56 protein-coding genes and 1 tRNA gene (1 of these 57 running past the window's edge) are annotated in these 57,671 nt (G+C 41.1%); 24 read left to right on the top strand and 33 right to left on the bottom strand.

What is annotated here, in order from left to right:
* Both VJ786_RS08280 and VJ786_RS08275 read right to left on the bottom strand, forming a co-directional pair.
* Positions 1-335, bottom strand: partial view of a nucleotidyl transferase AbiEii/AbiGii toxin family protein gene (locus VJ786_RS08280; protein WP_336557608.1) — the beginning only. The gene continues 655 nt to the left of window position 1, outside the view; 335 of the gene's 990 nt are visible here — the first part of the coding sequence; the start codon lies at positions 333-335; its stop codon lies beyond the left edge, outside the window.
* A 3-nt stretch (positions 336-338) separates the two neighbouring features.
* The gene (locus tag VJ786_RS08275) at positions 339-938 is read right to left on the bottom strand and encodes a DUF6088 family protein (RefSeq protein WP_336557607.1); all 600 of its coding nucleotides are present in this window, start codon (positions 936-938) and stop codon (positions 339-341) included.
* 184 nt (positions 939-1,122) lie between these two features.
* Between VJ786_RS08275 and VJ786_RS08270 the strand changes: the two genes are divergently transcribed.
* Positions 1,123-1,350: a hypothetical protein gene (locus VJ786_RS08270; protein WP_336557606.1), complete on the top strand. Its 228-nt coding sequence runs from the start codon at positions 1,123-1,125 to the stop codon at positions 1,348-1,350.
* 17 nt (positions 1,351-1,367) lie between these two features.
* Here VJ786_RS08270 and VJ786_RS08265 read toward each other — a convergent pair whose 3' ends face one another.
* The 3 genes from VJ786_RS08265 to VJ786_RS08255 form a co-directional block, all read right to left on the bottom strand.
* Positions 1,368-1,718: a DUF3024 domain-containing protein gene (locus VJ786_RS08265; RefSeq protein ID WP_336557605.1), complete on the bottom strand. Its 351-nt coding sequence runs from the start codon at positions 1,716-1,718 to the stop codon at positions 1,368-1,370.
* Complete coding sequence (locus tag VJ786_RS08260; RefSeq protein ID WP_336557604.1) at positions 1,715-2,347, bottom strand: metallophosphatase domain-containing protein; 633 nt, start codon at positions 2,345-2,347, stop codon at positions 1,715-1,717. Before VJ786_RS08260 ends, VJ786_RS08265 begins: the two co-directional genes overlap by 4 nt.
* 220 nt (positions 2,348-2,567) lie before the next feature.
* Positions 2,568-2,798 (bottom strand): helix-turn-helix domain-containing protein, encoded by a 231-nt coding sequence (locus tag VJ786_RS08255; RefSeq protein ID WP_336557603.1) that lies wholly within the window; start codon positions 2,796-2,798, stop codon positions 2,568-2,570.
* 72 nt (positions 2,799-2,870) lie between these two features.
* On the opposite strand from VJ786_RS08255, the gene VJ786_RS08250 reads away from it, so the two are divergent.
* Both VJ786_RS08250 and VJ786_RS08245 read left to right on the top strand, forming a co-directional pair.
* Complete coding sequence (locus tag VJ786_RS08250) at positions 2,871-3,092, top strand: hypothetical protein (protein WP_336557602.1); 222 nt, start codon at positions 2,871-2,873, stop codon at positions 3,090-3,092.
* Between the two features lie 13 nt (positions 3,093-3,105).
* Positions 3,106-3,618: a beta-barrel fold lipoprotein gene (locus tag VJ786_RS08245; protein WP_336557601.1), complete on the top strand. Its 513-nt coding sequence runs from the start codon at positions 3,106-3,108 to the stop codon at positions 3,616-3,618.
* 99 nt (positions 3,619-3,717) lie between these two features.
* Here the strand turns inward: VJ786_RS08245 and VJ786_RS08240 are convergent, their stop codons facing one another.
* The 11 genes from VJ786_RS08240 to VJ786_RS08190 all read right to left on the bottom strand — a co-directional run bounded on the left by VJ786_RS08240 (position 3,718) and on the right by VJ786_RS08190 (position 16,903).
* Entirely contained in the window at positions 3,718-4,899 is a 1,182-nt protein-coding gene (locus VJ786_RS08240; protein ID WP_336557600.1) for a relaxase/mobilization nuclease domain-containing protein, read from the bottom strand.
* On the bottom strand, positions 4,896-5,234 hold the full coding sequence (locus VJ786_RS08235) for a hypothetical protein (protein WP_182498529.1): 339 nt from the start codon (positions 5,232-5,234) through the stop codon (positions 4,896-4,898). The genes VJ786_RS08240 and VJ786_RS08235 overlap by 4 nt, the downstream gene beginning before the upstream one ends.
* Positions 5,235-5,322: 88 nt before the next feature.
* Positions 5,323-6,240 (bottom strand): DUF8464 domain-containing protein, encoded by a 918-nt coding sequence (locus tag VJ786_RS08230; RefSeq protein ID WP_336557599.1) that lies wholly within the window; start codon positions 6,238-6,240, stop codon positions 5,323-5,325.
* 268 nt (positions 6,241-6,508) lie between these two features.
* Complete coding sequence (locus VJ786_RS08225) at positions 6,509-7,717, bottom strand: primase-helicase family protein (RefSeq protein WP_336557598.1); 1,209 nt, start codon at positions 7,715-7,717, stop codon at positions 6,509-6,511.
* Positions 7,718-7,818: 101 nt separating this feature from the next.
* Positions 7,819-8,151, bottom strand: a complete 333-nt coding sequence (locus VJ786_RS08220) for a helix-turn-helix domain-containing protein (RefSeq protein ID WP_336557597.1) — start codon at positions 8,149-8,151, stop codon at positions 7,819-7,821.
* Between the two features lie 115 nt (positions 8,152-8,266).
* Positions 8,267-9,475 (bottom strand): hypothetical protein, encoded by a 1,209-nt coding sequence (locus tag VJ786_RS08215; RefSeq protein WP_336557596.1) that lies wholly within the window; start codon positions 9,473-9,475, stop codon positions 8,267-8,269.
* Positions 9,476-9,479: 4 nt separating this feature from the next.
* Positions 9,480-10,607 (bottom strand): tyrosine-type recombinase/integrase, encoded by a 1,128-nt coding sequence (locus VJ786_RS08210; RefSeq protein WP_336557595.1) that lies wholly within the window; start codon positions 10,605-10,607, stop codon positions 9,480-9,482.
* A 189-nt stretch (positions 10,608-10,796) separates the two neighbouring features.
* Positions 10,797-12,176, bottom strand: a complete 1,380-nt coding sequence (mnmE, locus tag VJ786_RS08205; protein WP_099366117.1) for a tRNA uridine-5-carboxymethylaminomethyl(34) synthesis GTPase MnmE — start codon at positions 12,174-12,176, stop codon at positions 10,797-10,799.
* A 377-nt stretch (positions 12,177-12,553) separates the two neighbouring features.
* Positions 12,554-14,770, bottom strand: a complete 2,217-nt coding sequence (locus VJ786_RS08200; RefSeq protein ID WP_099366118.1) for a catalase — start codon at positions 14,768-14,770, stop codon at positions 12,554-12,556.
* A 62-nt stretch (positions 14,771-14,832) separates the two neighbouring features.
* Positions 14,833-15,591, bottom strand: a complete 759-nt coding sequence (locus VJ786_RS08195) for a TIGR03915 family putative DNA repair protein (protein ID WP_099366119.1) — start codon at positions 15,589-15,591, stop codon at positions 14,833-14,835.
* A 34-nt stretch (positions 15,592-15,625) separates the two neighbouring features.
* Positions 15,626-16,903, bottom strand: coding sequence for a putative DNA modification/repair radical SAM protein (locus VJ786_RS08190; protein ID WP_099366120.1), 1,278 nt, complete (start codon positions 16,901-16,903; stop codon positions 15,626-15,628).
* Positions 16,904-17,016: 113 nt separating this feature from the next.
* Here VJ786_RS08190 and VJ786_RS08185 point away from each other — a divergent pair, with 113 nt between their 5' ends.
* On the top strand, positions 17,017-17,523 hold the full coding sequence (locus VJ786_RS08185) for a pyridoxamine 5'-phosphate oxidase family protein (RefSeq protein WP_099366121.1): 507 nt from the start codon (positions 17,017-17,019) through the stop codon (positions 17,521-17,523).
* A gap of 209 nt (positions 17,524-17,732) precedes the next feature.
* Here the strand turns inward: VJ786_RS08185 and VJ786_RS08180 are convergent, their stop codons facing one another.
* The 3 genes from VJ786_RS08180 to VJ786_RS08170 are packed head-to-tail and all read right to left on the bottom strand — an operon-like array spanning position 17,733 to position 19,138.
* Positions 17,733-18,545, bottom strand: a complete 813-nt coding sequence (locus tag VJ786_RS08180; RefSeq protein WP_336557594.1) for an amidohydrolase family protein — start codon at positions 18,543-18,545, stop codon at positions 17,733-17,735.
* A complete protein-coding gene (locus VJ786_RS08175; protein WP_257213704.1) occupies positions 18,546-18,761 on the bottom strand; it encodes a hypothetical protein in 216 nt (71 codons plus the stop codon).
* Between the two features lie 20 nt (positions 18,762-18,781).
* Entirely contained in the window at positions 18,782-19,138 is a 357-nt protein-coding gene (locus VJ786_RS08170; RefSeq protein ID WP_257213708.1) for a hypothetical protein, read from the bottom strand.
* Between the two features lie 111 nt (positions 19,139-19,249).
* Between VJ786_RS08170 and VJ786_RS08165 the strand changes: the two genes are divergently transcribed.
* Positions 19,250-20,311 (top strand): NAD(P)-dependent alcohol dehydrogenase, encoded by a 1,062-nt coding sequence (locus tag VJ786_RS08165; protein WP_099366122.1) that lies wholly within the window; start codon positions 19,250-19,252, stop codon positions 20,309-20,311.
* Positions 20,312-20,417: 106 nt separating this feature from the next.
* Here the strand turns inward: VJ786_RS08165 and VJ786_RS08160 are convergent, their stop codons facing one another.
* Together VJ786_RS08160 and VJ786_RS08155 are read right to left on the bottom strand one after the other, a co-directional pair.
* The gene (locus VJ786_RS08160) at positions 20,418-21,032 is read right to left on the bottom strand and encodes a response regulator (RefSeq protein ID WP_336557593.1); all 615 of its coding nucleotides are present in this window, start codon (positions 21,030-21,032) and stop codon (positions 20,418-20,420) included.
* A 23-nt stretch (positions 21,033-21,055) separates the two neighbouring features.
* Positions 21,056-22,666: a tetratricopeptide repeat-containing sensor histidine kinase gene (locus VJ786_RS08155; protein ID WP_099366124.1), complete on the bottom strand. Its 1,611-nt coding sequence runs from the start codon at positions 22,664-22,666 to the stop codon at positions 21,056-21,058.
* A 595-nt stretch (positions 22,667-23,261) separates the two neighbouring features.
* Between VJ786_RS08155 and VJ786_RS08150 the strand changes: the two genes are divergently transcribed.
* The 7 genes from VJ786_RS08150 to VJ786_RS08120 all read left to right on the top strand — a co-directional run bounded on the left by VJ786_RS08150 (position 23,262) and on the right by VJ786_RS08120 (position 31,648).
* Positions 23,262-24,386 carry a lipid II:glycine glycyltransferase FemX gene (locus tag VJ786_RS08150; RefSeq protein WP_099366125.1) on the top strand — a complete coding sequence of 375 codons (1,125 nt, stop codon included), beginning with the start codon at positions 23,262-23,264 and terminating at the stop codon, positions 24,384-24,386.
* Positions 24,387-24,436: 50 nt separating this feature from the next.
* Positions 24,437-24,796: an S-adenosylmethionine decarboxylase family protein gene (locus VJ786_RS08145; RefSeq protein WP_336557592.1), complete on the top strand. Its 360-nt coding sequence runs from the start codon at positions 24,437-24,439 to the stop codon at positions 24,794-24,796.
* A 3-nt stretch (positions 24,797-24,799) separates the two neighbouring features.
* Complete coding sequence (locus tag VJ786_RS08140) at positions 24,800-26,194, top strand: DUF4178 domain-containing protein (protein WP_336557591.1); 1,395 nt, start codon at positions 24,800-24,802, stop codon at positions 26,192-26,194.
* 10 nt (positions 26,195-26,204) lie between these two features.
* On the top strand, positions 26,205-26,423 hold the full coding sequence (locus VJ786_RS08135) for a DUF350 domain-containing protein (RefSeq protein WP_099366128.1): 219 nt from the start codon (positions 26,205-26,207) through the stop codon (positions 26,421-26,423).
* Positions 26,416-27,930, top strand: coding sequence for a polyamine aminopropyltransferase (locus tag VJ786_RS08130; RefSeq protein ID WP_099366129.1), 1,515 nt, complete (start codon positions 26,416-26,418; stop codon positions 27,928-27,930). The genes VJ786_RS08135 and VJ786_RS08130 overlap by 8 nt, the downstream gene beginning before the upstream one ends.
* Positions 27,908-29,524, top strand: a complete 1,617-nt coding sequence (locus tag VJ786_RS08125) for an FAD-dependent oxidoreductase (RefSeq protein WP_336557590.1) — start codon at positions 27,908-27,910, stop codon at positions 29,522-29,524. The genes VJ786_RS08130 and VJ786_RS08125 overlap by 23 nt, the downstream gene beginning before the upstream one ends.
* A 66-nt stretch (positions 29,525-29,590) precedes the next feature.
* Positions 29,591-31,648, top strand: a complete 2,058-nt coding sequence (locus VJ786_RS08120; RefSeq protein ID WP_336557589.1) for a M48 family metalloprotease — start codon at positions 29,591-29,593, stop codon at positions 31,646-31,648.
* 113 nt (positions 31,649-31,761) lie between these two features.
* Here the strand turns inward: VJ786_RS08120 and VJ786_RS08115 are convergent, their stop codons facing one another.
* Positions 31,762-32,097 carry a hypothetical protein gene (locus VJ786_RS08115; protein ID WP_336557588.1) on the bottom strand — a complete coding sequence of 112 codons (336 nt, stop codon included), beginning with the start codon at positions 32,095-32,097 and terminating at the stop codon, positions 31,762-31,764.
* A 176-nt stretch (positions 32,098-32,273) separates the two neighbouring features.
* Here VJ786_RS08115 and VJ786_RS08110 point away from each other — a divergent pair, with 176 nt between their 5' ends.
* The 5 genes from VJ786_RS08110 (at position 32,274) to VJ786_RS08090 (ending at position 40,900) form a co-directional block, all read left to right on the top strand.
* Positions 32,274-35,237 (top strand): SusC/RagA family TonB-linked outer membrane protein, encoded by a 2,964-nt coding sequence (locus VJ786_RS08110; RefSeq protein ID WP_336557587.1) that lies wholly within the window; start codon positions 32,274-32,276, stop codon positions 35,235-35,237.
* A gap of 20 nt (positions 35,238-35,257) precedes the next feature.
* The gene (locus tag VJ786_RS08105; RefSeq protein WP_099366133.1) at positions 35,258-36,853 is read left to right on the top strand and encodes a RagB/SusD family nutrient uptake outer membrane protein; all 1,596 of its coding nucleotides are present in this window, start codon (positions 35,258-35,260) and stop codon (positions 36,851-36,853) included.
* Positions 36,854-37,396: 543 nt separating this feature from the next.
* Positions 37,397-38,275 carry a methylisocitrate lyase gene (gene prpB, locus VJ786_RS08100; protein WP_336557586.1) on the top strand — a complete coding sequence of 293 codons (879 nt, stop codon included), beginning with the start codon at positions 37,397-37,399 and terminating at the stop codon, positions 38,273-38,275.
* Position 38,276: 1 nt separating this feature from the next.
* Entirely contained in the window at positions 38,277-39,428 is a 1,152-nt protein-coding gene (gene prpC, locus VJ786_RS08095; protein WP_099366135.1) for a bifunctional 2-methylcitrate synthase/citrate synthase, read from the top strand.
* A gap of 23 nt (positions 39,429-39,451) precedes the next feature.
* Complete coding sequence (locus VJ786_RS08090; RefSeq protein WP_099366136.1) at positions 39,452-40,900, top strand: bifunctional 2-methylcitrate dehydratase/aconitate hydratase; 1,449 nt, start codon at positions 39,452-39,454, stop codon at positions 40,898-40,900.
* A 65-nt stretch (positions 40,901-40,965) separates the two neighbouring features.
* Here VJ786_RS08090 and VJ786_RS08085 read toward each other — a convergent pair whose 3' ends face one another.
* The 3 genes from VJ786_RS08085 to VJ786_RS08075 form a co-directional block, all read right to left on the bottom strand.
* The gene (locus VJ786_RS08085) at positions 40,966-43,080 is read right to left on the bottom strand and encodes a 3-hydroxyacyl-CoA dehydrogenase NAD-binding domain-containing protein (protein ID WP_336557585.1); all 2,115 of its coding nucleotides are present in this window, start codon (positions 43,078-43,080) and stop codon (positions 40,966-40,968) included.
* Positions 43,081-43,084: 4 nt separating this feature from the next.
* Entirely contained in the window at positions 43,085-44,248 is a 1,164-nt protein-coding gene (locus VJ786_RS08080; protein WP_336557584.1) for an acyl-CoA dehydrogenase family protein, read from the bottom strand.
* A gap of 212 nt (positions 44,249-44,460) precedes the next feature.
* The gene (locus VJ786_RS08075; RefSeq protein ID WP_144038117.1) at positions 44,461-44,886 is read right to left on the bottom strand and encodes a hypothetical protein; all 426 of its coding nucleotides are present in this window, start codon (positions 44,884-44,886) and stop codon (positions 44,461-44,463) included.
* 489 nt (positions 44,887-45,375) lie between these two features.
* Here VJ786_RS08075 and VJ786_RS08070 point away from each other — a divergent pair, with 489 nt between their 5' ends.
* Positions 45,376-46,128: a class I SAM-dependent methyltransferase gene (locus VJ786_RS08070; protein ID WP_099366140.1), complete on the top strand. Its 753-nt coding sequence runs from the start codon at positions 45,376-45,378 to the stop codon at positions 46,126-46,128.
* A gap of 59 nt (positions 46,129-46,187) precedes the next feature.
* Here the strand turns inward: VJ786_RS08070 and VJ786_RS08065 are convergent, their stop codons facing one another.
* Together VJ786_RS08065 and VJ786_RS08060 are read right to left on the bottom strand one after the other, a co-directional pair.
* Entirely contained in the window at positions 46,188-46,718 is a 531-nt protein-coding gene (locus tag VJ786_RS08065; protein WP_336557583.1) for a GNAT family N-acetyltransferase, read from the bottom strand.
* A gap of 1 nt (position 46,719) precedes the next feature.
* Complete coding sequence (locus VJ786_RS08060; protein WP_336557582.1) at positions 46,720-47,052, bottom strand: phosphoribosylpyrophosphate synthetase; 333 nt, start codon at positions 47,050-47,052, stop codon at positions 46,720-46,722.
* 405 nt (positions 47,053-47,457) lie between these two features.
* Between VJ786_RS08060 and VJ786_RS08055 the strand changes: the two genes are divergently transcribed.
* Genes VJ786_RS08055 through VJ786_RS08045 form a run of 3 tightly spaced genes read left to right on the top strand, consistent with a single transcriptional unit; the run spans position 47,458 to position 50,030 of the window.
* Positions 47,458-48,264: an endonuclease/exonuclease/phosphatase family protein gene (locus VJ786_RS08055; RefSeq protein ID WP_257213709.1), complete on the top strand. Its 807-nt coding sequence runs from the start codon at positions 47,458-47,460 to the stop codon at positions 48,262-48,264.
* Between the two features lie 33 nt (positions 48,265-48,297).
* Positions 48,298-49,125: a class I SAM-dependent methyltransferase gene (locus VJ786_RS08050; RefSeq protein WP_336557580.1), complete on the top strand. Its 828-nt coding sequence runs from the start codon at positions 48,298-48,300 to the stop codon at positions 49,123-49,125.
* A 20-nt stretch (positions 49,126-49,145) separates the two neighbouring features.
* Positions 49,146-50,030, top strand: a complete 885-nt coding sequence (locus tag VJ786_RS08045; protein ID WP_336557579.1) for an SH3 domain-containing protein — start codon at positions 49,146-49,148, stop codon at positions 50,028-50,030.
* Here VJ786_RS08045 and bioA read toward each other — a convergent pair.
* From bioA to VJ786_RS08020, 5 genes are read right to left on the bottom strand one after another with little or no spacing between them, the layout of a single operon-like run.
* Positions 50,019-51,281: an adenosylmethionine--8-amino-7-oxononanoate transaminase gene (bioA, locus tag VJ786_RS08040; RefSeq protein WP_336557578.1), complete on the bottom strand. Its 1,263-nt coding sequence runs from the start codon at positions 51,279-51,281 to the stop codon at positions 50,019-50,021. The genes VJ786_RS08045 and bioA overlap by 12 nt on opposite strands.
* On the bottom strand, positions 51,269-52,258 hold the full coding sequence (gene bioB / locus VJ786_RS08035) for a biotin synthase BioB (protein ID WP_336557577.1): 990 nt from the start codon (positions 52,256-52,258) through the stop codon (positions 51,269-51,271). Before bioB ends, bioA begins: the two co-directional genes overlap by 13 nt.
* A gap of 27 nt (positions 52,259-52,285) precedes the next feature.
* Positions 52,286-52,912, bottom strand: coding sequence for a dethiobiotin synthase (gene bioD, locus VJ786_RS08030; RefSeq protein WP_336557576.1), 627 nt, complete (start codon positions 52,910-52,912; stop codon positions 52,286-52,288).
* Between the two features lies 1 nt (position 52,913).
* A complete protein-coding gene (locus VJ786_RS08025; protein ID WP_336557575.1) occupies positions 52,914-54,059 on the bottom strand; it encodes an aminotransferase class I/II-fold pyridoxal phosphate-dependent enzyme in 1,146 nt (381 codons plus the stop codon).
* Entirely contained in the window at positions 54,040-54,675 is a 636-nt protein-coding gene (locus tag VJ786_RS08020; protein WP_336557574.1) for a hypothetical protein, read from the bottom strand. The genes VJ786_RS08025 and VJ786_RS08020 overlap by 20 nt, the downstream gene beginning before the upstream one ends.
* 76 nt (positions 54,676-54,751) lie before the next feature.
* On the opposite strand from VJ786_RS08020, the gene VJ786_RS08015 reads away from it, so the two are divergent.
* Complete coding sequence (locus VJ786_RS08015; protein ID WP_336557573.1) at positions 54,752-56,227, top strand: aminotransferase-like domain-containing protein; 1,476 nt, start codon at positions 54,752-54,754, stop codon at positions 56,225-56,227.
* Between the two features lie 4 nt (positions 56,228-56,231).
* On the opposite strand, the gene VJ786_RS08010 is transcribed toward VJ786_RS08015, so the two are convergent.
* Positions 56,232-56,657 carry a hypothetical protein gene (locus VJ786_RS08010; RefSeq protein ID WP_336557572.1) on the bottom strand — a complete coding sequence of 142 codons (426 nt, stop codon included), beginning with the start codon at positions 56,655-56,657 and terminating at the stop codon, positions 56,232-56,234.
* Positions 56,658-57,021: 364 nt separating this feature from the next.
* On the opposite strand from VJ786_RS08010, the gene VJ786_RS08005 reads away from it, so the two are divergent.
* Positions 57,022-57,095: transfer RNA gene (locus tag VJ786_RS08005), tRNA-His, on the top strand.
* Positions 57,096-57,216: 121 nt separating this feature from the next.
* Positions 57,217-57,671: transposase (locus VJ786_RS08000; RefSeq protein WP_336557571.1), on the top strand; the 455-nt coding region annotated here is incomplete at its 3' end.

The following is a 57,671-nucleotide window of genomic DNA, read 5'->3' as shown; positions in this document are numbered from 1 at the left end:
ATAAGCTCCTCGCGGAATTGATTAATAATAAAACCACCAGAAGCCTTCCTCAATTTTTTTATTTGAGATTTAGAGTCCAATTGATCAAATCCCAGCAGATGACGATCAATGATCAAATCTATATCTTCCGAAAAACGGTCTATCAGATTATATGCCTTACTCAAGGACGTGCCACCTTTAAAGATGATGGAATCTGCATATTTGGACTGAAAAACGGCTTTTAATATAACACATACCCACCAATCCTTCTCCACCACAAATGCTGGCAATCCAACTGCATTTTCAACTTGCTCCAAAACCTGAAGCTTTTGTTCATCGGCTAGATTTATCCACATAGGTCAAGACTGATAAAGATTATTGATTTGTTTCTGAATCCATACGGGTGCATATACTACTTGATTTTGCATCACTTTCTCATCTAACTTTTTCACAGCATGCTTGATCGTCTCTAAAAATTCTTCTGTAATCTCTTGTTGCCCTTTCTCCTTAAAAGCCTGCACAATAAGATGTAATAACTCATCTTTTATGGCAAAACTTTTGGGAACAGTTCGTTTAAATTTGATGGTTCGATTTCCTATTTTCACTTCACGTTGCGAGCCGTCAGTCAGGTACACTACCTTTAATGGCACTTGTGTCGTAAGTCCTAGTAAGTACAGTGCCATCACACCTGTTGGAGCAATTCGAGCTTTATCTCTTTTGGCAATTTCCTTTGCAATCTCTCCGATATTAGGATATATCGTACCTAGCAAAGGATCTTTCTTTGGCTTGATATAGATACCATGAGCCAGTCTTTCAATAAGGCCATCGTTCTCTAAACGAGAAAGTATTTTTCTAACATTATCAGAAGATCCATACTTTATAAAATCATCAGCAAAGAACAGTACTCCTCTCTGCGCTTTTACAAGTTTAATTTCTATCTGATTTTTAGATGTTTCCAATTTTTTCCTCTGTTTCGTTGTCACAAATTTAATAAATATTTGTGACAATACACCCGGTATTTGTGATTAAACACGTTAAATGAAATTATTTCATGAGCTCGTTGCACTCGGTTTGAATAGCCGTTAGGCATATTTATCTTTGCATTGATGCATTTAACAATACTTTTAAGTTTATAACCCAACCATGTCTCGATCAGTAAGAAAAACCAAAATATTCGGAATCACTACAGCTGAAACAGAAAAACAAGACAAAAGACGGTGGAATAGAACTTTCCGGAAGGTTTCTAAAAAACTAATCCGTCTAGAAAACGATGCTCCAACTAAAATCCACGGTGTTACGAACGTTTGGGATGGCGCAAAGGATGGAAAGCAGTATTACCGCGGTGCTACAAAAAAAGATATGCGGAAATAGCTTTTTTGTAGCGTTTATCACCCGAAAAAACAGCCATAGCCATCATGATCAATTTCGTCCAGCAATAGTTGGAGATTTACATTTTCAGGCTTTGGTTCATAAGCCTCCCACTTACCCGATCCACGCATCCAATACAGTTTCCATAATTTAGAAGATTTTACAAAACGAAGCTTTGCAAACGGTAATTCTAAAATATTTGTTGGATCATTCCATTGCGGTCTGATCTCAAACAGGAAAGCCGTTTGCCCATCCCACGAATACCCAAAATCCAATTTTTCACGTATCTTTTCCTCCTTGGGTCGCCTAGCTTCTACAAAATTTTTCAATTGCACTTCCACCATGGAAATGGGTTCTTTATTATCCCTCATCGGCATATATTTAAAATTTTGGGTTGGTTCTTCATTTCATACCAGTCATCCAGTACAGAGGCATTGACAAACGTAGTTTCTGCTTCTGTAGAGGTTCCGTATTCTTCGTGGATATGGCCGAAAATATGAAACTTTGGTTTTACCTGTTCGACACGCAAAAGCAAATCCTCACATCCAGTTCGGTTTCCATAAACAGTTTCATCCAAAATACCAAAAGGAGGGCCATGTGTAATCAACACATCTATATCATTTGGAATCAAGTCCCAATGCTTCTTAATTTCACTACCCCGATTACGGTTAAAAGCCCAATTGTTGAACCACGGTGTAATGGGTGAACCCCAAAATTTGACACCATTTATCTCAATACTAGAATCATTCAAGTAAATGATTCCATCAGGGATTACGCTAGATATCATATCAGAATCAGCCTGTTCAAAAAAGAAATCATGATTTCCTGCAACAAATGTTTTGTGTGTATGCGTTTGTTCCGCAAACCATTCCAAAAAATCAACAACCTGCTCTTTTGTTCCTCCTCGAGTAACATCACCAGCATGAATAAAAACATCTCCATCAGGAATTTTTAAGTCTCGATGTTTACCGTGAGTATCTGAAACAGCTACTATTTGCATATCCAAATTTATGGATTATACGCTAAGAGACAACAAAAAATCACCGATATGTTCATAAATCCACATATCAAGATCATTTAATTATTGAACAAGATAGCGTACGCTATCGTATTGGTTAGATTGAAATTGCAACCTTCATTTGACCACAGAGCTTCGATAAATTTATTGATAATGGTACTGCATTAAGAATTAATTTCCAAAAGTCACAACCTTAAACATATTAAGGCAACAGATCACCATACTCGCAGTCCAATATAGTTTTCAATTTTACAAGCATATTGAGATTATACTTGGCTCGATCTTTTGAACTTTCCACATGACCAATGAACCCTGTCGACACATCTAACAGGTGCGCTAACTGTGCTTGTGAAATACCTCGTTCTAATCGAAGTTTTTTCACACTCTCAATTAAATAGATTTCTGTTTCTGTTGCGTGGGGCTTTTTGTCCATCAACGCAATTAAGAAAAGAAAGAAATCAAAAACACCGCTACATGTAACAGTATTATTTTATATATTTGATTTATGAAATGGATATTTTGGTTTTTTGTTGTGAACTTCATTAGTTTCATAGCGCTCATGAAGGGTGTGATCGGTGGCGAAAGCAACTGGATTGGGGTAATAGTTGCATTCTCCGCTTGGGGACTTTTTATCTGGGCGATTGCCTCTAACCAAGAGAAAAAAAGAAAATTAAGAAATAGGGAGAAAATGTTAGATGACTACCTAAGACAACAATTGAGAAAATAACCTAAAACTATATATGATGCGAAATACTATTTTTGGCATATTATGCCTTTTTGTTGTCATGAATATATCTTGTAAAAAAGACGATAAAAATGACATTGACAACTCCATGAGGAAAAAAGCTGTTGAGTTAAGAATTACCTTCGGTTCAAATTATGCTACCTATGGTGTTAATTTCGGGCTACAAGTGGCGAGTATTGATGGTGGTCTGAATAACAGCTTTAGATTTGACGGCATTACTTCAACACCATCCATCCTAAAGGATGCTTCAATAACTCATCAAGCTGAAATGTCACCGATCAGCAGTTCCAGCCAAAGTATTAAGACATCAATGCCCGTTAGCACTTTTTCCATTGCCACAATAGCGGCCAATCTGACCGAAAATTCTACGCCACTAACGGCTAAGTACGAATTTTACATTGATGGTAAAAAGACAGCAGAAAAATCACTTTCATTTCAATCAAACGATTATGCCGCCAAAGTTCTCATTTTTGACGTATCAAATCCTTCCAAACTTACTGAAAACTAAGCGATAAAACCCTACACAATATCATTGTAACATTATATATTAATATATTGTTACAATGATATAATTATATAATGATAGCGTTATATAATTATATACTGCTTAACGTTTGAATCTTCTTTTTCTTCGCTTTTCGTCTTCATCTACCTCGTCACCGCCAATACTACCAAGTAAGCCACTAAGACCGCTAATAATGGTACTTGCACCAGTAGAAAATTGATTAGAAACTGTTTCTTCAAATTCCTGTTCTGTTTCCTCATTGTTATTAGCTCGTTCAGAATGGGAGTTAAATCCACTTTTGCCTCTGTCTTGGAAATTGTTTCCATCGTTCGATGCAAAATGAGTTGATTCTTCGTAATATTGCTTTGAATTTTGACTATTTCTAGTATTCCGATTTTCAACTCCTCGATCTCCTTGGTTAAGTAGATCCTTAAATCGCTCTCTTGTATCACGGTTTGTTTCGCCAATCGCTTGACGGTCTCTGCTTTGTTCATATTTGAGCTGTTTTATTAGATTTGACCATTTAAATTGATTGCCAAGTTTTTGACCTTTTGCTATAAAACCATCCACAGAAATATAAGTGATCCCCGAAACTCGTCCTGTGCTTTCGGATTGATTAAAGATCAGATGGATGCCGTTCTGTTTACATTGGGTAATAAAATCTTGAATATTATTTGATTTTGACAAAGCATCTTTCGTCCGCACCTGCATCAGCATACGGTTTGAAAGATTGCCCGTTCGTTGTATCATTTCCAGTTCATCTTTATTTGGCGCCCGATCTTGTGCTTCTTTTGAGGATCGAACCGTTTCCAAGCCATATTTTCGTTCGATTTCACGGCACAGCTTCTCGCTACGCTGATAATTATTTGAGTCACTGACTAATTTTGTTTTTCCGGTTTCGGGATCAATTGAAAGCCGATGTAGCAACAGGTGAACGTGGATATGCTTATGGTCTTCACCATCGTTATGTTTATAAAGCAGAAACAAATGATCATCACCGAATCCCATTCCTTTTTTATAATCATGTGCAATGGACTTTAGCATGTCATTGGAAATTTTATCATTCTCCGAAAAGCTCAGAGCAACGTGATAACCGTCGTTGTTCATTCGGTTACTGTGTAAACTATTAATCATATTGATTTCCTGCAAAACAGCTTCCCTATCTGCATTAAGGAAGTTATGGTCAAGTAACTCTGCTCGTTGGGTCTTGTCAGGTAGATTTAGCTTCTTATCGTTGTAGTTGAATGCATCGGTGAAGCTGTGAACTTTTTGGATAGCGATCATGACTTGCGAATTTTGTTCTTAATTATATCCAGTAAATCTGTGAGTTGTTTTGCGATCTCCCAATCTATGTTTGTTATTCGACTTTGATGTATTGCTTTGACATATTGATTGTAATTTGCTGCCAGTTTTCTCAACTCATAATAAGTCTGAATGTCGAGTGCTGGGACAGCTGCATCAGGTAATTTTCCTTTCATTAATAGCATCCTGAACACATCGGGAGCGTGTACATTACTAATGCGGATTATCCCTTCAAGCTTTTGTTTCTCTTTTAAATTCAAGCGGACTTTAACTTCATAAATCCTCTTTTCATCAGGATGTAATTTTCTACTTTTCATAACTAAACAAAGTGCAGTTTGATGATAGCAAGCGGACAGGTAGGCTTCCCGTAGGAGGCCCTCTGTCCATGGCTTGCTATCCTAATTCTTAATATGATTTGCCTTCCTTTTCAAGATACTCTGCGACATCTTTATAATCGGAATAAAACGGATTTAAGGGAATCACTCGATCAGCAAAATTCTCAACAAGAACTTTTAAAATATCACTGCCAGCTGGGTCATTATCGGCTGCCGAATAAATCGTCAAATAATTCGAAGATTTGATTTTTTCGATTAATCGGTCACGCATGGAAACACTATTAAGGATTATATAATCATTACGATCTTCCATCTTTGGATATAGTGTTAAAAGCGCCAAGAAATCACTCCAAGATTCTGTGACTACCACACTCGTACTGCCTATCAAAAAAAAGGTGATGTCTTTGCAGACAAGACATGTTTTTATACGTACAAATTCTTCTGTTCTTTTCTTTTTATATTCGTAACTGACCTCGTAACCCTTGCTGGCATTTTGAAAACCTACTCCAAAGAATGAACGTCCGTCAATCGTGTAATTGATCTCGACAAGATACTTCGAGTAGAGGCTTGGGCTTATTTTGCGCTTAGCCAAATATTGTACTAATGCCGGATGTTTAATAGGATGAATAGACGTAATTCCGTATCCAATAGATTTTTTTTCTTTTTTCTCAGCAATAGTTTCACTATATAGATTTTGCTGGGAAAAAGAAAAATTGAAATCTTGTAGCAGTTCAAGTGCTTTGGGGATTTCGCATTGATAATAGGCACAGATATAATCCACCACTGTTCCCGAGATACCGTTCCCGTAATCGTAAAAGGTGTTTAACTGGGAATTATACGAAAAGCTTGGTTTTGATTCAGTCTGTCTAAAAGGCGAGATAAACCAATAATATATTATGCCTTTATTATTTCTCGTATATGCCTCTTTAAATCCCTGACGATTTAATATATGTAGTAATGATATTTGTTTTGCTTGTATACAATTCATACCTCTAAATTTTAGTTGCTGTGACACACAGTATTATAGATTAGGGTTAAAACCTGCATTTTTTGATGACCTGATGATAGTTTTACTTAACAAACTGATTTCAAGACGTATATATCATCACATTTCCATCATCAAACGATCATTTTTTGATGATCTTTGATGACACTTTCTTGTTTGATGACGACAGCTTTGATGATTGATGACAGTTTGATGATCGTTTGATGACGATATAAACAACTCATTAATAGCAAATTAACATAACATATCATCAAATCATCAAGATTTGATCTATCTCTGACCTACTGATTGAATAGAATCTTCCTTTAAGATGTGATTTGTACATTATCCCATTCATATCATATTTGTATGTCGTGTAGTTGAATGTATTATTAGAGACAGAGATATTCCAATTGTCAATGATACGTTTGGTCTCCATGCGAGTTACACGGATATTATTACTTCTGAGAAGCTCGATGGCATCCTTGTTAGTGAATTGAAACGTCTCCAGTTCAAAATTATCCATGATTTCTGAAATGATGCTCAATAGCTCCGTTTCCACTTTGTTTCTAAATCGCTTCTTAATTCTTAATAACGAGTCTGTCAACAATTGCTCTGGAGTAAACCACATTCTACTTTTCTTCTCTGCGGTAATTTCCCTTGTTTCTAGAAAGTGCATAAAAGCTGGCACCTCCACTTTCATCTTGTCAAGCAGAAAGGGGTCAGTCGATTCTAATGGTTGAATCTTACGAATCCAGTATCGTGTTTCAAGAGGGTCGATGGATATAAAATCATCCTCGTTATTCGAGCAAAGTATAAACTTTCCGAAAAACTCAGTTTCACTACGATCAACACCTTTAGCTTCTATTTTGTACGATTTTGCAGTTGATAGGTTTTTGATCTTCTCTGAATCTTCTTTCCGATCAAGCAAAACCTCATCCACTGCGATGACCAACTTATTTACCCATGAGTCGTTGAAATTTGAACGAAAATCTTCGTTGCTATTAAAAGTCATGTTCGCTCCAAAAATTGATTTGAGTAGAGACAAAAAGGTGGACTTTCCAGTACCGCGCTGAAGGCTAACCAGACAAAGAACAGGAAGTAGCTCTGTTGGCTTTTGATACAATATTGTGAGGTAGTCGAGACCCAAGGGCAACTGCTCTCCGAAAATATGTTGCAAAAATGCATGAATAGCATCGAACTCACCTTCTGATGGTTTGATGACCAAGGGTTCATATTGATTATAAAATCCTTTATATGACCTCTTATAATTAATATGGGAAGGTATATTTGTAAAGCCATCATATTTTGGTATTTGATCAAAAATCTCAGACCATTTGCGCCCGTAGTCTTGTTTGATCACATCTAGCGACCAAGGAGTTAATGTCTCGACAAAATCACCTGAAAGTAGAGGCTTTTTTATTTTCTTGTAATAAGTCGTTCTAACCCTAATGTATGGGTAAGTGTTATTATCATCCATATAATGTGTTGTTTATTTGGATGGAATGACCTAACTTTGATTAGATAATTAAGGACACCCATCCGTAAGAAATTTTAAAGCAGGTTTTAGCAGAACCTGCTTTACTTTTTTACCAATTTCCGTTCCTCCATTAATTTGACAAGTCGATCAGTAAGCCTCTTTCCATTAGCCAGCCATTCGATAATCTCATCACGTCGATAAATAATGGGAGTTTCAGAGCTCCATATAGGAATGGTACCTCTGGTGTTATAGGCATAGACAGTGGAAAGCTTAACACGAGCAAGTTGGGCTACCTCAGTGGCATCCATGTATTCTGATTCACGCTCGGATTTTGTTTCAGTAAGCTTAAGCTTTCCGAAATTACGGTCTAGATTAAGAATCAAATCCTCGATATGATTCAGTCGTTTTTCTAAAAATAAAAATGGGTTTTCCATAATTGCAAAAATTTTGTTTCTGCAATTATCGGTTCTCTACTTCTCTAAAAACTGAGTTCTAATACTATCCAGTACGATTTTAATAATTTTCACTAAATTTATAATACTTCCGCAACTAATAGTTAATACCATTTAGTTTTATGTAGTCATCTAACAGTTCCGAATAATATGCATATTTTCGCGGCTTGAAATTATCTCCCTTATCACCCTTAAACTGCTTGAATGTTAGCGACATTAATCTGACATAATTACCAATAGCTTTTTTGTTATAGCTGACATTGTAATCTTCTGCAAACGTCAAATTATATACAAAAAACTTATGAAAAACCGACCTTACAAATTCTTTCTTAACACCTTTAGGCAAAATAAAGTCCAAACAAATTTCTCTACCTTCAACAATCAATTCATTTATAAATCGGATATATTGATCATCAGTTAGGTTTATCCCTTTTAATTCTTTGACGGAGCAAGAGGTGTTTCTTCTGAAAAAATCAAAATATTTAATGACGTAAGACATAGGAATCTGGTTGAAATTATTCTCGCTAGACATCAAAAAACCCAGACTCTTCTCGAAATTGAACGATAATTCTAAGGCATCATTTTTCTTTTTCATAACAATTATCGATTCCTCAATATTCGATTGGATTTTATTTATAAAGGTTTTTAATGGAATTGAAAATTCTCTACCATCTTTCGTGCTCCTTAGAGTTAATTCAAAGTTTTTAGGTGTGTCTAGAAATTCTTCGGGAGGAAAACCATGAAGAAATGTGCCAGAATTTACAACCTGCCAAAATCGATCATATTCCGGATTTCGTTTCCGTTGAGGCGTTTGTACCACTACAGTGTTGAAATTAAAGCGATCATGCAATGTCAATATCCGCTCCCCACTACCTGTGTTTTTATGATTCCAAAAATCAGCTTTTTGTATCTTATAATCCTCAATGTCTCTTGATCGGTTCAATCTAAGAAATTCGTTCTTATCTGTCCAAATATCAGAATATCGGTGTCCCGTTTTCAAAATGGGCAATGTGCATACATATGAAACCACCAAAATAGGGCTAAGCTGAAAAAAGTGGTTGTAAAAGTATGTATATAAATGATAAAGTGCTAATAACAAACAAAATATACCTAATAGCATAAGGTGCCTATAAAACAATTCTCTTCTCCTATAAAATTTCCAAATGTCCTCAAGTGACATATCTTGCATCAGTATGCAGACAGTTGATTTCAGGACATTGTATCTTGATACTGGATTCAGCGATTCGTTTGCACCTATCCATTCGCAAAATAACGTAAAAGATGTTCCGTTCAATAATTTCTTCATGATTCTAAAATTTGATCTTATTTGCAGCCTCAATTTTTTTCGAATTTAATACTTTCGCATATATTTCCGTCGTTCGCAATTCCTTATGGCCAAGCATTTTTGAAACGGTATAAATATCCTCACCGGCACTGATCAGAAGTGTAGCATTGGTGTGCCGAAAAGAATGGAAGGTTATGTGCTTAGTTATTCCTGCATTCCTCGCCCATTTCGCGAGTAAGAAATTGTTATGCGAGCTATAAGTCAGTCCTTTGAATACATATTCTTGTGAATCAATAGCAGGGTTTCCCAGCTCTTTAACCGCTTCCTCTGTGATAGGCAAAGTTTCATAAGACTTTGTCTTGTTCTGATTAAAACGTACAAAATAACCTTGATCCTCTGAATACTGTATATCGATCCATTTTAGCTTCAGACAATCTCCCCAGCGCATACCCGTACGGATCGACCAGAATGCAGCTTTTTCCAGAACGGGATTGTCACAGCGAACAGCTTTCAATTTTTTAACTTCATCCAGTGTCAAAAATTCACGGAAGCTTTCTCCTTGCGGAAACGCTTTAATTCTCAAAATCGGATTATGGTGAAGGTGCTTATCTTCCATTGCCTGCTTGATTGCTGCACGAAACTTATTGAAATAGCTATACTTTGAATTCGCTGACAATTTATACGCCGAAGACTTCTTCGTATAGCAGCTGTCTAAATAATCTTTGAAACCCTCACAAAAAGCTTCATCTACCTGTGACATCACACATTGTCCCTTAGTATAGTCCTCTAAATAGTTATAAGTTGACAACCAGTTGTCGTAGTTTCCTTTGGAGGTGTACCGTTTCTTGACGATACTTTTAAAGTATGCTAGAAAGTCTAAATCTTTACTGGAGATAAATGGCATATCAAGCGTTTGACCGAGAAGATCCATCTGCCATTCGCTTTCTAATTGTTTGGCCTTAACTATCGTAAACTTATTATGTTCACGTTCTATTTTGTTTGCGGGTTTTTCAAACAGATAAAGGTCAAGAAACTTGCGGCGGGTTTCTTTCTTTTTCTTTTCGTCGTAAATCGGTGGATAGATGTCCAAGTAAAGGCTGGTTCTACCAGACTTGTTCTTTTGCTCACGTAGCGTAACTCTGTAAGATTTCATAAGATATTAGTTTTTAAAATTTGTACGTCATGTACGTGGCGAAATCAAAAAATACAAACCACGTACAAAACCATTAAAAATGCATCGTTTCAAAACTAATGCATTACAAACAATAAAGCATTGAAAATAACTCATCTTCAATGCTTTATATTTATTTACTAATATCTAGTTATATCCAGTAATATGCAACTACTTCCCGATACAAAACTTACTAAAAATATTCTCCAGCAAATCATCCGTAGTAACCGTCCCAGTTATCTCGCCCAAATACTGCAAAGCCTGCCGAATATCCATCGCCAAAAAATCCGATGTAATCGGATTATCAATCCCATACAACACCTTTTCCAAAGCTTCCTGCGTATGTTGCAAAGCCTCAACATGACGAATATTAGTCACCATGACATCCTCCGTATTAATATTCGAAAGATTAACTTGGTTCAATAATTCATCCTTCAGTTCCTCAATCCCCAATCCCTGCTTCGCAGAAATATAAATCGGGTTCAAAACCGCATACTCCATTCTTTCCCCTTCCGACAACAGATCCGATTTATTAATAATCGTCACAAATGGAATATTCAAAGACCTCACTTCCTCAATCTGCGATTGCACCGCAGCGATATAATCCTGGGTAGGATCAAAAAGATAGATAATCAACCTCGCCTGTTTCATCTTCTCCCGAGTCCGCTCCACACCTTTAGCCTCGATCACATCCTCCGTATCCCGGATCCCCGCCGTATCAATAAACCGAAAAGTAACCCCATGAATATTGATCTCATCCTCAATGGTATCTCTGGTCGTTCCGGCAATATCCGAAACAATCGCCCTCTCCTCATTCAATAAAGCATTCAACAAGGTTGATTTCCCTACATTCGGCTTACCAGCAATCACCACGGGAACTCCATTCTTCAACACATTTCCCTGCTCAAAAGAGCGGATCAACTTGGAAATCACCTGATGGATCTCCTGGATCAAAGACCGCAACTGCTCCCGATTGGCAAACTCCACATCCTCCTCCGCAAAATCCAATTCCAATTCGATCAAGGAAGCAAAATGCACCAGATCCTCCCGCAACTTCTGCAACTGGTTGGAAAATCCACCGCGCATCTGTTGCATGGCAATCTGATGGGATGCCGCCGAGTTGGAAGCAATCAGATCCGCCACAGCTTCCGCTTGGGAAAGATCCATTCCACCGTTCAAGAAAGCACGTAAGGTAAACTCCCCAGCCTTAGCCGCACGAGCACCTTTTTTGATCAAAAGACCGATAATTCGTTCGATGATGTATTTGGAGTTGTGGGTTGAAATCTCTACCACATTTTCCTTGGTATAGGAATTTGGACCTACAAATAATGTGATCAATACTTCATCAATGATTTGTTCGCCATCGCGGATGGTACCAAAATGAACGGTATGGGAGGCTTGCTTGGAAAGATCTTTTCCTTTGAAAACTTGATTGACTAAGGAAATGGCTTCCGAACCGGATAATCGGATGACAGCAATAGCTCCATTAGCACCTGGTGAGGTCGCTAAAGCGATGATGGTATCTTGGGAAATCAATGATGATGTAGACATGAAGCAAAGTTAATGAAAATTACGTCATGGTGAAGGGGATGGATTGTATGGGGATTTGAAGGATTTGGGGATGGGATGGAATTTAGTTTTGGGATGGGGTTTTTGATGATTTTGAGGAGAATGTTGGTACAAGGTTTTTACAAGGTTTGTACAAGTTTTGGTTCTTACTGCAAGTGAGTTGTAAGTGATATGTAAGTGAGGTGTAAGTGCTAAAAGGCACTTACAACTCACTTACAGTCTGCATACAATGTGAGTACAATAAGAATTGGAGATACCCGTCATTTCGATGAACTCTACGTCATTGCGAGGAACGAAGCAATCTTTACACTTAGCGAAAGATTGCTTCGTCGTACCTCCTCGCAATGACGCCCCTCTTCCTAAGAAGGAACCTTTCTTGCCATCTCCCTAGCCCAGATCCTGTGCTTCTTCATCTGAGTAATAAAATTCGCTAGCCAATCGCTTTCCGATTCAAAGACAACCCCTTCATCCTTCCTAATAAAAGACCTTTCCACCAATCCTTCCGCATCCTTTGCAAAGGCCAAGACCTTACAATGCCTATATCCCTCATTAATAAACTGAAGATAATCCGGATTCTCAGCCAATTTCGCAATTGAATCACCGCCTGGCGTATAAAAAGCATCAAAACAAACAGATGCATCCGTCAAATACGTATGCTGGATCTTCTCTGTCTCTCCGCCCTTATACTTCAACTGACCCACTTTCGAAGAAATCAACACCGCTTTCGCTCCTGCTTTCTCCAAAGCCTTCCTCACCTTATCCACACTCTCAAAACTCACCCCATCATCCAGCAAAAAAGCAACCTGACGCGTCTCAATAGTACCTTCACCATCCTTCACCTTCATACTCAAATACGCAGATTTCTCTACTTCTGGCTTATTCGGTTTGATCGGATAATCCGGATGATTGTTCCGCGCAAATTTCAAGGTCAGCTCATCCAAAGTCTTCGAAGGCGTCAATCCTAAGTTCTTCCCAATAGCATTCGCCAATTTAGGCTCTACCTGATACAAGATCGCCAACTCCCTTTTCCGGATATCCTCCGAGTTCACTTTTGATAGCTCAAAACTAAATGCATTGATCATATGCGTCTGCTCCTCTTCACTCAAGGAATTAAAGAACAACCTGGCCTGCGTAAAATGATCCGCAAAAGAGTTTGAACGTTCGCGAACCTTCAAACCCTGCACTTCCTGCCTTCCGGTTTGATAGCCCTGGGTACCCTTCATGCCCGCCTGAGCAGCATGCATCCCCCCCTTTCCATCAGAAGAACCAGATTTTCCATCAGCAGAACCAGCATTTCCCTCAGAACCTCCCATCTCCCCATTCAACATTGCATGATATGGACAGCCATTCCCCTGGCTATTCGGAAAATAACTGGTATTCCCCTTCAACACATCCATCCTTCCAAATCCATCCTTCTGATTATTATATTTCCCATTCACCGGCCTATTGATCGGCAGCTCATGGAAATTCGGACCACCCAATCTGTAATTCTGGGTATCCATATACGAGAAAATCCTTCCCTGCAACAACGGATCATCCGAAAAATCAATTCCTGGCACCAATCTTCCCGGATCGAAAGCCGCTTGCTCCGTCTCCGCAAAGAAGTTCTCCGGATTCCTATTCAAGGTCATCGTTCCGATGATCTTCACCGGCACCAATTCCTCCGGAATGATCTTCGTTGGATCCAAAATATCAAAAGAAAACTTCATTTCATCTTCCTCCGGGATCAACTGCACGCCCAAATCCCATTGTGGGAAATTGCCTTGATCAATCGCATCCCAAAGATCACGACGATGGAAATCCGCATCAAATCCGGAAATCTTCTGTGCCTCATTCCAAGCTACCCCATGTACACCCAATCTTGGTTTCCAATGGAATTTCACAAAAGTCGTTTTCCCTTCTGCATTCACAAACTTGAACGTATGCACCGAGAATCCTTCGATCATCCGCAAGCTCCGTGGGATCGCCCGGTCCGACATCACCCATAAAGACATATGTGCAGATTCCGGCATCAAGGAGATAAAATCCCAGAATGTATCATGGGCTGATGCCGCCTGTGGGATTTCCTTATCGGGTTCTGGCTTAACCGCATGTACTACATCCGGAAAGTTCATTGCATCTTGGATAAAGAAAACCGGGATGTTATTTCCTACCAAATCATAATTTCCCTCTTGGGTATAGAATTTCACGGAAAATCCACGCACATCTCGCGCAAGGTCCGTAGATCCTTTAAATCCAGCAACGGTAGAAAAACGGACAAACACCGGAGTTACTGTTCCTTTCTTCAAGAAATCAGCCACCGTAATATCCGAAAGGTCCTCCTTGGCTTCAAATACACCATGTGCGCCAGATCCTCTAGCATGAACCACACGCTCCGGAATCCGTTCGCGATCGAAATGCATGAGTTTGTCAAAAAAGAGATGATCCTGTTGCAGGGAAGGTCCGCGATTGCCGGCCTTCAGGGTATTGTTGTTGTCATGGATGGGCACTCCATCGTTACTGGTCATCATACGGTCCATGTTGTCCACAACATGCTTGTCCAATTGTTCAGTCTTTGGATTTTTTTTGCTTTTCATGATAAATGGTATAACGTCTAAAAATTATGGTTACCTATTGAACATGAAAGGACAAAAATTGTTTAGGTCTTTTCTGTCAAATATTTCCAATAGCGCTGCGGAACATGTCGGATATGCAGCTTCAGGTTTTTGCGCTGCTCGATATTGGTACTCTTAAAATATTTCTTCCAAAGAATCTGGTATTCCTCCTCCTTCAAGTCCAGACTCACCTGCAGACTCTGGCTTTCATCCGTCAGCATTTCGGCCGTGCTGAATACCTCCTGCACTTCTTTCAGGTTATAATGGTAGCCGTATTGCCTACGGATATCATAGATCAGCCACTGCTGATCGGCATAACGGTTCCTAAAAAAATCAATGATCAAAGGAAGCACATTGAAATCAGGTTCTATAATAGCTGTATATAACTCATTGGCATCCTTCATAAAGCGAACAAAAGCCTTCATCCGATGCCGCTCGCGATTGACTTTCTTGATGGTCTGATGGAACTGCAGGATCTGCGGATCTCCATAGTTCTTCAGATCCAAAGTTTCGGATTGGAAAAGCTTGATCAATAATTGGAATCCATTCAGCCAGGCTTTTTCCTCATCCGCCAGAAAATTCTGGTAGAAAAGTTTCATGCCGGCATGGCCTATTTTCTTTTCCATGGCCTGGACTACCCGCTGGAATCTCTCCGGATGGGTTTCAATCGGCCGACTTTCGAAAAACAGGGTGGTTTGGATCAGATCCAACCGAGTCGGTCGAGCATCGATTTCCTTCCGCGAAAAAGCCTCGAAAACACAACAGATATAACCGGCATAGGTGCCATCGAATATATAGTACATGGTTGATTCTTAATTTACATGAATAATTCTCAATTTAAAATAAGGTCAGCTGATAAGAATCAACCTCAGAAATCAATCGGGATGAATTTGAAGCCTCTCCGATTAAGGGTTGCTTGACCAAGGCTTTTCTTACTTGCTCTGGATATTGAAATCCCAAGCCAAACACCGAATCCGCGCAGCTCATAAAATATTTCGCCCGATTAAAAGCAATCCCCATTTTCTTCACCTGATCCTCCCGCAATTTCCCAAATTTCCTCGCCTGTACAATCTTATTCGCTGATTGCCTGCCAACCCCCGGAATCCGAATGATCCATTGATAGGATGCTGTATTGATATCTATCGGAAAGAACTGCGGATTGCGAATGGCCCAGGCTAATTTCGGATCCATATCCAATTCCAGATTCTGATGCTTTGTATTCAAGATCTCATGGAGCGAAAATCCGTAGAATCGCAATAACCAATCGGTTTGGTAAAGCCTGTTTTCACGTTGCAATGGCGGTGCTGTGCCTACTTGTGGCAACAAGGAATCCTTCGGATTGATGGGGATATAACCCGAATAATACACCCTTTTCAGATTATAGCTCTTATAGAATTCATTGGCGGTGCCCATAATATCCAGATCGCTCTCTCCTGTTGCTCCGATCACCATTTGTGTACTTTGTCCTGCAGGTACAAAAAGCGGCACTTTCTTAATGGTTTTCTTCTCTTCTTTTAAAGACATGATTTCGGTCTTGATGGTCTGCAAAGGTTCACGAACGGATTGATGATCCTTTTCGGGAGCTACCAATTTCAGCCCTTCTTCCGTAGGGATCTCCAGGTTAACACTCATCCGATCTACATACAATCCCGCCTCCTTCAACAAAGCTTCACTGGCGCCTGGAATAGCCTTCAAATGGATATAGCCATGGAACTTCTCCTCCGTTCGGAGCTTTTTGACCACCATCATCAGGCGTTCCATCGTATAATCTGCCGATTTGAAGATTCCAGAACTCAGGAATAATCCCTCGATATAATTCCGGCGATAAAAATTCATCGTCAGTTCCACCACTTCTTTCACCGAGAATGCTGCCCGTTGGATATCATTACTCTTCCGACTCACACAAAATGCGCAATCGAAGATGCAGTAATTGGTCATCAGAATCTTTAATAAGGATACGCAGCGGCCATCTTCGGTATAGGTATGGCAAATACCGCTGCTTGAAGAATCTCCTATACCTCCTATGTTTTTCCTTTTCCCTCCGCTCGAGCTGCAACTTACATCGTATTTCGCAGCATCGGCCAATATCTGTAGCTTATCACCAAAATCAAACATATTCCCTCCTATGATCAGGGTAAATTTACTAATATTTTTAGTATTTTAAATTTTATTTCCTAAAACTTTTATGTTGATGTTGGTGTTGAATAGGTAATCAAAATTTGAAAATCATGGCTATTAGTAATAAAAACAACGAAGAGGCGATCAAGAAATTAAAGACAATTGTGGATGATATTGATGTAGGTACGGTTTGTTCCTTTCCATCGGGTTCAAATTATCCACATGGGGTTCCGATGAGCCGTCAGGAAGTGGATGAATCTGGAAATATCTTTTATTTATGTTCCGCAGAGAGTGAGACTTTCCAGAATCTGGAAAAGGATAATCGGGTTTCTTTGTTCTATGCCGATCCGAAGAACTATACGTTTTTGAGTATTAATGGGAAAGCATCTATGAGCAGGGATCAGGAACGTATTGATAAATATTGGAACAAAATGATGGAGGGATGGTTCCAAAAAGGAAAAGAAGATCCGAATATTAGGGTTTTGAAGGTGAGCCCGGAAGATGCTCATTATTGGGATACGGGATCAAGTAAAATTGTAACTTTATTTGAAATGCTTAAAAATGCTATAACTGGAGAGAAGAATGATTTAGGCAAAGAAGGCGATTTGAATCTTTAACGTCATTTGAAGCCCTCCGTCATTGCGAGGAGGCACGACGAAGCAATCTCCGCGTCATTGCGAGGAGGCACGACGAAGCAATCTTTACACTAGTCGAAAGATTGCTTCGTTCCTCGCAATGACGATGGCCTGGCAATGACGTAGGGCCTCGCAATGGCGAGGAGATTGCTTCGTTCCTCGCAATGACGATACAGTTCTACACGTCAAATCTACACCTCAAAAATCTTCAAATCCTTAACCACCTTCCCATTCTTCACCACCATATTCACATCCGATACCCTCGAAACCACCTCCGCAGAACAACTCGCATCCATCAACACAAAATCCGCCACATCTCCAACCTTTGGCCATTTCATATTCCCCTTATCATCCAACGGCAACACCTCCACATTTGCCAATTTAAGCGCCCTAGAAAGATCAAACTCAGACACATACCCATACAACTGCGCCGCTAAATTAGCCTTCTCCAATACCGACCCTGTTCCAAACGTATTCCAATGATCCACTATACTATCATTCCCCGTCATCACCTTAACCCCATGCTTCAACAACGTTGGGATAGGCATCTGCAATCCCCCAAACGGAATGGTCGATATAATCCCCACCTCAGCCTCCGCCAACCTAACCGCCAATTCCTCCTGCTTCTGTCTCTCCACCCTTCCCAACACAAAACAATGGCTCAGATAGGTCTTTCCTTTTAACCCAGGATTCTCCAACACCTTATCCAGCAAATACTCCACCGTCTTCACACCCGATTCACCGCCCTCATGCAAATGTATATCAATCCCTTTCCCATGATCCAAAGCCAGCTGCACCGTAAAATCGATCGGCTTCTCAATACTTCCATCCAAACTAAACGGATCCACCCCTCCAATAAAATCAATTCCAGCCTGTGCGGCATCCTTCATATAAGGAACAGAGTCCGTATAGAACAGCCCATGCTGAGGAAAAGCAACCAATTCCGCAGAAAACGAATCCTTTTTATTATCCAAAGCCACCTGCAATTTCTTTAAGGCCTCCAATTATGAGGTCGGCTCCACATTCACATGGCTTCTTGCAAAGGTTGACCCCTTAGATTGCAACAGTTCGATCAGCTTTTCCGCTTTGGCAGTTGCATTCTTCAAAATCTCCGGCATGATCTTCTGCTCCAGTGCGATCATCCCTTTCACCCCTCCAGAACCTCTACGTACAGCTTGCCACTTTTCACCATAAAAGGTCTTATCCAAATGAATATGCATATCCTTAAATGCAGGAAGCATCAATTTTCCTTTCGCATCGATGACCTGCCCTGCTCCAGAAACAAGCCCAGGCCCAGACCCCCATGCTGGGCCGTTATTTTATTGATCTTCCCATTAACTACCTCCACCTGAAATAAATCGGTGTCGGTTCCAATGACCTCCTCTCCCTGGTATACAAAACCTGTTTCCAGACGAACATTCTTAAATAGTAAAGTATCCATAGCTGCTATATTTTGGTTTTCCTGGAACGCTGTTCCATCATGATTTTCATCCCTGAAATCTTTCGATTCTCCGAAACTGCTTAACATACTGAAACCTGATATTCCCAACACCGATTTCTTAATAAAGTTTTTTCTGTTCATTCCTGTACTTGCCATCTGTATCTCCTTTTAAATTTAAACGGTAATAATCAAAATATTGCTATAACAAAGCTACCAAAGAAATCAGCAATTATGTATATTGTAGCATATATCTAGAAAAACACAACCATGAATACACAATCCGTTAAGGCTTTTGGAACCGATGCTCCAGAAGCGGCATTGAAAGAAATGCAAATCGACCGCCGGGAACCTACTAGCAAAGACGTGGAGATCGACATCCTCTTTTGTGGGGTATGCCATTCCGATCTGCATACAGCACGCAATGAATGGCATGGAACGGTATATCCGAATGTACCGGGACATGAAATCGTAGGTCGGATCACGAGGGTTGGTGATGCAGTCCGTAAATTTAAGGTGGGTGACCTAGCGGCCGTAGGCTGTATGGTCGATTCCTGTCGCGAATGTGAACAATGCCAAAAAGGAAGTGAGCAGTATTGTGAAAAAGGGAATATTCAAACCTACAACTCCCCGGATAAGCATTTGAACAAACAGACCTTCGGGGGATATTCGGAGAAGCTGGTGGTAGATGAAGACTTTGTTTTACGCGTGCCCGATAATCTGGATCTTGCTGCGACCGCCCCATTATTATGTGCCGGAGTGACGACCTGGTCGCCGTTGAAGCATTGGAATATCGGTCCAGAGATGAAAGTCGGTATTGTTGGAATCGGGGGTCTTGGCCATATGGGGGTTAAATTGGCGAAAGCCATGGGTGCCCATGTCGTGGTTATTACAACTTCAACATCAAAAATCGAGGATGCAAAACGTTTAGGGGCAGATGAGGTCATTCTTTCTACCGATCCGGAACAGATGTCGGCCAATGCCAATACCTTACATTTTGTGTTGGATTGTGTTTCTGCGGAGCATGATGTGAATGCCTACCTGAAACTGTTAAAGGTCGATGGGACATTGGCCCTGGTCGGCGCACCGGAACATCCACTACCTATTGCGGCTTTTAGTCTGATTCCAGCCAGAAAGAACTTTGCTGGATCAACGATCGGAAGTATTCAAGAAACCCAGGAAATGTTGGACTTCTGCGGAGAAAATGGTATTACTGCCGATGTGGAGGTGATTAATATCCAAGATATCAATGAGGCATACGAAAGATTGCTGAAAGGGGATATTAAATATCGATTTGTGATTGATATGGCTTCTTTGAAGACCAGTTCATAAGAAGACCAGTTCATAAGAGGTATTAAAAAAAGAGAATAAAGAGCATAGGATTGAAAATTAAATCAATCCTATCTCCTTACAATAACCAACCAACTGTTCATTTTTATTAAAATCCAGCACATCCTTCATCAAATTCAACCGTCTCGATGGAACTTAAACTGGATGGCTTTATATTTCTTTCCTGTAGGTACTTAGGCATTTCCTTCTGAGGAATACCTTCATACAAAAACCGCACGATATGGATATCCAAACTCGAAAATTCATGCGAATTCTTCTCCTGCGTTACCTTCTTTAAATCTGGCGATTTATAGGTTTTGTTCATGGCTATAGCCTGCAAAGCTTCCTTCAAGTGCTGCGCATCCTTCCGTGCTTTTCGAACATATGCATCTACCAAACCTTGTTTGAATAGGCCATCAATTTCAGCTGTCCGATCCAAAGCCGAAAGAATGATTACCTTGATATCCGGCTGAACAGTCTTTACCGCACGGATCAGGTCCAAACCATTCAGCAACTCCTGCTGATTATCATCATCCTCAAATTCAATATCCGTTAACAGAAGATCATATGGCTCCCCCTGTGCAACCGCCTTTTTGATCCAGGTCAGCGCATGGTCACAATAGAAAACATATTTAGCATCTGGAATTCCAAATTCATGCAACGTTTTCTGAACCGAGATATTCGCAATCTCATGATCTTCAGCAATGAGTACTTTTTTAAACATAATTCAATTCTTAATGGAAAGCATTAGTCCTTCACTGGAATCTCGATCCTACATTTGAATCCTTCTCCTTCCCTACTTTCAAAATTAATCTGCCCGTTCAAGCTTTCCATACGGGAAACCGTATTTTTAAGACCTTTTCCATAATAGGCCCTAGCATCCATTCCTTCAAACCCATTTTTAACACCAATTCCATTATCCGAATACTGGATCAACAAGAATCCGTTCATTCTTTCAAACTTAAAAAGAACTGTACTGGCCATGCTGTGCTTACTCATATTCACCATCAGCTCCTGAAATCCATTCAACAGCTCCTGTTTATTTTTCTTGGAAATCCCCTTCCAGGTCTCCGGCTCATTCCCGACCAATAGCACTTTGCAATGTTCATTCGCAAATGATTTAATCAGATCACCTACCTGTTCATGATAGGCTCGCTGGTCATGAACACCCTCCTCCGATTCCATATCCCGCTCATGGGAGATGTCGCGCGATTTATGGTACATATCTTCCAATTGATCCAACACATGTTCTTTTTCCAACTGATCTTGATGTTCGATTTCGATCATCACCCGGTAGATTCCGTTGGCCACCACATCATGCACCTTTTTGGAGGTCTTCAATTTATTTTCCTGAATTTTATTCTCCATGAGTAAGGCCTGTCTCTTTCGATGCCTGATAAACCACAGCACCGCATAAAGACCCGTTAGGAGCAAAAAAGCAGTTCCGGCCTTTTGCCAGACTAGGCTTTTTTCGGCCAAAGCCTTATCCTTCTGCAGTTGAAGGTTTTCAGCTTTTGATTTTTCCGCCTCAAACCTGATCAACGCGAATTGGTTTCGGGTTATGGTCTGAACGGTACTCACGGAGTCCTGAATCCGGATGTATGCTTTAAAATAATCGCTGTTATTCTGATTGGGTTGGAGAGCAATGAGCTGTTTCAAACCCTTCATCTGATCTGTGGGAATCTTCAGTTGTTTTGCCATTTCATATCGCTTCTTCGCATAGTACATCGCTGAATCGCTGTTCTTCCCAACATAATAATCGCTAAGTAAAGCATAACTGGAATTCATCCCAATCAGATGATTCTCTTTCTTACGGATTTGCAGTGCCCGATGTAAATCCTTCAGCACATTGGTCGTATCCCCCAATAATCTTCGCGTATTGGCCATATTGGATAAGGTGCGAGCATAATCCAGCGATCCGTATTCGCTTTTTGCCAGGCTTGATTTTAACAGTTCCAAGGCCTCCACTTTTTTCCCGATTTTCCGATAACTCAATGCCAAATTATTCTGATATACAGCTACCTGCGAAGAATCTGATGCAAATCGAATAGCTTGCTGGTAATAATAGATTGCTTTCTCGGGCAAATTGATCTCATCACTGCTATTTCCAAGGGTATTATAATTCATGGAGAGATATGATCTACTCGTTTGATCAATTGTATCCAGGTATGGGATGGCCTCGATGGATGATTCCTGCGAACCGTAAAAATCGTTATACTCAAACTGCGTGATCGCCATATTGATATAGGCAGCAGCAATGCCTAAACTATCGTTCCGTTTCATATAAAACGTCTTCGCTTTATCGAAATAATAAAAGGCACTATCCGGCTGCTGATCATCCAGAAACTTATAGGCCATCGTATTATACGGATCTTTTACTTTTTCCCTTTCGGGTTTCGTCTTATGCGCAGATGTACATGCACAAAAAATGCACGAGATCAATAATAGGCAGTGTAATTTCACAGGGTTTGGTATTTGCAAAGCAAAATAGACAATTTTTTCTAATAATAAAGGCCTGAACTGGAGTTCAGGCCTTAGATCACACTATTATATACACAAGTTAAAAGAAGATGGAGCCATCTTCTCACCCAACAAATGTCAACTTTTATAATTCTTTAACGAACGATATTCGCGAAAGTTTCAATTAAATAAATATTAATACAGCGAATTAATAACTAGCACTCAAAGCTAAATAAAAAATTGAGTTATTCTTAATACCTCCAGCTTTTATTAGCTTGTTTTGTAGTGTTAAAGCTACAAATTAGCCTATATATGTCATAACAAATTTGAAATATAATCTTTAAACGAACATTCCTTAATTTTAGTATTCTTTTTTTTTACTATCATCTAACCTGTAATTTTATTAATTGTGATTACATCTATTTTCTTTTAACCCAATTGTGACAAATAAAAACCCTTTATTTAAAGTTTATGGCTATGTTTGCCCCCAATCATGATTGCAGATTTAGAAGACAAGGCGATTAAGGAAATCTATAATACGTCTATTATCCAACAGACAGCTTATTGGTCGGAGGTCAAAAGACTTCAGGGGGTCAACTCTATGGCCTTTAATTTCAAGGTGAAGAATTCGGAACTTTTCGCTGGCTCCGAGGATGATGCCTATTTCATCGGCGATCTATTGATCATCTTGCAGGCTGTTGATCAGGAGCATTGTATTGCTTATGTGCCTTACGGTCCGGAATTAGAACCTTCCGAAGAAAACCAAGGATACTTTCTGGAACAATTATCCGAAACACTGAGGCATTTCCTTCCCAAAAACTGCATCATGATCCGCTACGACCTATCTTGGGAGTCGCTATGGGCGAAAGAAGAAGACTGCTATGATATTCATGGCAATTGGATCGGTGTTCCCGAAAAAAGGATCCAAGAACTTCGTTTCAACTTCAATACCGAACATTGGAACCTCCGAAAAGCCAATACCGATATCCTGCCATCCAATACGATCTTTATGGATCTCAATCAGGATGAGGATCATTTATTGGGAATGATGAAGCCAAAAACCCGATACAACATCAACCTTTCTGGCCGTAAAGGAGTAAAAGTAAAATCCCTAGGACTGGAAAGCTTGGATATCTGGTATGAACTATACCGACAAACCGCCAAAAGGAATAATTTCTTCCTCCATGATATCAATTATTTCCGCATAGTCCTATCTGCCCGGGCAAATGATACGCAATCACCGGCCGATGTGTATCTTTTATTGGCCGAGGTGGATGAACTTCCTTTGGCTGCGATGTTTCTCGTCGTATCCAAGAACCGGGGGACCTACCTTTATGGTGCTTCCGCTACCGAAAACAGAAATTACATGGCAACCTACGCCCTGCAATGGAAAGCCATGCAATTAGCAAAAGAAAAAGACTGTACAGAATACGATTTCTTCGGGATATCGCCACAGGCCGATCCTTCGCATCCCATGTATGGATTATTCCGCTTTAAAAGCGGTTTCGGTGGACAGATCTATCATCGGATGGGCTGTTGGGACTATCCCCTCGATAAAGAGAAGTACAGCTATTATGCTTCCATGGAATTTAAGAACCAAAGCTATCATTTAAGTTAGGGAATCCTTAAAAATTGTGTATATTCGAGCCTAATTATTAGCCAAAATTAATGCTTAACGAATACAGGCCCGGAAAACATCTTTTACTTACCCTACAGGTTTCTACTCTGGAATTACTGACTTCTTTGGAGCAGTTCCAATCCTTCAGCCAATCCTTATTGATTGAAGAAGATCTACAGGTAGTAGGTTTATCCTCTCATGTGTTTGATGGGAACGGATTTACGGCGGCCATTTGTTTGAAGGAATCCCACATCTGTGTACACACCTGGCCAGAATTCCATCAACTAACCCTTGATATTTACCTATGTAATTACCTGAAAGACAATTCACAAAAGGTAATAGCCATTGGAGAAAAATATAAAGCATATTTTGAAGCTACGGTTTTGAACGAAACTTTGGTAAATCGCTAAGCTATGCAGATCAGCTGTTCCAAATGCCAACATAAACAGAATTTTAAGGTAGAAGTATCCGAATTCCAGGGTTACGTCTGCCCGAATTGCCATGCCTATTTTAAAGGTACCGATCCGGATAAGTGGGTTTTTCAAAAAAACCTGAATCCTGGAAAGGATGTGCTATGGCCAATCCTTGGGGAATTCATTAATTTCCAAGGCAATCATTATCAGATCATCACCAAAATCCGCCGTGCCGGTGTTTTAGGAAAATCCAACGAATATGTCGGATTATCTACGGATGATGAGGAACTGTACTTGGCCGATGGAGATGAGTATGCCTGTTTTCTGGAGCCGATTTCCGAAGATAAAATCGACCGCAAATCTGAAAATCGCATTAAATACGATGGTAATTATAATCGGGAAGAAGGCGGAACGCAAAATGTGATCTATGCGGAAGGTTTTGTTTTTGAAGATCTCGATGCCACCTCCTCTTACATTACCTATGCTCATTCCTTGAATGAGGATAAGTTTATTTCGGAAGAAATATTCCAAGGGAAGAGGGAATATTATGCCGGAAAGTATCTACACGGTCCTAATTATTACTCCATGTTTGAGAAGTACAGGGAGTTCGAAGAGAAAAAGAAGCACATCAATTCCAAGCTCTTAGGGGCTTTATTGCCATTTCTACTTATTCCTGGGATATTATTTTACTTTTTGTATTATAATCAGCTCAGTATCCAGACCCTGACCTTCAATGAAACCTTTACCAGCGAAAACCTGGCGAACAGCTTTGTTTCCACGCCATTTGAATTGAAGGGAAATACCAAAAAACAGTTGGTTATGGACGGATTCTCCATCTCTTCGGTACCGAATTTGGTAATCCAGGTCAATCTAGTGAATAAGAAGACCAATCAGGTCAGCCAAGTTAGACCATACGTGCATAAATTTAATCCTTCGAATCAGGCTAATGCCTTGAATATTGATTTTTGTAGGGTGGAACCGGGACAATACCATTTAGTATTTGAAACCTCGATGACCGGATCGCCTAATCAAGCGGTCAAATTGGAGGAACAGATCAAACTGAAATATGGTGGGGTCAGTTATACGCCTTTGATATTTACCTATGCAGCCACGGTGATGATCTTTATTTTCTTTTTCATCAATTTTAACCAACCGGATAAAATTGCGGAACTAAGTAAACGAGGGGATTTTTCAGGTTGGTACATGATCAAACAAGATGGATTATTGATCCTGTTTTTCTTTGTTTGTCTTGCCCTCCCTGCCTATAAATACTATGAGGACAACATGAAAACCTGTAGTGCAGATTTAGAAGTGCAAGCACAGGTGGACCATACCCGTACAGGAAACAGAATAATATACACTAGATCGCCACTGATGAGTGGTAGTCATAAATAAGCAAAAGCATATGAATTACGATTATTTTTTCAAAGGTATTGCTGCCTCGGTTATTTATTCCCTTATCGGAATAGTAATCCTGTTATTGGCTTATCTATTGATCGAGAAATTGACGCCGGAAAAGTCCTGGCAGGAGATTGTCAAAAACCATAATGTCGCCTTGGCAATCGTTTTTGCCAGCTTTATTTTAGGCATCTCCATTATTATCGCAGCCTCAATTCATGGATAGAAAGAAAAATCTTTCCATCTTCCTTTTATTAGCTGTATTCATCATCGCCATTTGTGGATTGGTCTACGAGTTGGTGGCTGGTGCATTGGCCAGTTATCTATTGGGAGATTCGGTAAAGCAATTCTCTTTCATCATCGGCACTTACCTCTTTTCAATGGGGGTTGGATCCTATCTTGCCAAATTTATCCATAAGAACCTGTTCGATCGATTCATCGAGATCGAACTCTTGATAGGTATTATTGGGGGTACAAGTTCTGTTCTTTTATTCCTTCTATTTCAACAGGTTGAACATTTCCAGTTTATTTTATACTTTATTGTATTTCTGACAGGTTGTCTCTGTGGAATGGAAATCCCTTTGTTGATGAACATCCTCAAGGACAGGGTGCAATTCAAGGATTTGGTCTCCAATGTTTTCGCTTTTGATTACATCGGTGCATTGATCGCTTCGGTTTTATTCCCGATCCTGCTGATTCCAAAATTAGGGGTTATGGGTACTTCCCTCCTGTTCGGAATCATCAATATCTGTGTAGGGGTTTTCCTTGCCTTTTACCTGAGCAAGTTCCTGAAAAGGCCGACCTGGATGAAGATCAAGGCTATACTATGTTTGGTATTCCTGCTGATTGTCTTTTATTATTCCGATCGGCTCTTGGCCTATTCGGAGAACCAGCTATATGGAAACAACGTCATCTACAAGCATTCGACGACCTATCAGCGTATTGTACTGACCTCCTCCAACGGAAATTACCAGCTGTTTCTGAACAACAACCTTCAGTTCAACACCAAGGATGAGTACAGATACCATGAATGCCTGGTGCATCCCGCCATGTCGGTTGCCAAAACGCCGAAACGTGTGCTTATCTTAGGGGGTGGCGATGGTTTGGCCGCCAGGGAAATCCTGAAATACCCTATGGTAGAACATATTACCTTGGTCGACCTGGACGAAGGGATGACCAAATTGTTTCAGACTAATGAAATTCTTCGTCAGCATAATCAGGATGCATTGAACAGCCCTAAGGTAAGGGTCGTAAATGAAGATGCATTTATCTGGATAAAGGACCATCAGGAGCAATATGATGTCATCATCATCGATTTTCCGGATCCTTCCAACTACAGCTTAGGCAAATTGTACACCAATGCTTTTTACAAGCGCTTACGGTTTTTGATGCATGAGCAAAGCATTATTGCTGTGCAGACTACATCACCCTATTATGCGCCCAAAGCCTATTGGTGCATTCATGAAACCATAGCTTCTATTTTTCCGAATCCACAGGCTTACCATGCCTATGTGCCTTCCTTCGGCGAATGGGGCTTCTGTTTATTCTCCCCAGATAAAAACGTAGATTTCCAACAGGTGAACCATAAGGTGGACAACCTGCGTTTCTATGACTACAATTTCTCCAAACTCACGGACTTTGCAACAGATATGCAAAAAATACCGGTGGAGATCAATCGTTTGGACAATCAGATTTTAGTGCGGTATTTCGATGAAGAGTGGAGCAAGATATAAGTGGAACAGACGACATTTCCTGAAAGCAAGCCTTTTATTGGGTCTTGGCACTACTTTCCTGCAAGCCTGCAAAAGAAAGGCAAACCATATCTTATTAAAACTGACCGGCACCAACCACATCTTAGGGCATCGCTTATGGCTACCCGACTTCCCCCCTGTTTCTGAAAAGATTGAAATCCCTGTATTGATTCTTGGAGGTGGAATCGCAGGCTTATCTGCTGCATATCAATTCCATGAAAAGGGCTTCCAGGACTTTCTCTTATTGGAAATGGAAGATGAAGTGGGCGGAAACTCCAAATCAGGGTCAAATTCCTACAGTAAACATCCACAGGGCGCCCATTACCTGCCCATACCCAACGCCTCCAACAAAGAAATTTACCACTTTTTAGAAAAGTCAAAGATCGTTAAGGGTTGGACAGCAACTGGTGAACCAATATTTGATGAAGAACAGCTGTCCTTTGACCCGATGCATAGGCTCTTTATCGACAATTATTGGCAGAATGGCATTGTTCCTGAATATGGGCTAGATGAGGAAGAATTGGCCGAAATGGAGCGTTTTCATGGCCTCATGAAGGATTTTACGGAAATGAAAGGTAGGGATGGAAAATATGTATTTGATATTCCAACACTTTTCGCATCAAACGATCATGATCTGGAGGATCTGGATAGCATCAGCATGGAAAAGTGGCTGCTGGATCAAGGATTCAAAACAAAACCGGTATTTAGTTATGTGAATTACTGTTGCAGGGATGATTTCGGTACAGGCGTTAAACATACCTCAGCTTTTGCAGGTATACATTATTTTTCCAGTAGAAAGCATGATTACCTCGGAAATGAAGAAGCCGTATTGACCTGGCAGGAAGGCAATGGAAGATTGGTGTCCTTATTGAAAAAATACGCGGAAGGAAAGATAAAGAACAATTGTTTAGCTTATAAAATAGAATGGGATGAGAACAAAGTTCAAGTTCAGGTATACGACATTAAAACCAATAAATCAACTCTTTATATAACTAATCAACTCATCAATTGTTGTCCGCAATTTGTAAATAAATACCTGATCACTTCACGGAAAACCTTAAGCGATAAATTTGCTTATGCACCATGGTTAATTGCCACGATCACCCTGAAAAGTTTCCCCGCTGCTTCGGGCGCTCCCTTATCCTGGGACAATGTGATCCATGATGGCAAGGGCTTAGGCTATATCTTTGATCAGCATCAGAGCCTTGCCCAATATAAGGCTCCTTATGTAATCAGCTATTACCATTCTTTAGATGCCCAAGACCTTCGAAAGGAACGAAAGAAACTATTGGATTTTAGTGAGGAACAATGGCGGGATTTCATTATTGAAGATCTCTCCAAAGCACATTATGGCATCGAGGAGGAAATATTGGATATGCGTATCCATCGTTTAGGCCATGGCATGATCAGCCCAGTTCCAGGGTTCATGATGAGTGAGGCCCGGAAGGAAATGGCCAAACCAATTGCCGACCGGATTTATTTTGCACATTCTGACCTTTCCGGACTCTCCCTATTCGAGGAAGCATTCTATAGAGGCTATTTAACGGCCAAAGAAATATTAACTAAATATTATTAATAGGTTTTCTGTAAAATATATTCTTCATTTCGTCTATATTTATAAAACTAATCGAAATTACCTTTTATGCATATTCAGACCAGCCCGGCATTTCAGCGAAGCGTCAAAAAAACCCTTACTTCCATTCTCATTTTCGTCATTGTCTATATGCTGCTTTTAATAGCCGCAATAGGATTAACCATTGCGCTCACCTATTTTGGTATCCACTTGATCATAGAAATTCCAAATTTATATATCATTTTATTTGGTGCAGGATTAATCTTTGCCGGATTGACCATTCTGTTTTTCCTTATAAAATTCATCTTTTCCAAGAATCAAAACCATACGGAGGGAATGTTTGAGATTACTGCAGACATGCAACCTGAACTGTTCCAAATGATCCATGAGGTTGTACAAGAAGCTGGAACGGACTTCCCCAAAAAAGTATTTATAACACAGGAAGTTAATGCCTCGGTTTTCTATAATTCCAGTTTTTGGAGCATGATCATTCCCGTTCGGAAAAACCTCCAAATCGGGATGGGCTTGATCAATGTGCTTAGTAAACAGGAGTTAAAGGCCATTATTGCGCATGAATTTGGTCATTTCTCCCAACGGAGCATGAAGCTTGGTTCCTACGTGTACCATGTGAACCAAGTGATCTTTAACATGCTGTATAACAATGAATCTTTTGATAGAACGATCAATAGGGTAACCGGCTGGAGTAATTCTTTAGTCATCACACTCTGGGGAGCGATTTATGCTATCCGAGGGATTCAATGGATCCTCAAAAAATTATATAATTTCATTAATAAGAATTACATGGCCTTATCCCGCGAGATGGAATTCCATGCGGATGAAGTGGCAGCCCATATTGCTGGGTCGGAAGCCTTTAGCAGCTCCCTGATGCGTTTAGATTTTGCTGACCATGCCTTCAATGAAGCGGTGCAGTTCTATTTTAATCGCTCCTCCGAAAGTTTTTTTCCTGATGATATTTATGCGGATCATCAGACCATGCTTCGCTTTTTAGCAAAAAAGAACAGTTATGAGATGAAGGATGGCATGCCGTTGATCGATCTGGATAGCAATCTCAAATACGATAAATCTAAACTGAACTTCGAAAACCAATGGGCATCGCATCCGAGCACTGCCGACCGGGTGAAAAAGGTTAGGCAATTGAATATTGTTAAGGCGGTGGAAGAGGATAGCCCCGCGATGGATATGATCAAGGATAAGGATAAAGTGATCTCGGAAATATCAGATTTCCTATTTAAAAATTTGTTTTTGGAGGATGAAGGGCCAAATGCAAACATACCTATTGTTAAATTGGGTGCGGATGAATTTATCCATAAATACGAATTGGCTTTTAACAAAGGAAGTTTTGATAAGGTATTCAATGAATATTACAACTTAGTAACCCCAGTGATTTCTGATTACGAAAAGATTGATCTAGATGGTAATATTCTAGAAAGATCCTATTTCTCGGATGAGGATACGAAGCTATCGTATGAATTGCAAGCCCTGCGTCAAGATATTGGCACTTTAAAATCTATTCAGGCTAAAGAAATTGGAGTAAAGACCTTTGATTATGATGGTATTAAATTTCATCGGAAAGCCATTCCTGAGTTATTGGAAAGATTGAAAAAGGAGGAAGAATCTAAAGCAGCTGAATTGGATGAATTGAATATTCAGATATTTAAACATTTCCATCATCTGGCAAAAACCAGGAATATGGAGCAGGAGTTTTTGGAAGCTCATCTGCAACTGTCGGCTTATGATAAGATCTATGAAGATCAGATGAATTTTTATTATGAGATGAACAATAAATTTAGCTATCTGAACCAAGTCTTGGATTATAATCAAATAGAAACCTTCTTTATTGAATTCAAGGTTTTAGAGTTGAGGCTGAAAAAAGAATTGAAGGAATTATTGGAATATCCAGGGTTTGAAAATGAATTGGACAAGAAGTATGTGGAAAATTTAAAAAAGTATATGGATAAGGAGTGGAAATATTTCATGGTCTCAGCTTATGTAGATGAAAATATAATGATCTTAAGAGAAGCCATGGAAGCCCTGCCTTATTTGATTTATCAACGATACTTCCTGCAGAAAAAGAAAATATTAACTATCCAAGCAGACCTGATGTAATTTCTGTCTTTGCATGGAGGCTTCCCGTCATTGCATGGAGGTACGAGGTCCTTCCAAGGAAGCACGTCCCCCCGTCATTGCGAGGAGGCACGACGAAGCAATCTTCCCCCATGTCATCCTGAGCGAAGTCGAAGGATCTGTTCGTATACCACCGTACAGATGCTTCGACTACGCTCAGCATGACAACTCCCCAACCCATCCCGTTCCCTCTCCAGCTTCCCTCGCCCCTTACCGTCCCACTTCAACCACCATCCGCTTCCCCTTCCATTCCATCCCTTTCCCACTCTTCCATCCCCATCTTTACCCCTTACCTTTTCTCTCCAACCTTCATCCCTTCCCTTCCCTTCCCTTCCCTTCCCTTCCCTTCCCTTCCCTTCCTCCCCCCCCAATTGTAACATTTCCAACACAAAATTTACCCCTAAAGATAAACCCACCAACCCAAACGGCATTTTTTAATCATAAAATTAATTATTCTTACTATTTCTTTTCTTATCTATAAAATCTATACTTTCCCAAACTATTATAAACTTTATTTAACAACATTATTCAACCTTATTAAACATTATTAAACTAATTAATTGTATTTTCGGCGAGCAAAATCCTCAACATCTACCGGATTAAGCCTATGGAATTGAATTATTTAACTATCTATATAATCAATAACCAAAATCAGATCATGAAAAATATCTTTACAATGATGTTATTCATTGTCTTATGCGGCTCGTTGTCTTATGCCCAAGGGAATAAGACCATTACGGGTACCATTAAAGACAATCAAAATCGACCTGTGGTGAATGCAAGTGTCTTGGTCAAAGGAACCAACCTAGGTACTGCTTCCGATGCAGGCGGAAACTTCGAAATTCAAGTCCCAGCGACAGCTTCCGTCTTGATTTTCTCCGCAGTCGGCTATGACGACCAAGAGGTCAACATTGGCGACAAAAAAAACATGAATGTCATTCTTGCCGAAAAAAACCTAGGCATCGATGAGGTCGTAGTTGTGGGTTATTCTACAGTCGACAAGAAACACTTAGCCTCTTCAGTTGCCCAAATGGACATGTCGCAGACCAAAACGCGTCCGATCATGAAAATGGAACAAGCTTTCAGCGGAACCATTCCAGGGGTGACCATGTTGCAGGGCAACAGCCTTCCAGGAAGCTCCCCAGGAAGTATTGCTATCCGCGGTGTGAGTACCTTGCAGAATGCAAGTCCTTTGGTCATTGTCGATGGAATGGAACAATCCTTAAGCGACATCGACCCGAACCAGATCAAGAGTCTAACCGTCCTTAAAGATGCGGCTTCTACCTCCATGTATGGTTCTAGAGGTGCCAATGGGGTAATCATCATTGAAACAGAACGCGGTACAACTGGACAATTCAAGGTGGACCTGAATGCTTGGGGATCGATCGACAACCCAATCGACCTACCTACCTTTGTGAATGCCGCAGATTACATGCGTCTGAACAATGAAGCCAGATCCCTTCAAGGACAAACCACGCTATACACCGCAGAGGATATCCAAAAAGCGGAAAGCGGCGAGACTAAAAGTGTAAATTGGTTGGACGAAGTGATGCAAAGTCGCGCCTATGCCCATAACCAATCGGCTAATATTTCCGGTGGTGGTGGTGTAGGAACATTTAACCTAATGCTTGGCCATATCCAGGAAAATGGATTGAACAACATTGAAGGAACACAAAAATTCTCCGCACGCTTCAATACCAACGTCAATATTGCAGACAAATTCGTGCTTCTTGCCGATTTCTATGCCCACCGTTTACAGGTAGATCGTTTGATGGCCAATGATGATGGCCATGGCCTATACCAGATCGCTTGGCGAATGAACCCTACGCAACAAGTATTTTTTGAAGGGACAGACCTTCCGAATCACTACATGTTGCACAACAACCTGAACCCGGTTGCTTCCATCAACCATGGTGGTATCAAAAACTACATGCACGACCGGAGTACGATCAACCTAAGACCAAAATATTACATCAATCCGAACTTGAACATTGAGGGTAATATTTCGTATATGATCAATAAATCGGCGAACAAATCTGTTCGTGAGACCTTTAAATTCTATGATGCCACCGGAAAACCGGCTACCATCTGGGCGAATTCGGTGACTGCCGATCAAGGTGTCAGCCAATCCCAAATCACGGCTAGAGCATTGGTAAACTATACCAAAGATCTTCGTGGAAACAAGGATAAACTGTACCTGACAGCTGGTTCAGAGATGATGAACTTCACCTACACCGATTACCGCGAGATCAATAAGGCATCTTTCTTCGGAAAGTTGAACTATTCCTTCGATGAACGTTATTTGCTGGAATTAACCGCACGTTCAGACGGTAGTAGTAAATTTGCGCCAGGACAGAAATGGGGCTTCTTCCCTTCTGCTGCCCTAGCTTGGAACCTGCATAACGAAAGCTTCATGAGCAGCCTTCGCGACAGCAAAACCTTGACCAACTTCAAGATCCGTGCATCATACGGTTTGATCGGTAATGAGAATGTGGATCCATACCTGTGGCAGGAAGTAGTGAATACCTGGGGATGGACCATGCGTGTGCCAAATCCATTATTCTCTTGGGAAAAACAAAAACAATGGAACGTAGGTGCAGACCTGACTTTATTGGACAACCGCTTGAATATTACAGCGGATGTATACGACAAATTCTCGTACGACCTGATCTATTCCGACTTCCCAGTACCTCCACTAACCGGATCGAACACCTTAACTTCGGCGGTAAACATTGGTGAGGTTAGAAATAAAGGATATGAAATCTCGGCAAATTGGTCAGATAATATCGGGGATTTGAAATATACCATTGGTGGTATGTTCTTCGACAACAGCAACAAAGTTGAAAAGGCTGGTTACAATAAAACTGACACCTTAATCTTCAAAAACACCAACGATAAAATCTGGTACAACGGCATTGCCATTGATAACTATTATGGCTATGAAACCGATGGATATTTCCAGAACGAGGCGGAAATTGATGCGACAACAGCAAAATTACCGAATACCATTCCTGGAGACATCCGTTATAGAGATCAGAATGGAGATGGCATTATCAATGATGATGACCGTGTGGAACTAGGTGATCCATTCCCACATTTGAATTATTCAGTCAACCTAAACCTGAAATACAAAGGTTGGGACTTTGCAGCCTTGGGTCAAGGTGTTGGACGCCGTACATCCCGCATTGGCGGACAGGAAGGCTATCCGATCTACGTAGATAATGCATCGAATGCATTAGGTGCACCGCGCCAAGAATATGCAGACAACAGATGGACACCAGAAAATCCGAACTCCCGTTTTCCAAGGGTTTGGACCGGCGCAAGCACCAACACTTTCCTTAGTGATGTATGGTTGAGCGACGCGTCGTACTTCCGCATCAAGATGCTTCAATTGGGTTATACTTTCCCGAAATGGGGCAAAGCTTTCCAAAATGTACGCGTGTATGTGAATGCACAGGATGCCTTTACCTTCACCAAATACGAGGGATTAGAGCCAGAACGTAACGGTGGAAATGGTAACTACCCACGCATGGCTACCTATAGTTTTGGTATCAGAGCCACTATCTTTTAATCAATAAACAGAGAAAGAAAATGAGAAAATCAATCATATATTTTGGTCTATTGGCAAGTATGTCTTTGGCCAGTTGTGAAAAATTCTTAGATAAAACAGATCCTACGGCAACTTCCTTTACTGAGTTCTTCAATACCGAGGAAGACCTTCGCCGTGTGGTGTACAGTAGTTATGTGGATGTGTTCACTTCGGTGGGTGCTCGCGGATTATTGTTCTATTTGGAAGATTCTAAATCGGACAATGCCTATAGCCGCATCGAAAATGACCATCACCAACGTATCGCCAATGGTAATATCAACGCCAATACCACTGCATTCTTATATTACTATGAATTGCAGATGAAACATTTGGGCCGTCTGAATACCTTTATTGCGAATGTGGATGTTCCTTATGTGGAGGATGAAGCCGTTCGTACTAAATTCAAGAGTATCTTGGAAGCGCTGCGTGTTTGGCATTATTTCAAATTGACCAGCCGTTGGGCAAATGTACCTTTCCACTTGGAGCCGGCCAACATGGAAACCGCCCTTCAGCCTGCAAAAAGCAAGGAAGAAATTTTGGAAACCCTATTTCCTTTAGCGGAAGAAATTGCTTCCCGCCTACCGGAAAATGAGTATACTTCAGATGCTTATATGTTCAATAAGTATTCGTTCAAGGCATTGACCATGCGTTATGCGTTGTATAACGGCAAATACGAACTGGCAGCCAAATTGGCCAAAGAGATCATCGAAAGTGGAAAATATCAGTTGCATGCGAACTATGCCGATCTGTTCAATTACAAAGCGGATAAGACCAACAAGGAGTTCATCATGAAATTCGATATGGAAAGTCATAATAATACGGCGACCAACTCTTTCCGCGACCTGGCACCACAATACCGTACGGGTAATGGACAATCCTATTCTGTTCCGACCAAATCTTTGGTGGATTCGTATTGGACCCTACAAGGTAGACCGATCGACAATTGTCCATTGCACACGAAACAGGAATATGAACTGGATCCGAAATTAAATCGTGACCCACGTTTAAAAGCCAGTATTTTTGGCCAAGGAGATACGTTTTACGGCGATAAGATCGATATTTACAATACGGCTAGCTTATTCTATTTTGAGAACCAACGTTCCAGTAAATCTGGCTATTGGTTCAAGAAGTTTGTCGATGAAACCGATGCTTTCAAATCTGGTGGTAACATGCATTTCCCATTGTTAAGGTATGCGGAGGTTTTATTGACCTATGCCGAAGCACAGATCATGTTGGGACAAGTGGATGACCTGGCGAAAGATTGCATCAACCAGTTGAGAAAACGTGCTGGATTGGATATGACCGTGGCAGACGTGAAATTGGGCAGCAAAACCCAAGAGGAATGGGTAAACTTGATCCGTAACGAACGCAGAACGGAATTAGCTGGAGAAGGTATCCGATATGACGATATCATCCGTTGGCGAATTGCGGAACAGGTGTTGAACCAACCCGCATTAGGACACACCCGTTTGGTAAATGGAAAAGTGGAAACTTTAAAGATTGAAGATCGAACGTTCCAACAACATAATTATGTGTGGCCGTTCCATGAGAACAGCTTACGCGTAGAACCAGGATTGATTCAGAATCCAGGTTATTAATATTAAGAAGCCGTATCGATGTTGATACGGCTTTTTTTTGTTAAATTAGATAATGTTGTTGTTTTCCTATGTTAAAAGCTTGTTTTCGTAGTAAAACCATGGTTTAAGCAACCTTAAAGCGGGTTTTAGTATACTTAGGTTACTAAATACATACTTTTACATTACTTTCACCCTGCTTTAAGAGCGAAGCAAAACCTCTCATGGCGAGGAAGCAAGCCATCCCGTCTTTGCGAGAAGACCGCACATCCTTTGGAGCAACGAAGCAAAACCCGTCCTTCCGAGGAGGCAAGCCATACCGTCATTGCGAGGAGGCACGACGAAGCAATCTTCCCCCATGTCATCCTGAGCGAAGTCGAAGGATCTGTTCGTATACCACCATACCACCGTACAGATGCTTCGACTACGCTCAGCATGACAAGCTTTCTATTTTAATTCCTAAACCCATCAGATTTTCTTATCTTTAAAAAGGTCGCTGGACAGCAAAAGAAGATGAAGCTCCAGCGTCCATAACCCTATTTATAAACTAAAAAATCCCTCATCAGAATGAAGGAATGTGCTGGAAAAAAATTTAGAGAAGCTCTTCAAGCCGAATCACCCCTACAAATCGTAGGAACCATCAACGCCAACCATGCACTATTAGCAGAACAATCAGGATTCAAAGCCATTTACCTTTCTGGAGGTGGCGTAGCTGCAGGTTCACTGGGCATCCCAGACCTTGGAATTACCACTCTACAAGATGTGCTAATCGATGTAGAACGTATCACCAATGTCTGTAAAACTCCCTTATTGGTAGATATCGACACCGGTTTTGGACCATCCGCTTTCAATATCGCTCGTACCATCCAATCTCTCGAAAAAGCTGGTGCTGCCGGTATACACATGGAAGACCAAGTAGGCGCTAAACGTTGTGGGCATCGTCCCGGCAAGGAATTGGTCAGTTTGGACGAAATGGTAGACCGCATCCGCGCAGCGGTAGATGCTCGTAGAGATGCTGATTTTGTGATCGGTGCCCGAACCGATGCCATTGCTTCCGAAGGCATTGAAAATGCCTTATCACGAGCCAAAGCCTATGCAGAGGCTGGTGCGGATTTCATCTTTGCAGAAGCTGTCCGCTCCCTGGAAGATTATACCCGCTTTCAGGAGGCTACCCAACTTCCCATATTAGCCAACATCACCGAATTTGGGCAAACGCCTTTGTTCACCGTGGAGGAACTTAAAGGCGCTAAGGTTTCCATGGTACTCTACCCACTTTCAGCTTTCCGCGCAGCCAATAAGGCTGCCTTGAATGTGTACCAACATATCCGGAATGATGGTAGCCAGCAAGCTGTTCTGGAAACCATGCAGACCCGTGAAGAACTTTATCAAAGTATTGACTATTATAATTATGAGAATCGTTTAGACCAATTGTTTAACAAGAAATGATATGAAAGAAACGAATGAATCAGGTTTTAAACCGAAAAAAAGCGTTGCCCTATCCGGGGTTCCTGCAGGAAACACCAGCCTTTGTACGGTAGGAAGAAGTGGAAACGACCTCCACTACCGCGGTTATGATATATTGGACCTAGCCGATCAAGCCAGTTTTGAAGAAGTGGCCTATCTACTGATCCATGGCAAATTGCCCAATGCAAAAGAATTGGAGAACTACGAGCATAAACTTGTTCAGCAAAGGGGCCTGCCTCAAAAACTGAAAGAAGTTTTAAAATTGATCCCTGCATCTGCTCATCCAATGGACGTGCTGCGAACTTCCGTGTCCATGTTCGGCACATTGGAACCGGAACCTTTGGAACATGAGCCATCAAAGACCCGCGAGATCATCGATCGTCTTATGGCCAGCATGGGTTCTGCCCTATTATACTGGTACCATTACAGCCATCACCAAAAAGAAATTGAAGTAGAAACCGACGATACGACCTTAGGAGGTCATTTTCTCCATCTCTTGCATGGAAAGAAACCTTCTGAAGCTTGGGTACGGGCCATGCAGACTTCCTTGAACCTCTATGCCGAACATGAATTCAATGCTTCCACCTTTACGGCACGCGTAATTGCTGGAACCGGTTCCGATGTGTATGCAAGTATCGCCGGAGCGATCGGAGCGCTACGTGGACCAAAACATGGAGGTGCCAATGAGGTAGCATTCGAGATCCAAAGCAGGTATAAGGATGCAGACGATGCGGAAAAGGATATCCGTGAGCGATTGTCCAAAAAGGAGGTCATCATCGGCTTTGGACATCCGGTCTATACCATTTCAGACCCCCGCAATCAGGTCATCAAAAGAATCGCCAAGGAACTTTCAGAGGAATTGGGGGATATGAAATTATTCGATATCGCCGAACGCTTGGAAACCCTGATGTGGGACGAAAAGAAAATGTTCCCTAATCTGGACTGGTTCTCTGCGGTGGCCTATCACCTGATGGGAATCCCAACCGATATGTTCACCCCATTGTTCGTGATGTCGAGAATCTCCGGCTGGGGGGCACACATCATCGAACAGCGTGAAGATGGCAAGATCATCCGCCCTAGCGCCAACTATACGGGCCCTGAAAACCAGAAATTCATTCCATTAAAAGACAGATAAAAATAAGTACATAACAATCAGAAATGTCATCACATATTTCCAACAACAGACCCAATCCAGATCAAGTATTACTGGATATTGCAGATTATATTCTAGACTATAAAATTGATAGTCAGTTAGCGAAGGAAACCGCCCATTATTGTTTTTTGGATACGATAGGCTGTGGATTTGAAGCCTTGACCTATCCGGCTTGCACGAAAATGCTTGGCCCAATCGTTCCTGGAACGATTGTTCCGAATGGTGCCAAGGTGCCTGGTACCCCCTATCAGTTAGATCCCATCCAAGCAGCCTTCAACATTGGCGCTATGGTTCGTTGGTTGGATTTCAACGACACTTGGTTGGCCGCTGAATGGGGTCATCCATCCGATAACCTTGGTGGTATATTGGCCGTTGCCGACTGGATCAGTAGAAACAACCTGGAGAAAGGAAAAGAGCCCTTGAAGATGGAGACCGTGCTGGAAGCCATGGTAAAGGCTCATGAAGTGCAGGGTGTGCTGGCTTTGGAAAACTCTTTCAATAAAGTGGGTTTAGACCACGTGATCCTGGTTAAGATAGCATCTACCGCTGTTGTCGGTAAACTTTTGGGCTTGAACCGCGATGAGTTGGTCAATGCGCTATCTTTAGCCTTTGTAGATGGGCAATCCTTGCGTACCTACCGACACGCTCCGAATACCGGTAGCCGTAAATCCTGGGCAGCAGGTGATGCCACCTCCAGAGCTGTACGTTTGGCGTTGATAGCACAAAAAGGTGAAATGGGCTATCCATCGGTACTTACTGCTCCGGTTTGGGGATTCTATGATGTATCCTTTAAAGGTCGGGAATTCAAGTTCCAACGCCCTTATGGAAGCTACGTCATGGAGAATGTGTTGTTCAAGATTTCCTTCCCAGCAGAATTCCACTCGCAGACTGCGGTGGAAGCAGCCATGACCTTACATGGAAAATTAAAAGAATTGGGAAAAACTTCGGAGGATATCAAATCCGTTAAAATCAGAACCCATGAAGCGGCCATCCGCATTATCGATAAAAAAGGTCCTTTACATAACCCTGCAGACCGTGACCATGCCATCCAATACATGGTGGCCGTTCCATTGATCTTCGGACGCTTGACCGCAGCAGATTATGAAGATAATATCGCCAAAGATGAGCGAATCGATGCATTAAGGGAAAAAATCACTTGTATTGAAGATCCACAGTTCACCGTGGATTACCATGATCCGGAGAAACGTTCGATCGCCAATGCGCTGACACTGGAGCTGAACGATGGAACCATCCTGGAAGAAGTGGTCGTAGAATATCCGATTGGACATAAACGCCGCAGATCCGAAGGTATCCCGAAACTGATCGAAAAATATAAGATCAATCTTGCTCGTGTATTTGCCGAAAAACAACAGAAAATAGTATTGCAACATACCTTGGAATACGAAGACTTCATCAAATTATCGGTCAATGACCTGGTAGATATGATGGTATAAGTAACCACATAAAAAAAACATCGCCTAAATGTAGGCGATGTTTTTTTTATAAAGTAATCTCTTCCTTATTTTGAAGGGCCTTCATTCCAATTGGAATCAAAACCTGTGTAGAATTTAAAGTCTTTCTTCGATAGTTCGATCAAGGATTTCGGGAGCTCCCATTGTTCACCATATTTAGCGAACTCCAGGCAATCATTAACAAAGGCATGCAGGCCTACCTGATCGATATGACCGAAAACACCTCCTGTCTGCATCGCATAACCAACTCCCAGTACCGAGCCTAGATCGCCATCTTTCGGACTGGTCAAAATCCCATCTTCCAAACAACGGTAACTATCCAAAGCCATCACGTGCAACAACCTGTATTTGATCATGATCAAACAGGCTGGCTTAGCTGGCTTTTCAATCTCCTTATCCTCCCAAGGCTTTTTACTTCGGTCCTCGCTGGAATATTCATAGAACCCCTTCCCTGATTTCCTTCCGTGCCTACCTTCTGCTATCAATTTTTTCAGATAATTATAAGCTCTTTTCTGACTCGTATGAAGTTTTGGTAATTGATCATATACATGAACCATGAGATCCAATGAAATCTCATCCAATACAGCTAATGGTCCGACAGCAAAGCCGGCTTCCTTCGCTTGGCGATCGATCACCTCTACCGATGCTCCTTCCAATAACAGGGTAATCCCTTCCAGAAGGTAGTTGAAGAAAATCCTGGAGGTAAAGAAGGCGGGGCCATCATTGACCACAATAGGTATCTTTCGAAGCTTATGGACAAAGGTCAATGCCTCTTCCAAGGTTTCAGGACTGGTATCTGCACCTTTGATCACTTCTACCAAGGCCATCCGGTCTACCGGTGAGAAAAAATGAAGTCCGATAAATCGGCTGGGATTAGCACTAAATTTAGCCAACTTATGGATTGGAAGGCTCGTGGTATTTGAGGCAAAGAATCCTTTTGGATTTAATATCGGCAAGCTATCCTGGATGACCGCAGCTTTTAGGTTCAGGTCTTCAAAAACAGCCTCAATAATCAGGTCCTGTTTGTCCAACCCTTCAAAATGAGATATGGGATTGATTAAATCCAGTATCTTCTGCTGCTTTTCGGGCGTCATTTTACCCAATTCCATCAATTTGTTGGTCACTTTCTCCGAATAGCTCTTTCCTTTTTCGGCGGCAGCATCGGATATGTCCTTTAGTTGGACTTCTATCCCAGCTTTCGCTGCCTCATAAGCTATCCCGGAACCCATCATACCTGCACCTAAAACCGTTAGTTTATTGACCTGGCTTTCCGCCTTAGCACCCAATGCTGCCGCTTCCTTCATGGAATAATACATCGTGCGGATAATGGACATGGTCTGCTTTTCATGAAGGATGTATTCAAATTGGACCAATTCCATGGTCAACAATTCCGCTTTGCTCAAGAAAGGACTGGTTTTAAAAATGATGAAACAGGAAATATGTGCCGGAATATTGGAATTGGCCTGTTTGTTAAGTTTTTGCAGTTCTCCGTTGATCTCTTCATCACTCAAGGCTTGCTGCCTTTTAAGGCCGTTCCCTGGTTGTTCCAGGAAGTTTAGGGCATCCACTAGGGCATCATCCAGGTTATCCACAAAGGAATCGATCAGATTCAGTTCAAGCGCAGCACTGCCTTTATAGATCTTTCCTTTGGTCAACACTTCAAAAGCTGTTGAAAGAGGAACTCTTTCTTTGAGGTGGACCACCGATCCCATTCCATAGATGACGGCATAGGCCCCCTCTGGAAAACCAACTGTCGCCTGGTTTCCAACGGCGATCAATTTCGAACATGCTAGCCCCAGGGTATATCCTATACCCAACAGCGCATGATCAAAAATGCCAACGATCGGTTTTTTTAATTGATCGATTCCCACCATCAGATCCATGATTTCAAACAACCTTTTCTTGAATTCGATCTTTTCTTTTGCCTGCTTGAACAACTGCCTGAAATTTAGGGATTGAAATGATCCTGAAAAATGCAGGACCAAACCGGTTATTTCGGGCTTCAGCAAATGGTTCTGAACACGGCGAAGTAAAGCGCGTACAAAACCAAAATCCAACTCATAAGCGGTTTCCAATGAATTATGCACATAAATTTCTAAGACATAATCATTGATGTTTCTTTCTTGATATTGTATATGTTTGGGCAGGTGATTGATTTCCATAGATTTATTTTTTTGAATAATCGACTTGGTCGATACTGATCTTGGCCAAGATTTCGAGCATGATTTCGGAAGTACCAGCGATAATGGTGCCAACGCGTACATCACGGTATAAACGGGCAATCTTATAATCTTCGGTAAAACCATAACCACCAAACATCTGTAGGCAATCGGATACCACCTTTATTGCCAATTCACTGGCCTGCAGTTTGGCAATGGAACATTCCTTTACGGCATATATCCCCTGGTTCTGCAAATCGCAGCAATGGTAGATAAAGGCTTTCAGTGTCTCCACATCCGCATACATTTGCGCAAAACGATGGCGCAATACCTGAAAATCTTTCAAGGGTTTATTGAAGGCCTCCCGCTGTTGAAGATAATCCAAGGTATATTCCATGGCTGATTCCGCCGTGGTCAAACTATGTATGCCTGCTGTCAGGCGTTCTAATTGCAGACCTCCCATTAGATATTTGAAGCCCTCTCCTTCCACACCTATAAGATGAGATTTCGGAACTCTAACATGGTCAAAACCGATTTCGGCGGTATCCGAGGCATGCCAACCTAATTTTTCAATTTTATTGCAGGTTACCCCAGGCGTATTCCGATCGACCAAGATCAAGCTGATGCCCTTGCTTCCCGCAGCAGGATCTGTCTTTACCGCAGTGATAAAGAAGTCGCCATAATAGCCATTTGTGATAAATGTTTTGGATCCATTGATAATGTATTCATCGCCATCGAGCACCGCTGTGGTCTTCATACGCTGCACATCCGAACCAGCAACAGGCTCCGTGATCGCAACGGCACTTACCATATCTCCTTGGATAACGGCTGTCAGGTATTTCGATTTTAATTCTTCAGAACCATGTTTCCAAAGATAAGGCGTAGACATGAATTGAATCACCAGTGCCGAAACACTAAAACCACCAGAAAAACATTTGGAAATTTCTTCGCAGAAGATAAGGGAATAATAAAAGTCAAGATCTAGGCCGCCGTATTGTTCTGGGTATATAAGCCCCATATATCCCATGTCGCCTAATTTTTTCCAGATGGATTTGTCAATCGCACCTTGTTTTTCCCATTTGTCGATGTGTGGGAGAATTTCTTTTTGAATAAATGACTTCAGACTATCTCGGAAAATTAGATGTTCCTCCGTCAATCTTGTGTTGTGCATATAAGTTTATTTGGTTCACAGTAGTTATCCCATAGAAGATAACCTGATTTAACCCTGAGCTAAATAGCCTTTGGGTAATTGGTTCTAATTTAATTAAAATGCCTCGAAAAATTCGTTAAATACCTATAAATTTTACATAACTATTTTGGAAAGTTTAAAGGGTGAATCCCTTACAGAAACACCCTCTAGACATACAAACAACAGTATATTCTTTAATCAAAATATTCCCTACTGATGTCTTCCAATTTTTCAGGAAAGATTTCGGTTGGACAGTGCAATAACTGCCTAATCGAGAATAGTTGATAGAAACTTCGGTCGTCGAGGATATTCAGAAAAAGAAACAATTCTTTTAGGATCAAGCGTTCTTTCTCGTCAGATCTGGTAGACATAATTTCCAACAAGGAAAGCTTCATCTCATTTAGGCTCAGGAAATAATGCGTCAGCCCACCTCCTAAACTCCAAAATCCTTGATCGATGATATCCTTATATTTAATTTTTGCATATAGGTTGTAGATCGATTGTTGCTGTTCTTCATCCAGGTTTTCCAAATTATTGGCTGAAGTAAAACAATTAATAACGAGCTCCTGCATTTTTTCGGACAAGCTCTTTTCCGGTGCATTTGTTATTGGTGTTTCCATATTATTTTGATGAATTTTTGAGAATTGTTTTTCATTCCTCTTAAAAAAGGAATCCGCAGCAGATTTACCATTTACCCTATAAATGTGCTGCAAAACTACAACCTATGGATTAATTAATTGTTAAACATTTAATCAAAATAGGAAATTAACATATCTCTAATGAGCATCTTATGGAATTGTAATAGCGTTTTAATGGATTTCTAATGTACAAAAAAGTCAGCCCTTTTGGGACTGACTTTTACTTGTGTTTTCCTTAAGTAGTGAAAATGTGGTTGTATATAAAAAATCAATAGCAATTTTTACTCCAAAAAATACAGTGGAAAAAGATTTATTATGTTCAAGGGTCAAATAAGATATTCTTGTAATGAAAAATCTACATTTTCGTCTGCATCAATCTGAATCCTTGCTGGTTAACAAAAGAATAAAGATCAATTTTCTTTGAAAATTTGTATATTTATTAGCAGTAATTGAAGTTAATAGATATGCATTATGGCTACATTCAATGACAATTTTTCTAAGCAAGCTTCCATTTATGCCCAATACCGGCCATCCTATCCGCATGAGCTTTACGATTATCTTTCCGAATTAACCCCCACCCATGAATTAGCATGGGATTGTGGTACAGGGAATGGACAGTCTGCCATACACCTCGCAGATTTTTACGATTCGGTATATGCTAGTGACCCCAGCGAAGCACAGATCACCAATGCCTTCGCCCATGATCGGGTGACCTATAAGGTCGAAAAAGCAGAGGAATCAACATTAAAAGACCAATCCGTGGATTTGGTGGCTATTGCGCAAGCCATACATTGGTTTGATTATGATAAATTTTACGCGGAGGTCAAAAGAGTCCTTAAAAAAGGAGGTATTATTGCCACCTGGGCATATGGAATACCCAGTATAAATAAGGAATTGGATGTATTGATCAAGCATTTCCATCAAAAAACCGTTGGTCCTTATTGGCCGATCGAAACCCGCAGTATCGATCAGGAATATACGACCATCCCCTTCCCATTTCGGGAAATCGAGCCTCCTGAATTCTATATCCGAAAAAGATTTAAGATGGAAGATCTTTTAGGGCATCTTTTGAGTTGGTCTGCAACGCAACGATTCATCGAGCAGGTTGGTCAAAACCCTATTGATCAATTAAGACCCGAAGTCGAGAAAATCTGGGGCAACCCGCAATTGGTAAAAGATGCCGTTTGGAAAATCTACCTACGCGTAGGAAAGATTCCTGCGTAAGAATAATCCCTGCGGAGGAAAGATCATTTGGTATGCAAACTAGGAATGAAGAAAACTATTTAGTTTAAAACCTTTTCATAGGCTCTTCTGGCTCCCCCACGGAAATACACTTCGCCACAATAGGTATATCCCAGTTTTTCAAAAACGCGGAGCATTCCTACGTTATCAAAGTTCGTATCCACACGTAGGCTGTATACTTGCCTTTCTTTACATAATTCTTCTACCTCTTTCAACATCTTACTTGCCTGTCCTTTGACATAATTTGCCTGACTGACTGCGATACGGTGCACTACGCCATAAGGCTGATCACTCAACCACTTCCCTTCTATGATTTCATAAGCAGGTTCTATCTCAAAAATCAAAGCAAGATAGCCATATACTTCGCCATTAGCATCCACATGCACATAGCCATAACCTAATTCAATATCCCGTTGGATAACTCCTAGGTTTGGATAACCATCTTGCCATTGATTACTTCCTTCCTCCTTCCGCTTATCTATTGCCTGTTTTATGATCGACCAAATTGCTTCTGCTTCCTCTGCTCGGGCATTCCGTAAGATAAGATCCTCTAAATTCACTTGAATTGACATATTAACTTCTTGATCTTTTATACAATTCCTCCACCAATCTCGAAGATCTGAAACTGAATTCAGCGCCAAAACTATTCACTACCAAACCTTTCACCAGATTATCCTTGGAAGAAATAGCAAATAGAATACTTTCATCCTCTGGATCCGTCATGCCTTCAAAACGATAGATATCATCGATAATGAATTCATCTGGAGATAATTCCATAGACTTTCCAGCACAGCGAAGACATTCGCCATCCTCTGAAATCAAAAAATCATCGGTATAACCTTGTTTCTGCAGGTCATTTACTGCTTCGCTTAATGTATCGTAACTTTTTCTTGATAGATTTGCCATAAGACTGCTATTAATTTTTCACATCCCTTTCCAAGTAGATCCTTAGGTGGATCCTTAGATGGTATCAAATTATGAAAAATTAGCTGTTGTCACAAAAAAAAGGCATTGCTTTTGCATGAAATAAACTTAAAAAAACAAATTAATCTTAAGGGTTGTATGGACGTATTCTTGCCGATTTTGGGATGCTTGATATTATTATTTAGTATTCTACCTTTAATCCGAAGTGACTTTTGGACCTTCCGAGTATTTGAATATCCTAGAATCCAGAAATTAGCACTCGTTATACTTTGGATAGTATTATATATATCCTTTGGAAATAAAGAAGTCATCTTTCAAAAAATCCTATTTTACGCCCTGATCATCAATGGCATCTATCTCTGTTGGCAGATTTGGCCTTTTACACCTTTGGCAAAAAAACAGGTTTATCGGGCTGAAAAATTGGAGCCCAACAATCAGATCGCTGTAATGATATCCAATGTATATGAAGATAATGTTAATTATCAAGGATGCCTTCAGGTGATCCATGAAAATGACCCCGATCTTATCCTCTTATTAGAGACCAATCATATCTGGGCGAAAGAAACAGAAAGCCTAGATAAGGAATACCCTTTTCAAGTAAAAGTCCCGATTGACAATACCTATGGCATGCTCTTATTCTCCAAATTCAAACTTCACGAAATTTCTGTAAACTATTTGGTGGAAGAGGAGATCCCAAGTATATTCTGTCAGGTGGAATTGCCTTCCAGGCAGCGGGTTCAAGTGTTTGCGGTACATCCTACCCCGCCTGTTCCCAATGAAAACCCTCGTTCAACAGAACGCGATAAGGAACTGTTATTGGTGGCCAAGAAAGCTGAAAAATTGGATATGCCCGTCATCGTAATTGGAGATCTTAATGATGTGGCCTGGAGTTATACCACGGAACTTTTCCTAAAAACCAGTCAGCTTTTAGATCCTCGGCGCGGCAGAGGTTTTTACAATACCTTCCATGCCAAAATGCCTTTAATGCAGTTCCCATTGGACCATGCCTTTATCTCTGCAGATTTTAAATTAATATCTCTTAAGAAATTGGATAATTTCGACTCGGACCATTTTCCTATCTTTGTGAAGGTTCAGTATGAAAAGCAGGCCGAGGAGGAACAAGAGGATAACCAATTGGAGCAGACAAAAGCAGATGAAGAATTGGCGGAGGAAAAGATTCATGCCGACACTTAGGGATATATCTCCTGATGTTTAATTTGAAATAAAATGGCAGACCATACCGCATTCCAACCGGACAATCCGGATGAAGATTATCTAGCGATCAATCGAAAGCTATGGAACGATAAAACCAATTCCCATACTTCTTCTGAATTTTATGATATGCCTTCCTTTTTGGAAGGGAAATCCTCTTTAAAGGAAGTGGAGTTAAATTTACTGGGCGATGTAAGAGGTAAAAACATCCTGCATTTACAATGTCATTTTGGTCAGGATAGTCTATCCTTGGCAAGAATGGGTGCGAAAGTGACGGGGGTCGACCTTTCCGATGCAGCCATACTCTTTGCGCAACAATTGGCACAGGACTTGGCATTAGATGCAGAATTTATCTGTTCCGATGTTTATAATACCCCTGAGGAACTCAATGGCCAATTTGATATGGTGTTCATCAGTTATGGAACCATTGGATGGCTTCCAGATTTGGATAGATGGGCGGCGGTTATTCATCGCTGTTTAAAACCACAGGGCAAATTGGTATTTGTAGAATTTCATCCGATGGTCTGGGCATTTGATTATGAATTCAGCAAAATTGCCTACAGTTACTTCAATGTCGAAACGATTGTTGAAACCACCGAAGGCACCTATGCAGACCGTAATGCCGACATCAAAAACAAATCTGTTTCTTGGAACCATCCCTTGAGCGATGTGTTTAAGACACTACTGAACAACAACTTACAGATAAGCTCTTTTGAGGAATTTGATTACTCACCCTATAACTGTTTTTTGAATACCGTTCAGGATGGTCCAGACAAATACAGAATTAAGGGATTGGAAGGCAAAATCCCGATGTTATATGCCATCACGGCTATTAAATCTTAAGACATTACGCATCTTCTTTTATGAATTTTCGAGTATTTATTTTCGCTTTGAGCTTAGCCATGATGAGCATTTCCTTTAGTTTCGCTCAAGCACCTGCAGCCTATGAAGTAGTAGAGGAATTCAACTTCTATCAGGTACATGATCAGAAAGAAACTTTGGTCTTTGCCAATATGGCCTATATCCGGGAGGAGCCCAGCACGAAAAGCAAGCTTTTGGATTCACTCGCTCTCGGAACTGAACTAAAATACATAGGCGCTGATGCCATCAATCCAACCCTCATTCGGGGGATGAAATTACCTTGGTACTATATCGAATATGTGCTTAATGGCCAAAAGAAAAGAGGCTATATGTGGGCTGGTCTTTTGGCAGTGGGATCAAATGTGGACAAGAAAACCGGTAATACGTTCCTACATGGCATTGCTTGGCAGAACCAAGAAGAGGACAACAATTATTATTGGACGGAACTTAAGGTGCTGGACAAGAACAAGCAGTTGATCGATACGGAAAGCTTTGCCTATTTACCATCCAGCCAATCTTTTTCCTACAATGAAATTGCTGATGCACAAGGCTTAGCAAACAGCAAAAACATCATTAAGGTAAGCTTTTCTGGGGAATCCTGCGGGATCTATACCTTCGATTTTTATTTTTCCTGGGATGGAAAGCAACTCCACTCCTTACCTGAAACTTCCTCGGTAAGCGATGCTGGAATATTTTACTATTCAGAGGAATTAGTCCTTCCCAATACCCATAATAAAGGGAAACAGATCATCGTCAAGCGTATCGAACAAAGGGAATCCGAATCAGACATTAACGATGAAACTGTCTCCGAAGTCATTTACAAAGTGGAGAAATCAGAAGAAATCTATGAATGGGATGGATTAAAATTCCTAAGATCAACGATCTAAGACTTCCAATATCATGTCATAAACGTATTCCAGCTCTTCTTCTTTTATGCAATAAGGTGGCACCAGATAAATGGTATTTCCCAAAGGTCGCATGATGATATTTCTCTTTAGAAATTCTTGGTAAAGGAATTCCTGCCTGCTATGGAAATAGCCATCCTGTTCTGCGGTATGATATTCAAAAGCCAGGACTGTTCCCATCAATCGGGGCTGTTGGATCTTCGGATGCAGCATCAACTTACCTAAAAAAGCAAGATGCTTTTTATGAATGCTGTCAAGCTGTTGCTGGCAATCAGCAGACAATAAGATCTCCAAACTGGCCAATGCAGCTGCACAGCCAATCGGACTTGCTGTAAAAGAATGGCCATGAAAGAGCGCCTTTTGCTTCTCATCGGAATAAAATGCTTGATAGATTTCATCCGTACAGGTTGTGATGCCCATCGCCATGGTCCCGCCTGTAAGTCCTTTCGAGAAGCACATCACATCAGGAGCGATACTTAACTGATCGGCAGCGAATAAGGTCCCTGTTCTTCCAAATCCCACAAAAACTTCATCCTGGATCAAAAGAATACCCAAAGATCTACAAAAGGCCATCAGATCCGACAGATCTTCAGCACTGTGCATCAACATCCCTCCTGCTCCTTGGATCAGCGGCTCGTAGATCAGGCATGCGGTTTCTGCTGCATGTTCCCTAATCAAGGCTTTCGTCTGTTCCAAATTCAATGAGGTTGGTGGATCAATAAAAATCACGTCAAAGAGTTTTTCGGAAAAAGGAGCAGTCCATTGTCCTCTTTCACTGACCGACATGGCTCCAAAGGTATCACCATGGTATCCTTCTTTGAATGCCAGTATTTTATGTTTCGCCCTACCTTGATTATGGCCAAATTGAAGGCACATTTTCAGGGCAACTTCCACCGCCGTGGAGCCATTATCGGAGTAAAACACCTTTTGCTGGTTGCCAGGCAACAGATTCAATAACCTTTCGGATAATAAAATGGCTGGTTCATGCGTAAAACCTGCAAAAATAACCTGTTCTAAGGTGTTCAATTGGTTGAATACCGCCCTTGCAATAGTTGAATTGGCATGTCCATGAATACTGACCCACCAGGAAGAGACCATATCCAAATACTTTTGTCCATCCTCCGAAAATAAATAGGCACCTTCGCCCTTAATGATCGGGATGGGCTGGCTCAATTTCATCTGGGAATAGGGATGCCAATTGACAGCCAGATCTCGTTCTATCAGTTGGCGCATGCTTCTTTTTTTTCCAATACCATGGCTTTTAACCCCAAGTTCTTCAACATCTGCATATCTTCGGAAACACCAGGATTGGGAGTAACCAATAAGGTTTGCCTTTCTCCGGTAAAAATGGAATTTGCACCAGCCATAAAACACCATGCCTGCTCTACTTCGGACATCTCGATGCGCCCAGCACTCAAACGTACCATAGAAGCTGGCATCACGATCCTAGCGGTAGCAATTGTTCGCACCATCTCCCAAATATCAATCCTTGGGAGGTCTGCCAATGGCGTTCCGGCCACCCGGGCCAAGGCATTGATCGGCACGGATTCCGGATGCTTTTCCATATTCGCTAAGCTACGAAGCATGGAAACCCGATCATCTATCGTTTCACCTAATCCGATGATCCCTCCAGAACAGACGGTAATACCAGCCTTACGGACATGTTTTATGGTTTCCAAGCGATTATCAAATTTGCGCGTGGAAATGATTTCATCATAGAATTCCTCCGAAGTATCCAGGTTATGGTTATAAGCGTAAAGTCCAGCCTCCTGCAACCTTTGAGCTTGGCTCTCGGTCAACATACCAAGAGTACAGCAAACTTCCAACCCCATCTCATTAACCCCTTTGACCATATCAATGATACGATCGAAATCCCGGTTGTCGCGCACTTCACGCCAAGCAGCCGCCATACAAAAACGAGATGAACCGGCATCCTTCGCTTTTTGGGCATGCGCCAATACTGTTTCTGTAGGCAATAAGGCCTGAACTTTGATATCGGTATGGTACCTTGCTGCCTGTCCACAATAGGAACAGTCTTCCGGACATCCACCAGTTTTTACGGACAGTAAGGTGGAAATCTGTACCTCATCCGGCTTTTGCCATTGCCGATGTACAGTTGCTGCGTCAAAGACCAATTGCATCAACGGTCGATTATAGATGGCCAACAACTCTTCTTTGGTCCAATCATGTTTCAGCATATTTTCATTCATGTTGTTCATTTTATCTACTATTTACTACTAATTTTCAATGGTTATTTTGGAGAGGGCATGCTGCATTTGTGCTGGATTTAACCCCTCTAATTCAGGCATTTGGATCAACCTGCAATCTTCTGGCATATGTTTCATAAGGATTTCCTTACTAAAGGGATTGAATTCGCCATTTAGCACCAGATAGTGTAAAGGGATCTCATGGTTTTCCAGGGCTTTTATGCTTAAAAGGCTATGGTTTATGGTACCTAGATAATCCCTACAAACCAGAATGGTTGGAATTGCCAATTTTTTGATAAGATCGATGATACATTCCTTATCATTGATGGGCACAAATAATCCACCTGCCCCTTCGACCAATAAGTCGATAGGCTTGTTTGGCAATTCGAAATCCTCCAAGTGCATTTCGATGCCATCCAAAAATGCCGACTGATGCGGAGATGCGGCAGTATGGAGTCTAAATCTTTCCTTAAAAATCTGGATTTTATGGTCTAATAAATGATTCAGCATCATGGAATCCGACTGATTGAGATCGCCAGATTGGATGGGTTTCCAATAGGCCATTTGCCATAATTGGGCTAACATCGCGGAACAAATGGTTTTTCCGACGCCAGTACCTATACCGGTTACAAAATATTGTCTGGGTTTTATGTTCATTTTAAATCATTTCGGTTAGCAGCTGCTGCAACAATCGGATCTCAGATTCTTGGTGATCGGCATGAAGGCAAATCCGGATTCTTTCTTTTCCTTTTGGAACTGTGGGCGGGAAAATAGGGTATGTTAGGACTCCATTTTCAGAAAGTTTGCTTTGAATATCCTGAAGATCGGCAGCAGCACTTGGGAAAAAACATTGAATGGGAGATGCTGGACCTGTTTTCAAGGATTGGAATAATCGGATGTTTTCAAACAAGCGCATAGGCAACTCTGGATTATTTTCTATGAAATCATATGCTGTCCTGATGGATAAGGCATGGAATTCAGGCTGGGCCGTACTGTAAATAAAAGGACTCGCAAAATTAATGAGATGGGAAATCAGGTCTTTGCTTCCAAGAATACTGGCACCATGAAGACCCATGGCTTTTCCATAAGTAACAGTTATCGCAAGTATACGATCCTGAAGCTGAAGCTGATGCGCCAACCCCCATCCAAATACAGCAAAAGCATGCGCTTCATCCAACAGCACATGAGCCTGATATTTCTCCGCCAATTCAACAATCTCTTTGATCGGTGCAAAATCCCCTTCCATCGAATAAAGCGACTCCACCGCAATAAATATTTTGCGAGCCCGATCCTCGCCATCGCGCGTCCCTTCCGCGTCATTGCGAGGAGGCACGACGAAGCAATCCAAACACCCCAGCACCCTTTCCAAATCCCTCACATCATTATGCCTAAACTTCAACCGTTTCGCATTCGTCATCTTCCACCCATCGATCACCGATCGATGTATATACTCATCACAGATCAACACATCATGCCTACCCAACAAACTAGAAACAAGCCCAACATTCGCCATATACCCCGATGGAAACAACAAAGCCCTTTCCACCCCATGCTTATCCGCAATAAAATCCTCCACTTCCAACACCCTCTTTCCCGTTCCTGAAATAAGCCGAGACCCTGTCGCTCCCAACAATGCTTCCGGATTATTCCTTGCCAACTCCACAATCTCCTCCCTAAAACCCAGATTCCTCGAAAGTCCCAAATAATCATTCGAATAAAAGTCGATCCCCTCGCCCCTTTCCTTTAAGAAACGTAAAGAACCAAGCCTCTTTCTCTCCTCCAGTTTATCCCAAAGATCCTTCATGCTCATTCACAGCGGGAAAAATATGTTTCCTTAATTCAGCGATCCAAAATTCAAATAAACTGTTCTCCAATTTCAAGATTTCCTGCGCATGCTTTTCCCAATCCGAATCAAAAGCCTGCAACTGACTGATCATCTCCTCCAAATGCCCTTCTTCCTCCAAAATAATGGATTTCACATTCACCTTAGATCCAGCTGCACTCAGCAATTCCTGATAAATCGGATAAAGCTCATCTGCCCGAACTTCAATCGCATAGGTTACAAAAAGATAAGCAGCATACCTAAGATCATCATCGGCCAAGGAAAATTGTTCCTTCAAATAACGACAGGCTAACAGATCCAAACGGGCGAGGTACTGTTTAGATGACCTAGCTGCCAAGAGATTCCCATCTGCGTAATCCTCAAAACCCTTCACCTCCAATTTGGAAAGCTGTTTTTTCAGGTAATATGCATGTCGATGCTCTTCAGCGGCGTGTTTTAGTTGTATAATCTGTGTCTTTATGGGATGTTCGCATGCCGAAATTTTTCTGGCTCCGGCATTTTCCATAAAAGAGAGCGTATTAAGCCAGGCCGCATGCAGATGGGGATCAGCAACAATTTCTTGGAGAATGGTTTTCATGTTAAATAATTTCCAACAAAAGTACTATCTTGCCGGACCAGCATAGGGTGCCAGTTTAAAGATAATAGCTAGTCCGGTGGAATATAATTACGCAAGTTTTATTAAAATAGATCGATTTTCGGATGTTCCTGTATACCTTCAGGTCACGAATCAGATGGTATTGGCCATCAATCGTGGCATCCTCAAATCAGGACAAAAACTTTTAGGAAGCAGGCAATTAGCCGAACAATTACATATGCACCGCAATACGGCTACCGCAAGTTACGAGGAGCTGCATAGCCAAGGATGGGTGGATATCCTCCCGAACAAAGGAACTTTTGTGGCTTCCCTACTTCCAAAGACCAACAACAGCCCAAAACCGGAAAACAAGTATCCAATAAGGACCGGCTATACCTTCAAAAAGTCCTTTCTTTTTGATAATCCTTTCGAATATATCAATTGCAGGTATGTTTGGAACGATGGCAGCCCAGATATCCGATTGACCCAATTGGAAGATCTTTCCCGGGTTTACAGCGCAAACCTCAAACGCCGTAGCAACAGAAAGAAAATGGGCTATTATAACCAGGAAGGCAGTGAATATTTTAAAGAGCAATTGGCCTCCTATCTGGCCAATTCGAGAGGATTAAAGATCAGCCCGAGTAACCTATTGATCACGAGGAGCATGGAAATGAGCCTTTATATCCTTTCTGAGGTCATCCTTTCTCCCGGGGACCTGGTCTTGGTTGGGGAATTAAGTTATTTCTCGGCAAACATGATCTTTCAAAAATCAGGAAGCCAGCTCATGACCGTACCTATTGACGATGAAGGCATGGATATAGATGCTGTACGCCATATTTGCCAAAATCACAAGGTCCGGATGGTCCATATCAGTCCGCATGTGCATTATCCGACGACGGTGAGCCTCAGCCCTAAAAGAAGGATGGAACTGCTACGATTGGCCAAGGAATATGGATTTATTATTGTCGAAGATGATCAGGAGTATGATTTCCAATACGACAAACCGGCTTTGGTCCCATTGGCTAGCCACGATGATGGCGGGATGGTCATCTATGTGAGTTCATTCGGTAAGTCCCTAGCTCCAGGATTTCGAACGGGATTTATTCTCTGTCCGGAAAACCTCATTCAAGAGCTGAAGAAACACCTTGGTATGATCGACCGCCAAGGCGACGTATTGATGGAACAGGCTTTAGGCGAACTGATCGAAGATGGCAGCATCAATAGGCATCTGAAAAAGTCCTTAAAGATTTATCGGTCTCGACGGAATGAAATGGCGGTCCGATTGATGGAAGAGCTGGGTGACGAAATAGACTTCCAGATTCCCAATGCTGGCCTAGCATTTTGGTTGACCTGGAAAAAACCCCTCAATCTATATAAGCTTTCGCAATTGGCATTAAAGCATGATTTGTACATTCCGAAGACCATTCTCTATCAAAACAACAAGTTAACCGGCATGCGGCTTGGATTCGGTCATTTAGACCAACAGGAAATGGAACAGACAATAAGCATACTAAAGAATATGTTATTGATGTTGGATAAAATAGATCCTAAATAAAGCATTAAGCGGGTTCATTGGCGGCAACATGATCTCCCATGAAGCTCATTGGATTTTTATAATGAATATATAACCGTTTATACCTCACCATTTCCCTCGACTCCGCTAGGTAGGACATCTTGCTATCCCGGAAAACCAACCGTGCTGCTTTCTTTTCCATTTTGGACGCATAATCCAGAAATTGGCGAAAAAGTTCTCGACGTTCATTGGTGCTGAACTTACTTTGCTCACAGATCCGCATAATGATCTCATCATTGAAAAAGATCTTAATTTTATTGCCCTGTACGTTGAGAAGGTAAACTAAAGGATAAGGCCCATCATTTGGGAACAAACCAAACCCTACTTTTCCCTCTTCATCATTAAATACATAGGCGAAGAATTTAAAAGTACCAATACTGGTCGTGTCTACTAAAATATTCTTGGAAACCATGTTATTAATCTAGTTTGGTTATTGTCACCCCTGTATGGAGCACCTATCAAATATATCAAATATTCTAATTACTTGTTATTACGTATTTTTTATTAATAATAATAAAATAAATAATTAATCATAAGGATTTACCTTTAACCAAAACAGTTTTATCAGCTACAAATCAACAACTTATATCATAAATGTTACAACAAACTTGAAAATTCACCTACCCTAATTGGGGTATAAACGCAGGTTGTTTGAATAAGTTTCCTAAAAAATTATCTAATTCAAAATGAGCTTATTCGATGGTCTTGGATAAAATCTACTTGAATTTATTTGGAGAATATGCTTTTAAGTTCTACTTTTGTATCACAAAATCACGGTAGGTATAGCTCAGTTGGTTAGAGCACTAGATTGTGGTTCTAGGGGTCGTGGGTTCGAGCCCCATTACTTACCCGGTTAAAGGGGCTGTCTAAAAAGGTCTCTTAAAAAAATAACCCCGTCATTAAAAAATGGCGGGGTTTTTCTGTTTTTTGTCCTCAAGATTTTGTATCTTAAGGTGCACCCAAAAAACAATATGGCAAACATACAATTCAAAGCGCTTCCATCCAATAGTCCGAGTCTTTTTCCTGAGAATATTTTAGACCGTATCCCCTTGAACCATCCGGTTCGTTTGGTGAGTCAGGTTGTTGACCAGTTGGATCTGGAACATATCATCCGTCAGTATAAAGGCGGAGGCACGACCAGTTTCCATCCCAGGATGCTCATCAAGGTACTGTTCTACGCGTATCTGAGCAATATCTATTCTTGCCGCAAGATCGAGCGCGCCCTGCACGAGAACATCCATTTCATGTGGCTTTCGGGCAACAGTACACCGGATTACCGTACGATCAATTATTTCAGGGGAAAGCGTCTTAAGGAACAGATACAGGAGCTGTTTGCCAGTATCGTTCGGATGCTGCATGAAATGGAGTATGTCAGCCTGAAAGTCCAGTATGTAGATGGTACCAAGATCGAATCGGCCGCCGGTCG

This window comes from Sphingobacterium tenebrionis (assembly GCF_037126265.1).
In the GTDB taxonomy this organism is placed as follows: Bacteria; Bacteroidota; Bacteroidia; order Sphingobacteriales; family Sphingobacteriaceae; genus Sphingobacterium; species Sphingobacterium tenebrionis.
This window is presented reverse-complemented; position numbering and strand designations above follow the sequence as displayed.

What these genes read in the sequence shown, in the direction of transcription:
- VJ786_RS08210 (WP_336557595.1), bottom strand. Translation starts at nt 10,607, where the DNA reads ATGAAATCTTACAGAGTTACGCTACGTGAGCAAAAGAACAAGTCTGGT.
- VJ786_RS08175 (WP_257213704.1), bottom strand. Translation starts at nt 18,761, where the DNA reads ATGCATATTCATTTGGATAAGACCTTTTATGGTGAAAAGTGGCAAGCT.
- VJ786_RS08265 (WP_336557605.1), bottom strand. Translation starts at nt 1,718, where the DNA reads ATGAGGGATAATAAAGAACCCATTTCCATGGTGGAAGTGCAATTGAAA.
- VJ786_RS08130 (WP_099366129.1), top strand. Translation starts at nt 26,416, where the DNA reads ATGGATAGAAAGAAAAATCTTTCCATCTTCCTTTTATTAGCTGTATTC.
- VJ786_RS08165 (WP_099366122.1), top strand. Translation starts at nt 19,250, where the DNA reads ATGAATACACAATCCGTTAAGGCTTTTGGAACCGATGCTCCAGAAGCG.
- VJ786_RS08155 (WP_099366124.1), bottom strand. Translation starts at nt 22,666, where the DNA reads ATGGCCTATAAGTTTCTGGATGATCAGCAGCCGGATAGTGCCTTTTAT.
- VJ786_RS08140 (WP_336557591.1), top strand. Translation starts at nt 24,800, where the DNA reads ATGCAGATCAGCTGTTCCAAATGCCAACATAAACAGAATTTTAAGGTA.
- VJ786_RS08115 (WP_336557588.1), bottom strand. Translation starts at nt 32,097, where the DNA reads ATGCCGTTTGGGTTGGTGGGTTTATCTTTAGGGGTAAATTTTGTGTTG.
- VJ786_RS08050 (WP_336557580.1), top strand. Translation starts at nt 48,298, where the DNA reads ATGGCAGACCATACCGCATTCCAACCGGACAATCCGGATGAAGATTAT.
- VJ786_RS08200 (WP_099366118.1), bottom strand. Translation starts at nt 14,770, where the DNA reads ATGAAAAGCAAAAAAAATCCAAAGACTGAACAATTGGACAAGCATGTT.
- mnmE (WP_099366117.1), bottom strand. Translation starts at nt 12,176, where the DNA reads ATGTCTACATCATCATTGATTTCCCAAGATACCATCATCGCTTTAGCG.
- VJ786_RS08070 (WP_099366140.1), top strand. Translation starts at nt 45,376, where the DNA reads ATGGCTACATTCAATGACAATTTTTCTAAGCAAGCTTCCATTTATGCC.
- bioB (WP_336557577.1), bottom strand. Translation starts at nt 52,258, where the DNA reads ATGAATGAAAATATGCTGAAACATGATTGGACCAAAGAAGAGTTGTTG.
- VJ786_RS08225 (WP_336557598.1), bottom strand. Translation starts at nt 7,717, where the DNA reads ATGGATGATAATAACACTTACCCATACATTAGGGTTAGAACGACTTAT.
- VJ786_RS08110 (WP_336557587.1), top strand. Translation starts at nt 32,274, where the DNA reads ATGGAATTGAATTATTTAACTATCTATATAATCAATAACCAAAATCAG.
- VJ786_RS08245 (WP_336557601.1), top strand. Translation starts at nt 3,106, where the DNA reads ATGATGCGAAATACTATTTTTGGCATATTATGCCTTTTTGTTGTCATG.
- VJ786_RS08060 (WP_336557582.1), bottom strand. Translation starts at nt 47,052, where the DNA reads ATGGCAAATCTATCAAGAAAAAGTTACGATACATTAAGCGAAGCAGTA.
- VJ786_RS08025 (WP_336557575.1), bottom strand. Translation starts at nt 54,059, where the DNA reads ATGAAGGATCTTTGGGATAAACTGGAGGAGAGAAAGAGGCTTGGTTCT.
- VJ786_RS08120 (WP_336557589.1), top strand. Translation starts at nt 29,591, where the DNA reads ATGCATATTCAGACCAGCCCGGCATTTCAGCGAAGCGTCAAAAAAACC.
- VJ786_RS08230 (WP_336557599.1), bottom strand. Translation starts at nt 6,240, where the DNA reads ATGAATTGTATACAAGCAAAACAAATATCATTACTACATATATTAAAT.
- VJ786_RS08080 (WP_336557584.1), bottom strand. Translation starts at nt 44,248, where the DNA reads ATGCACAACACAAGATTGACGGAGGAACATCTAATTTTCCGAGATAGT.
- VJ786_RS08065 (WP_336557583.1), bottom strand. Translation starts at nt 46,718, where the DNA reads ATGTCAATTCAAGTGAATTTAGAGGATCTTATCTTACGGAATGCCCGA.
- VJ786_RS08135 (WP_099366128.1), top strand. Translation starts at nt 26,205, where the DNA reads ATGAATTACGATTATTTTTTCAAAGGTATTGCTGCCTCGGTTATTTAT.
- VJ786_RS08145 (WP_336557592.1), top strand. Translation starts at nt 24,437, where the DNA reads ATGCTTAACGAATACAGGCCCGGAAAACATCTTTTACTTACCCTACAG.
- VJ786_RS08250 (WP_336557602.1), top strand. Translation starts at nt 2,871, where the DNA reads ATGAAATGGATATTTTGGTTTTTTGTTGTGAACTTCATTAGTTTCATA.
- VJ786_RS08255 (WP_336557603.1), bottom strand. Translation starts at nt 2,798, where the DNA reads ATGGACAAAAAGCCCCACGCAACAGAAACAGAAATCTATTTAATTGAG.
- VJ786_RS08090 (WP_099366136.1), top strand. Translation starts at nt 39,452, where the DNA reads ATGTCATCACATATTTCCAACAACAGACCCAATCCAGATCAAGTATTA.
- prpB (WP_336557586.1), top strand. Translation starts at nt 37,397, where the DNA reads ATGAAGGAATGTGCTGGAAAAAAATTTAGAGAAGCTCTTCAAGCCGAA.
- VJ786_RS08150 (WP_099366125.1), top strand. Translation starts at nt 23,262, where the DNA reads ATGATTGCAGATTTAGAAGACAAGGCGATTAAGGAAATCTATAATACG.
- VJ786_RS08020 (WP_336557574.1), bottom strand. Translation starts at nt 54,675, where the DNA reads ATGAAAACCATTCTCCAAGAAATTGTTGCTGATCCCCATCTGCATGCG.
- VJ786_RS08105 (WP_099366133.1), top strand. Translation starts at nt 35,258, where the DNA reads ATGAGAAAATCAATCATATATTTTGGTCTATTGGCAAGTATGTCTTTG.
- VJ786_RS08220 (WP_336557597.1), bottom strand. Translation starts at nt 8,151, where the DNA reads ATGGAAAACCCATTTTTATTTTTAGAAAAACGACTGAATCATATCGAG.
- VJ786_RS08260 (WP_336557604.1), bottom strand. Translation starts at nt 2,347, where the DNA reads ATGCAAATAGTAGCTGTTTCAGATACTCACGGTAAACATCGAGACTTA.
- prpC (WP_099366135.1), top strand. Translation starts at nt 38,277, where the DNA reads ATGAAAGAAACGAATGAATCAGGTTTTAAACCGAAAAAAAGCGTTGCC.
- VJ786_RS08240 (WP_336557600.1), bottom strand. Translation starts at nt 4,899, where the DNA reads ATGATCGCTATCCAAAAAGTTCACAGCTTCACCGATGCATTCAACTAC.
- VJ786_RS08185 (WP_099366121.1), top strand. Translation starts at nt 17,017, where the DNA reads ATGGCTATTAGTAATAAAAACAACGAAGAGGCGATCAAGAAATTAAAG.
- VJ786_RS08190 (WP_099366120.1), bottom strand. Translation starts at nt 16,903, where the DNA reads ATGTTTGATTTTGGTGATAAGCTACAGATATTGGCCGATGCTGCGAAA.
- VJ786_RS08170 (WP_257213708.1), bottom strand. Translation starts at nt 19,138, where the DNA reads ATGGCAAGTACAGGAATGAACAGAAAAAACTTTATTAAGAAATCGGTG.
- VJ786_RS08125 (WP_336557590.1), top strand. Translation starts at nt 27,908, where the DNA reads ATGAAGAGTGGAGCAAGATATAAGTGGAACAGACGACATTTCCTGAAA.
- bioA (WP_336557578.1), bottom strand. Translation starts at nt 51,281, where the DNA reads ATGCGCCAACTGATAGAACGAGATCTGGCTGTCAATTGGCATCCCTAT.
- VJ786_RS08085 (WP_336557585.1), bottom strand. Translation starts at nt 43,080, where the DNA reads ATGGAAATCAATCACCTGCCCAAACATATACAATATCAAGAAAGAAAC.
- VJ786_RS08010 (WP_336557572.1), bottom strand. Translation starts at nt 56,657, where the DNA reads ATGGTTTCCAAGAATATTTTAGTAGACACGACCAGTATTGGTACTTTT.
- bioD (WP_336557576.1), bottom strand. Translation starts at nt 52,912, where the DNA reads ATGAACATAAAACCCAGACAATATTTTGTAACCGGTATAGGTACTGGC.
- VJ786_RS08235 (WP_182498529.1), bottom strand. Translation starts at nt 5,234, where the DNA reads ATGAAAAGTAGAAAATTACATCCTGATGAAAAGAGGATTTATGAAGTT.
- VJ786_RS08195 (WP_099366119.1), bottom strand. Translation starts at nt 15,591, where the DNA reads ATGTACTATATATTCGATGGCACCTATGCCGGTTATATCTGTTGTGTT.
- VJ786_RS08215 (WP_336557596.1), bottom strand. Translation starts at nt 9,475, where the DNA reads ATGAAGAAATTATTGAACGGAACATCTTTTACGTTATTTTGCGAATGG.
- VJ786_RS08160 (WP_336557593.1), bottom strand. Translation starts at nt 21,032, where the DNA reads ATGTTTAAAAAAGTACTCATTGCTGAAGATCATGAGATTGCGAATATC.
- VJ786_RS08270 (WP_336557606.1), top strand. Translation starts at nt 1,123, where the DNA reads ATGTCTCGATCAGTAAGAAAAACCAAAATATTCGGAATCACTACAGCT.
- VJ786_RS08045 (WP_336557579.1), top strand. Translation starts at nt 49,146, where the DNA reads ATGAATTTTCGAGTATTTATTTTCGCTTTGAGCTTAGCCATGATGAGC.
- VJ786_RS08075 (WP_144038117.1), bottom strand. Translation starts at nt 44,886, where the DNA reads ATGGAAACACCAATAACAAATGCACCGGAAAAGAGCTTGTCCGAAAAA.